This is a genomic window from Serratia sp. CY38905 (assembly GCF_052168875.1).
In the GTDB taxonomy this organism is placed as follows: Bacteria; Pseudomonadota; Gammaproteobacteria; order Enterobacterales; family Enterobacteriaceae; genus Serratia; species Serratia sarumanii.
On record NZ_JBJNLV010000003.1, the window covers coordinates 284,283 to 341,058 of the forward strand.

Genomic DNA, 56,776 nt, shown 5'->3' on the forward strand with positions numbered 1-56,776 from the left:
GTATTTGGCCCAGGCGATCAGCGTGACGGCATTGAACAACGCCACAATGATGTACAGCGAGATCACTTCCAGCAGCGACAGGGCGGAGCCCACCCCGTGCTGATCCATCACCGACATCAGGCCGCGGCTGAACAGATAAAGGAAGCCGCACCAGGCGAAAAGCGTCAGCAGGCTGTCTACCACGCGCGGCAACAGGCCGCGTTCGGAATAAATCAGGACGTCCGTCATTCTTTGATCCTCCCAATGCCCCGGTCGGGGCTGATCCAGCGCGCACGCCCGCGCCGAGCTTTCAACATCACTTTGGAAAACGCCACCAGCGTGGTCAGCAGGCTGAGCAGCCAATACACCAGCGGATACCAGATGATCCAGAACAGCGAGCGGCCGAAGCCCTTCTCATAGCGCTTCTCCAGCAGCAGGCTGACGGTGAACTGCAGCAGGCACACCACGCCCAGCACCAGGCCGGTAAACGCCGGCGTCAGCAACGAGTGAATGCGGATGCCCTCCGGCAGCGGCACCGCCAGCCCGACCAGGAAAATCAGCACGCTGACCAGGTAAGTGAACGCCCACAACGTGGAGAGGCAATACTCGGCGAACAGCAGCCACATATGCCGGTGCTCCCAGGCCCACAGGTTGCGCAGATTCTTTAAAAACACCTCGGCGCCGCCCTGCGCCCAGCGCAGGCGCTGCTTCCACAGCCCGCGCAGGGTCTCCGGCATCAGGATCCAGCACAGCGCCCGCGGTTCGAAGAAGATAGCCCAGTGCTTGAGCTGCAGTTTCCAGCTGATGTCGATGTCTTCGGTGATCATGTCCTGGCTCCAGTAACCGACATCGGTAAGCGCTTGCTTACGAAACGCGGCCACCACGCCGGAGATGGTGAACAGGCGGCCATAAACGCGCTGCGTGCGCTTGATAAGGCCGATGATCGATGAAAACTCACCGACCTGGATGCGGCCGATCAGCGTGGAGCGCGTGCGGATGCGCGGGTTGCCGGTCACCGCGCCGACGTGCGGATTGGCCAACAGCGGCGCCACCAAATAGGCCGCCGCATCGCGATCCAGCAGCGCATCGCCGTCGATGCACACCAGATACTCGCTGCGCGCCGCCGCCGCGCCCGCCTGCAGCGCGATCGCTTTGCCCTGATTTTGCGCCAGATGGATCACCCGCAGCCGGGGGAACTCCAGCGTCAACTGATCCAGCACCTCGGCGGTGTCATCGCTGGAGCCGTCGTTGATGGCGATCACTTCGATATTTTCATAGCGCTGCGCCATCGCCGCCGAAATGGTTTCACGCGCGTTCAACCCTTCGTTGAAACAGGGGATCAGCACGCTGATCGACGGGTTGCCCGGCAGCGCCGGCGCGGGCATGTCCGGGCTCCAGCGCCAGTGGCGCTCGCGGTGCAGCCAGAAATAGATGCCGCCGGCGATCCAGATACCGGACATGAACAGCGGCCAGAAGAACACAAAGTTGAGCAGCACTTCGCCGGTAAACAGCAGGACGATGCCGAAAGGCACGCTCAACACCAGACACAGGATGAATAAGGCAATTAAACGATCGGTCATGGCAGTGGGAACCAGGCTGAGGACAACACCGGGCGAACGGCATCCAGCTTAGGCCGATCGTCGAGGAAGTTGTCGGGGTAATAACCAAAGCTCTGAGCGCCATTGCGCTGCAGGCGACGCATCCATTCGGCCAGCAGTTGACCGTCATCCAGGCTGATCCGGCGCTCCTTGCGCCAGTCGACGGCCTGCAACTCAAACACCGTTTTATCGAGCGCGCCGGGGTAAGCGGCCACTTTGCCCACCAGTTGATCCAGCCAGCGGCCGCTGTCGGCGCGCGGCACGTTTTCCATCAGCGGCATCGCCATCGGCGCCACCCAGTCGTAGGCCTGCAGGAAATCCGCCAGATTCTGGCCGAACCAGGCTTCGCTGGCGGGATCGAGCACCGGCATCGCATAGATGTTGCGCGCGGTTTGCACCTGCGGGCCGCGGATCGCCCGCACCCGCTCGGTCAGCGACTGGGTAAATTCGATCAGCGCCCGGCTCTTGAAGCGCGTCCAGCGCGCCATCGCCTGCGGATCCTGGCGTATCGCCGCCACCGAATCGGCGAAGCCGGCCTGGCGGTAGGCCGCAGCGGCGTCGGGGCCGGCGTCTTCGAAGTCCGACAGCAGGGCATCGTCGTGGAACAGGATCCCTTTGAAGGTGGCGTGAGCCGCCAGATCCTCGTAGATCTCACCGATGCGCTGGCGCGCCACCGGGCTGAACGGCGACAGGCGGCGGTACTGCTTGTCGTCTACCGACAGCTGCCCGTTTTGCGGATCGAGGCGCTGTACGCGCGGCACGTCAGATCCCAGCTCGAACGCCAACACCGGCATCCAGGCATACACGGCCACGCCGGTGCGCGAAGAGAGCTGCCAGGAGACCCGGTTGAACAGGTCGGCCTTCATCGGCAGCCAGCGGTTGGGGAAATAGAGCTCGCGCACGTTGCCGTCGCCTTTTGGATCGGCGAACGCCTGCAGGAAAACGGTATTGATGCGCAGGTCGTAGATGCGCTGGATCAGCTTGTCGAGGTTTTTGGCCTGCTGCTGCGGATCGGGATCGTAAAGGTAGTCGAGATCGACGTGCGCCACCCGCATGATCTGCCGGTTCTGTATCTGCGTCAGCTGCTGGGCGAAGCTCGTCAGCGACGGATTGCCGGCCACCAGCATGCGCGGCACGTTTTCAGGCGCGTTGACGTCTCCCAGCCCGTTCTCCAGCGTCAGCGCCATGCGGTAACCGTGCTTGCGCGCGATGTCCAGCGCCACGCCGCCGGCCGCGCCGTACGGCCAGACCCACACGCGCGGCGCCTTACCGGTGGCGGCGGTGATGCGCTGGGTGATCAACGCCACGTCCTTCTCGATGCGTTGGCGATATTCCGCCTCGCTTTCGTAGCGGCCCTGTTTGGCGTCGTACAGCCGATTGGCGATCGCCGGTTCGGTATTGCCCTGCGGGTTGGCGATGCCGCCGTAATGCGACGCGTAGGTGTGCGCGCCGATCTCCACCAGCCCGGAGTCCGACACTTCCCGCACCTGCTGCCAGGTGAGGAAGCGATCGCGCGGCGTCATCAGGCCGCCGAAATCGACCGGCTTGTCGGCCGGCGCATCCAGCCAGACGCCGACCGGCGCCAGCACCGCCGGCCAGTTGTAGGCCTTCAGCAGCGGGAAGACCCGGCTGTAGAAGCTGCGGTAGCCGTCGTCGAAGGTCAGCAGCACCGCCTTGTTCGGCAACGCCGGGCCGCCGTTTTGCGCCTGCAGGATCTGCTCGACCGACACCGGCTGGTAGCCGTTTTGCTTCAGCCAGGCGAACTGTTCATTGAGCGCGCTGGTGCGCACCGACATGTAGCGCTGGTCCGCCGCGCCGTCTTCCACGTCGTGATACGCCAGCACCGCGTAACGGTTGGCCGGCCACGGGCGTTCCATCGGCCCCACGGGCCGCTCCGCCGGCGGCGTGAAGCGCGGCACGTCCGCCTGGCTGCAGGCGGTGGTCAGCAACGCGGCCAACACGAAAAGCGAAGATCGAATAAGCATGATTATTCCTTTAAAAACGATAATTCAGATCAAACGTCACGCCGATGTTCCGCTCGCGCTTGCCGTCGTAAGGATGCTTCTCAAACTGCAGCATCGCGCCGGCGTCCAACACCCCGTTCCAACTGATGCGCTGGCCGTAACCCAGCTGGGTGATCGGCTTGCGCGCATAGTCCCGCTGCCAATAGCTGCCGGCGCCGGCCTGGAACTGCTGGCTCCACTCGGTCTGATAATGGCGATACAGGGTGTGATCGAGCGTTAACGACGGCAGCAGCGTGAAGTCGCGCTTCGGGTTGTAATACGGCACGTTCTCCTGGCTGTTGCGGCTGCCGGACAGCGTCAGGTTCATGTCCAGCCGATAACGGGCGCCGGCGAGCAGCCGTTGCCGCCCTTCCAGGCCGTATTCCAGCCGGTTGTTGCCGTCCGAGAAGTGCGAAGGCGCCACGCTGGCGCGCAGCTCGCGGCTTTCGTTCTGCTGCCAACGCAGCCACAGGTTGCCGCCGTTGGCGCTGATGCCGTTGGTCAACGCGCGCAGCGGCGTCTCGGCCGACAGGCGCGCCACCGAACCGCCGAGGCGCCATTGATCATTCAGGTCATACCAGGATGAAAGGCGCAGGCCGAGCTCATTGCCGTGGCCGTAGTTGCGGTTGGCCACCTCGGCTTCCAGCCACAGATCGCGCGAGCGCCACTCGGCGCCGGCGCTGAGATCGCGGTTGATGCCCTTGCCCTCGTCGAACTGGCCGGTGTTGAATCCCCAGCCGGTGAACAGCCGCCAGTTGTCGTCGATCGGCGGTGAATAGAGCGCGGCGTGAATGCCGAAATCGTGGCTGCCGCTGACCGGCCCGTCGGAATCGATGCCCTGATTGCCGCTGATGCGCAGTTCAGACATGTGGTGAATGCGGCGCGAACGCTCGAGCTGCTGAGCGGCGACGCTTTCCGGCGCGCGCTGGATGACGTCGTCGGCCAGCAAATCCAGCTGCCGCCACTCCTGCAATTCCTGCGCGACATAGCCCTGCTGGATCTCCAACGGCAGGCTGCGCGGCTCCAGCCCTTCCACCTGCTTCAACTCGTCCTCGGCGCGGCGCGGCCAGCCGCGCGCCAAATAAACGCTGGCCAATGAGATGCGCAGCCCCTGATTGCCCGGCGCCGTGCGCGCCAAATGGGTCAACTGCCGTTCGGCCTCGGCCAGATCGCGTTGATAAACCCGTGACTGCGCCAGCAGCGATTGGCCGACCAGCCAGTCATCGTTGTAGGCCAGCGTCGGCAGCTGGTACAGGCGGGTCGCGTAGGGATAGCGCTGGCTGACGCGCTGCGCCAGCAACGCCGCCCGATCGATGCGTTCGTCCTCCGCCTGCGCGTAAAACAGATCGGTTTCGTCTTCGGCGGTCACCGCCTGCGGCGCGGCGGCGTTCAGGCGGCTGAAAATGGCCTGCGCCTTGTCCGGCTGCTGCAGGTAGAGGTAGGCGGACGCCGCCCAGCGCTGGGCATAATCCGGCACCGTGCGCCCTTCCGCCTGCAAGGTTTGATACTCGCTCACCACATCGGCCATGCGATAACGCGCCAGCAGCGCGCCCAGGCGATCGATACGCGCCTGCTGGTAGCTGTCCTGCGCCTCCGGCAGCGGCCGCCACTGCGTCAGCAGTTGGTCATAGCGCGCCAGCGCGCGGTCGGCGATGACGAAGCGTTCCTGTTCGCCACGAGCATCGATAAACGACAGCCGCACCAGTTCGGCGGCTTCATCCACCTGCAGGCGCCGCTGCTGCGCGGGCGGCAATGCCAGCCCCTGGCTTGCACGCAGCGCCGGATCCGCGACCCGGTTCGCCGCCAGCAGCGTCACGTAATAAGCCTGAATGCCGGCGTCGGACGGCGCCAGCGCACGGGCGCGGGTCACGTTTTCCAACGCCGCCCAGCTGCGGCCGGCGGCCTGATCCACATAGGCGCGCGTCAGATACCACGTCGCCGGTTCCAGTAACTTCTCCGCTTTGGCCGCTTCCGTTTGCGCCTGCGCATCCCGCCCGGCATCCGCCAGCGTCATCACGTAGCCACGCTGCAGGCCGCCGTCGGCGGGATCGAGCTGCAACGCCGCCCGCCACAGGCGCAGCGATGGTTGCCACTGCTTAAGATTGCGGTAGGCGCGGGCCGCCGTCGCCAGGCTGGCGCTATCCCGCTGCAGCGCGGCGCCGTCGGCACGCCAGAGTGCGACCACCTCTTCGTCATGGCCGGCCCAACCGGCCACCTGGATATAATCGGCTCGCTGCTGCAGGCTCAACCCCTCCCGAGCGCGCCGCTGCGATAAATACGCCAGCACCGGCGCGGTATCGCCCGATCTGGCCTGACGAATCAGCGCGTCATAGCGCTCATCCGCCAGCGCGGCGGCCGGCAGGGATAAACCGATAAACAGCAATGACGCCGCATATTTGGTGACGTGGCGTTCGGTAAAGCGTAATGAACGCGAGTTAACTTTAGGCACGAGGTATTCCTTTAATCCGTGAGCTGCTGTCCTGGCAGAGTGCAAATGCGAGCAGGCACCCGAAAAGTCGGCTAGAGCCGTCGGGTAATAAGCATGGAGTAATGAATATTTCTGTCTGGCGCAGACATAAAGAGAATCGAATGCGCCTTTGCCTAAAAAGAGTATTTTATAAAGCTGCCGGTGAATACCGCAGCCAGGTGATATCTGCCTGAAACTGGAATTTCACAATTGTTAATAAGTGAAATAATAAAAATTAAACCACAACAAATCAAACACATGAACTTTTATCATGATCAATATTCTTATTTTCACCCTTCCGTGTGAAATTGTATAAAAACCGGCGTGATATTTGATTTTAATTCTCATTATCACCCATCAACAGGGATATTAATCCAAACACCTAATTAAATAATCTTTCTTCCCGGAAAAAATAATAAGAATATTGCTCACAAGGAAATTAAATTTGCCTGCTAATAATTATTACTTTCAATTTAAATTCCCCCACGGCTGGGTTCATGCTGGCTATCTCCCGGGCATGCCGTCACAATAGCGCCTCATTCAGGCCTCAATCAGGGATTGCCATGTACAGCCACTACCCCGCCCATTACACCTTCGATCGCGACAGCGACGCCTGGCAGATCGGTTTTCACGACTTCCCCGAGTGGCAATCTGCCTGCTATAAACGCGAAGACATCGAGCTGGAAGCGCAGGAAAGCCTGCTGGCCGCCATCGCCGCCGCGATGGACGAAGGGCTGCCCCTGCCCGCCCCTTCCCCTGTGCAAACCGATGATCTGAGAGTACATCTGCCAGCGCTGGTGGCGCTGAAGGTCGAGCTGCACAACGCCATGCTGCGCAAAAACACCGGCAAAGCGGCGCTGGCGCGCAAGCTGGGATTCAACGGCGGGCAAATGGAGCGGTTGCTGGATATCGGCTACGCCTCGAAGGTTGAGGCGTTGGAGCAGGCGCTGTATCTGCTGGGCTACGAAGTGCACGTGACAATAAGCGAAGTTTGCCAATAGGTTAGCGGCAGGTAAGCGAAATATTATCCAACGGGGCTAAATTTTCCCCGTTTTGCGCCGATATGATCGCTACCTAATCACTTGTCGCAACAACGAAGGCTAAAAATGGAGTGGAGTCGCCGTCATATTTGGGCCGTTATTCTGCTGTCTTGTCTCGTTTTTTGGGTCATTTTGGCGACCGGCATCAACGCCGTCGCCTGAGCGCCTGCCGCCGCATTGCAATACCTCGATTTTATAGCCCGCTGCGGCGGGCTACTTCCTGGCGCTTGCCCATAAAAAGCGTTATAAAACAGCCCTCACTGTGCAAAAAACAGCCAAAAATTGTGATCAAAAACACAGTATTGAAATCAGACCAGTATTGAGAGTACATTAGCGCCGATCCTGTCGCGGTTCGGATTTTACCTCACGGAGCATGAGGCGCGACAACCGGACAACCCGCGCTCGAGGACGTTGTTCTTTCGCTTGGAAGAATCCGCCCGACAAGCAGGTTGCCCATAAAATACTCAGCACAACAATCGGGATCATTGCTGGCGAGGACTCCAGACAGGAGTTGTTCAGTGAAATATTTTTTGATGGGCGTGTCATTCATGCTGGTTGCCTGGGTTGGCACCTTCATGTTGATGGTTGCCTGACCGGGAACACAGCCAAAGGGACGCGCAAGCGTCCCTTTGGCGTTTCGGCTAGCGATCATTTGCCCGGCATCATGCGGCGCAGGGTGTCGTCCTTGCGCAGATAGTGATGATACAGCGCCGCCAGCGCATGCGCGCCAATGATAAAGTAGCCAACGTTTGCCAGCGTCTCATGCACCGTTTTGACCAGCCGGCGCATCACCGGATCCGGCGTCATCCACTGCGGCACCGGCCAGCCCAGCAAAGACCACGATTTGCCGCCGTAGGCCAGGGTTAACATGCCCAGCAGCGGCAACATCAGGAAGACCACGTACAGCAGCCAATGGAAGATCTTGGCGCCCACTTCCTGCCATTCCTCCAGCGGGGGCGTGATCGGCGGCGCAGCGCGGAAAGCGCGCACCGCCAACCGAATCAGCATCAGGGCAAAGACCGATACCCCGAAATTAAAGTGCAGATTTTTGACCACCGGCCCCCACGCCTCCGGCATCGAATCCTTCAGCAACATCGCCGAATAGGTGAGGATCACCAGCAGCAGCGTCAGCCAATGTAAAACGATTTGCGATCGCGCGTAGCGGTTGCTCATACACTCAATCCAAAAAATAAAACTCAGCGTAGTCGAGCATAATGGGGAAATAATGAAGAAAACCTTGGGACGGAAAAAATAAGGCCGGACGAACGCCCGGCCTGACAGGATTATTTGGCGCTGCCCGCCTTGCCCGGCTTCAACAGCCCGTCCGCGCGGAACATCGCCTTGATGCCGCGCACCGCCTGGCGGATACGGTCCTGGTTCTCGATCAGCGCGAAGCGCACGTGGGTATCGCCGTAGTCACCGAAGCCGATGCCCGGCGAGACGCAGACCTTGGCTTCCGCCAGCAGGCGTTTGGCGAACTCCAGCGAACCGAGGTGGGCATAAGGCTCGGGAATTTTCGCCCACACGTACATCGACGCCTTCGGATTTTCCACCATCCAGCCGGCCTCGTGCAGCCCCTTCACCAGCACGTTGCGGCGCTGCCGATACTGCTCGGCGATATCGCGCACGCACTGCTGATCGCCCTCCAGCGCGGCGATGGCCGCCACCTGCAGCGGCGTAAAGGTGCCGTAGTCGTGATAGCTCTTGATGCGCGCCAGCGCGCTGACCAGCTCGGGGTTGCCGACCATGAAACCGATGCGCCAGCCGGCCATGTTGTAGCTTTTCGACAGGGTGAAGAACTCCACCGCAATGTCTTTCGCTCCCGGCACCTGCATGATCGACGGCGCTTGCCAGCCGTCATAGACGATATCGGCATAGGCCAGATCGTGGATCACCAGCACGTTGTACTGCTTGGCCAGCGCCACCACCCGCTCGAAGAAATCCAGCTCCACGCACTGCGCGGTCGGGTTGGACGGGAAGCCGAGGATCATCATTTTCGGGCGCGGAATGGTTTCCCGAATGGCGCGCTCCAGCTCACCGAAGAAATCCACGCCGTCCACCAGCGGCACCGAACGCACCTGGGCGCCGGCGATCACCGCGCCGTAAATGTGGATCGGGTAGCTGGGGTTCGGCACCAGCACGGTATCGCCGTGATCGAGGGTCGCCAGCATCAGGTGCGCCAGCCCCTCTTTCGAACCGATGGTGACGATGGCTTCGCTTTCCGGATCGATATCCACCTGATAACGGTCGGCATACCAGCGCGAAATGGCGCGACGCAGGCGCGGAATGCCGCGCGAGGTGGAATAACCGTGGGTGTCGTCGCGCTGGGCGACGGCGCACAGTTTTTCCACGATGTGCGGCGGCGTCGGGCCGTCGGGGTTACCCATGCTGAAGTCGATAATATCCTCGCCGCGACGGCGCGCGGCCATCTTCAGTTCGGCAGTGATGTTGAATACGTAAGGGGGAAGACGTTCAATGCGCGTAAAACGGCGCTGTGGACTGTTATCAGCCATAGGGGATTCCTCGATAGACGTTAGCGCCCGGACCGTCCGAGCGACGCTGGCCAGCGAACTGACCGAATATCGAACATAGCGCAGCGCCGACGAGCTTGTCGATACCCGGCGCGATATTTTTATTTGCCGCCCTGAAACTCCGCCGCCAGCAGCCCAAACAGCCAGTCGTCGCACCACTGCCCCGCCAGACGGTAGTTGTCGCGCAGCGTGCCTTCAAGCTGAAAACCGCACGACTCCAGCAGGCCGCGCGAAGCGAGGTTGCCCGCGGTCACGGTGGCGGTCAGCTTGTGAAAGCCGCAGGCGTTCACCGCAAAATCCAGCACCGCCCGCAGCGACTCCTTGCCATAGCCCTTGCCCTGGCCGGAAGGCAAACTCCCGTATCCCACTTCCGCCTGCCGATACGGCACCCACTGCGGGCGAAAGCCGGTAACGCCCACCGCCTCCCCGCTGTGCTTCTCACGCATCACCAGGCACAGCCACTGCTCACCGTGTTTGTCCCAGGCCGGCAACCGCTCCTCGAACCGGGCGCGGATCTCCGCTTCGCTGCGCGGATCGGAGGTGTAACGGATCACCTCGGGATCTTGGTACAGGCGCAAAAACAGCGGCCAATCCTCGGCGGTTATCGACTGTAAGTGCAGACGTTCAGTGACCAGCTTCATAAAATCTCCGAAAAACGAAAAAGAGGAACTTACGAATGAAAGATATCTCTTTATTTTCCCCGATTGGTTGCCGATAATCATTCACGTTAAAACCACAAAACCATAACGTCTTGCCCGATTCCCTACAACCGCTCGCCGCAGTCACTCACGCGGCACGAGGAGAACACCATGGCCTCTTTAGTCATCGACGATATTCCGCAGGCGATTGTTAACGTCAAACGCCAGCTGCGCCAGGCATTGCCGAACTACCGCGACGTATTTCTGGCGCTGGAAGAGAACATCCGCGGCCAGGTCGAACAGATCCGGCGCGAGCTGGCCGCCGGCCACAATCCGGTGCCGCAGATCGACGCGGAAGATATCCTGCAGCAGCGCGTCAGCGAGCAGCAGATAGCGCTGATCAAACAGCGCGGCGCCTGCGCCATTCGCGGCGTGTTTCCCCGCGCCAAGGCCGAGGGCTGGAACCGGGAAATCGGCGACTACCTCGAGCGCAACAACTTCGTCGAGCGGTTGAAAAACGCCGCCGAAGACAACTATTTCGGCAAGCTGGCCGCCAGCAAACCGCAGATCTACGGCATCTATTGGTCGAAACCGCAGGTCGAGGCGCGGCAGGATGCGCGCATGCATGCGGTGCAGGTGTTCCTCAACAGCCTATGGGCCACCGAGAGCCACGGCAAACAGCATTTCGATCCGACCCGCGTCGCCACCTATGCCGATCGTACCCGCCGCCGCCCGCCGAACTCCTCGTCGCTGGGTCTGTCGCCGCACGTCGACAGCGGCACCATCGAGCGCTGGCTGGACGAAAACTTCCGCTATGTGTATCGCCACGTTTTCTCCGGCGACTGGCAGCAGTACGATCCCTTCGCCGCCGACGGCCGCACCGAGGTGCGCGAGATAGCCTCGCCAGCGGTCTGTTCGATGTTCCGCACCTTCCAGGGTTGGACGGCGCTGACGCCGCAGCGCACCAATGCCGGCACGCTGAACCTGGTGCCGATCGCCAATGCCATGGCCTATGTGCTGCTGCGCGCGCTGCAGGACGACGTCGCAGACGACGATTTGTGCGATGCGGCGCCGGGCCGCGCGCTGTCGATCTCGGAAAAATGGCATCCCCTTTTATTAAGTGGGATTTCCCCTATTCCCGATCTGGAGCCGGGCGACACGGTATTTTGGCACTGCGACGTGATCCACGCGGTGGAGAACGAGCATAACGGTGAGTTCGACAGCAACGTGATGTACATCGCCGCCGCGCCGGGCTGCGAGAAAAACGACGCCTATCTGCAGCGCCAGCTGCCGAGCTTTATCGACGGCAGAACGCCGCCGGACTTCGCCCCCGACGACTTCGAGGTGGATTTCGACGGCCGCGCCACCGCCGACCTGCTGACGCCGCTGGGCAAAGCGCAGCTCGGCATGGGCTGATCCCCCGCCCGTGGCGCGCGCCACGGGCCCCTTTCGCTGTGGTATACTGCCGCCATCCGTAGGCCGCAGCGAGAACCCGTCGTGCACCCTTTTTTTGAAATGCTGTTGGCGGTGTTTGATCGCGCCGCGCTGATGTTGATCTGTCTGTTTTTCCTGACCCGCACCCGGCTGTTCCGCCAACTGCTGCAAAAAGAAGACCATACGCCGCTCGAGCTCGGCATCGTCACGGCGATCTTCTCGCTGTTCGCGCTGTTCAGCACCTACTCCGGCATCAACGTCGAAGGGTCGCTGGTCAACGTGCGCGTCATCGCCATCATGGCCGGCGGCATCCTGTTCGGCCCCTGGGTGGGGATCGTCACCGGCATCGTCGCCGGGGTGCATCGCTATCTGATCGACATCGGCGGCATCACCTCGGTGCCTTGCCTTATCACCAGCATCATCGCCGGCATCAGCGCCGGCTACATCAACCTCAAGGTGAAAAAAGAGCAGCGCTGGCGCGCCGGCATCGTCGGCGGCATGCTGTGCGAATCCCTCACCATGCTGCTGATCGTGCTGTGGGCCAAGCCGACCGAGCTTGGGTTGGACATCGTGTCGCAGATTGCCCTGCCGATGATCCTCGGCACGGTGTGCATCGGCCTGATCGTGCTGCTGGTGCAGAGCGTCGAGGATGAAAAAGAGGTGATCGCCGCGCGCCAGGCCAAGCTGGCGCTGGATATCGCCCACAAGACGCTGCCCTATTTCCGCAACATCAACAGCGAATCGCTGGCCACCATCTGCGATATCATCCGCCAGGACATCCGCGCCGACGCGGTGGCGATCACCGATACCCATCAGGTGCTGGCCTACGTCGGCGTAGGGCGCGAAGCCTACCCGATCGGCCGCGAAGGGCTGAGCCGCGTCACCCGCGAAAGCATTCGCCACGGCAAAATCATCATCAAGAACAACCTGGAAAACCCGGCCGCGCCGCAGATCCATTCGCAGCTGGTGGTGCCGCTGTGGGAAAAAGGCGAAGTGACCGGCGCGCTGAAAATTTACTACTGCCACGCCCACCAGATCACCAACACGCTGAAGGTGATGGCGGTCGGGCTGTCGCAGATCATCTCCACGCAGATCGAGGTTTCCCGCATCGAGCATCTGCGCCAGATGGCGGACAAAGCCGAAATGCGCGCGCTGCAGAGCAAGATCAACCCGCACTTCCTGTTCAACGCGCTGAACGCCATCTCTTCCTCTATCCGCCTGAATCCGGACACCGCGCGCCAGCTGATCATCAATCTGTCGCGCTACCTGCGCTACAACCTGGAGCTGAACGACGAACTGATCGATATCCGCAAGGAGCTGCATCAGATTCAGGACTATATCGCCATCGAACAGGCGCGCTTCGGCGCCAAGCTGACGGTGATTTACGACATCGACGACGATGTCTCGGTGCGCATTCCCAGCCTGCTGATCCAGCCGCTGGTGGAAAACGCCATCGTGCACGGCATCCAGCCCTGCAAGGGTAAAGGGGTGGTGGTGATCGCGGTGAAAGATCAGGGCGATCGGGTGAAGATTTCGGTGAAGGATACCGGCCACGGCATCAATCAGGAAACCATCGACCGGGTGGCGCGCAACGAGATGCCGGGCCACAATATCGGCCTGCTCAACGTGCACCACCGCGTGTCGCTGCTGTACGGTGAAGGGCTGCATATCCGCCGCCTGGAGCCGGGCACCGAAATCGCGTTCTACATCAGCAAAAACGGCGGCAAGCTGCATCAGGAACCGAGCGCGCCGCCGGTCGGGGAGGCCTCATGAAAGCCATCATCGTGGAAGACGAATTCCTCGCGCAGGAAGAACTCAGCTACCTGATCAAGAAACACAGCAATATCGATATCGTCGCCAGCTTCGAGGACGGCCTCGACGTCCTGAAATACCTGCAAACCCACCAGGTCGACGCCATTTTCCTCGACATCAATATCCCGTCGCTGGACGGCGTGCTGCTGGCGCAAAACATCAGCAAGTTCGCGCATCGCCCGTCGATCGTGTTCATCACCGCCTATAAAGAGCACGCGGTGGAAGCGTTCGAGATCGAGGCGTTCGACTACATCCTCAAGCCCTATCACGAGGCGCGCATCGTCACCATGCTGCAAAAGCTGGAGGCGCTGCACCAGCGCCCCGCCGGTGGGGCGGAACCGGCCAGCGCGCCGAGCCGCGGCAGCCACAGCATCAACCTGATCAAAGACGAGCGGATCATCGTTACCGACATCAACGACATCTACTACGCCGCCGCCGATGAAAAGGTGACGCGGGTCTATACCCGCCGTGAAGAGTTCGTGATGCCGATGAACATCACCGAGTTTTACGGCCGGCTGCCGGAAGCGCATTTCTTCCGCTGCCATCGCTCTTACTGCGTTAACCTGGCGAAGATCCGCGAGATCGTGCCCTGGTTCAACAATACCTACATTCTGCGGCTAAGCGATCTTGAGTTTGAAGTGCCGGTCAGCCGCAGCAAGGTGAAAGAGTTTCGCCAGCTGATGCGCCTGTAAGCGCTTACCAGCGTGGGCCCGGACGGTAGTAATAGCCGGGCGGCGGCGGTGGCGGCATGCGGTAATGCGGCCGATCTCGCCAGTCGCGCCGCGGCGGCCCGTAGTAAATCACCCGTGGCGGCGGGCCATAGTAGTACCCGCGCGGGCGTTCATGCCGGTGGTGATCGGCCCACCAGCGCGGATCGCGCCAGCGATAGCCGTCCCAGTAGTGGCCGCGATTATCGCGATCGCCGATATGCAACGACAGGCCCGGCACGTTCACACCGATGGACACGTCGGCCTGGCTCGCCAGCGGCAGCGCCAGCAGCGCGGCCAGTAACAACAGCGTTTTTTTCATTTCATGGACTCCTGCAGAGCGGACCTCGTCCGATCGCAGATAACATAGTCCCGCGCTCATCGCCGCTCTATAGGCGCAATGCCGATTTACGCCTTTCAGACGCATCCTTCACAATCTCACCACAATCGTTCACCGGCAGTTAACAATAAATCGTTGATATCTTTGATGTAGATCACGTGTCACCCACGGCATTTCACGCGCTTTTCGGCGCAAAAACGGCAACTCACGCCGCATAACATGCATTTCATTCCTTCCGCCGTGCAACTCATTCCCGATCCGCCGCCCGCCGGGGGGGCCGGCCATATAATAAGCCCATACCGCGGGAACACAGCTTCACCCCGCAAATTTCAGCCAGCGGCTCACGCCCGGCAACGCACACACAGGAAGGAGACCGGCCATGAACACCAAACCGGCAAATCGCAGCTTAATCGTTCTCGGCACCATCATCTGTCAGATGGGCCTGGGCACCATCTACACCTGGAGCCTGTTCAATCAGCCGCTGGTCGACAAGTTCCACTGGGGGCTGGCGGACGTCGCCACCACCTTCTCCATCACCAGCTTCTTCCTGGCCTTCGCCACGCTGTTCGCCGGCAAGCTGCAAGAGCGCTTCGGCATCCGCAACCTGACGCTGTGTTCCGGCATTCTGGTCGGCCTGGGCCTGATCGCCAGCGCCCACGTCAGCTCGCTCGACATGATCTACCTGCTGGCCGGCGTGGTGGTGGGCTTTGCGGTCGGTATCGCCTACATCTCCACCCTGTCCAACCTGATTAAGTGGTTCCCGGCCAATAAAGGCCTGATTTCCGGCATCTCCGTCGGCGCATTCGGCAGCGGCAGCCTGTTGTTCAAATACGTCAACGCCGCCCTGATCGCCGACGTCGGCGTTTCCGGCGCCTTCTTCTACTGGGGTGCCATCGTGATGGGTCTGATCGTCGTCGGTTCCCTGCTGCTGAAAGAGCCGGTGCTGGCGACCAACGCCGCGCAGCAAGGCGCCAACGGTCTGGGCAACGACTTCAGCGTGCGCCAGATGCTGGCCACCAAAGAAGCCTACCTGCTGTTCACCATCTTCTTCGCGGCCTGCATGAGCGGTCTGTACCTCATCGGCATCGTGAAAGACATGGGCGTTCAACTGGCCGGGATGGATTTGGCCACCGCCGCCAACACCGTGTCCGCCGTCGCCATCTTCAACACCGCCGGCCGCATCATCCTGGGTACGCTGTCCGATAAAGTGGGCCGCATGCGCGTCATCAGCTTCACCATGCTGGTTACCGTGCTGGCGATTGTCGCGCTGAGCTTCATGCCCCTGAACCACACGCTGTTCTTCATCTGCGTCGGCGCGGTGGCCTTCTGCTTCGGCGGCAACATCACCGTGTTCCCGGCAATTGTCGGCGACTTCTTCGGCCTGAAAAACCACAGCAAAAACTACGGCATCATCTACCAGGGCTTCGGCCTGGGCGCGCTGGCCGGTTCGTTCGTCGCCAAATACTTCGGCGGCTTCCACGCCACCTTCATGGTGATTGGCGTCCTGTCCGCCGCCTCCCTGCTGATTACGCTGTTCATCAAAGCGCCGAAAGCGGTGGAAGCGGAAACGGCAGAAACCGCCCAGACGGCGGAATTGGCCAAAGCCTGATCCCCCGCGAAAACGACAAGGGGCGCAACCTGCGGGTTGCGCCCCCTTTTTTTATTACTTCATCTCTGGGCTTACAGCTGCATGCCCAGCGTCTGGCGCAGATGCGCGCCGGCACCCAGCAGGCCCGGCTGGCCGTGCGTTATCATGAACACCGGGATGTCGCGCACATAGTCACGGAAACGCCCTTTGTCTTCGAAGGCGGCGCGGAAGCCCGAGGCCTTGAAGAATTCCATAAAGCGCGGCACGATGCCGCCGGCGATGTACACGCCGCCAAAGGTGCCCAGATTCAGCGCCAGGTTGCCGCCGAAGCGCCCCATGATCACGCAAAACAGCGACAGCGCGCGGCGGCAATCGATGCAGCTGTCGGCCAGCGCCCGCTCGGTGATGTCCTTCGGCTCCCATTTTTCCGGCAGGCGGTTGTCCGCCTTGACGATGGCGCGATACAGATTGACCAGACCCGGCCCGGATAGCACGCGCTCGGCGGAAACGTGCCCCACTTCACCGCGCAGCACCTCCAGAATGATGTCCTCTTCTTCGCTGTTCGGCGCGAAATCGACATGGCCGCCCTCGCCCGGCAGGCTGACCCAGCGGCGATCGACGTGCACCAGGTGGGCGACGCCCAGCCCTGTGCCGGCGCCGTACACCGCGATCGGTTTGCCCGGCTGCGCATCGCCGCCGCCAAACTGCAGCACGTCATCCGGCGAAAGCATCGGGATCGCCATCGAGACGGCGGTGAAATCGTTGATCACTTCCAGGTGGCTCAGCCCCAGGCTGGCCTTCATTTCTTTGATCGAGAACGCCCAGCTGTGGTTGGTCATCGCCACCCAGTCTTCGGTCACCGGGCAGGCGATCGCGATACAGGCGTCCTGCACCTCGATATCGCACGCTTTCAGGTATTGGCGGATCACCGCCTCCAGGCTGTCGAACTCCAGGCCGGAATAGGTTTTCGCCTGGGTAATTTCACCCGTCGCAACAGTGCACAACGCCAGGCGGGCATTGGTGCCGCCAACATCACCCACGAGGGCATAGGTCATTGATTTCGTCTCCGCAAAATGAAAAATAAAAAGCTGCCCACACTGTAAAATCCTGCTGCGAAAACAACAATCACCCGCCCCGGATCTGCACCCCAATAGCGATCCGGATCACAAAAAACGTTTCAGCTTGCCCGCGACGCCGCGCCTTGAAACAAATTGCGGCAAAAAACGCCCCCAGGCGACTGTTAACCGTCATCGCCGCCGGGCAATATCAATGCGTGCCTGCGCGCCGATAGTCTGGCAAGCTGTGGCCACAGCCCAACCACCCGCTCTCCCTGCCCTGTAGGGAGGCATCGACAAGGGATTACCCATGCTGCATCCGCGCGCCAATGCCATGTTGGCCTTTGCTTTGCCTGCGCTGATTATCGGTTCCGCTTCCAGTCTGGTGCTGCTGCTGGTGATGAAAGTCGCCGCCGCGCTGCAGCAATTACTGTGGGTGACGCTGCCCGATGCGCTGAGCCTGGATGCCCAGTCGCCCTGGTGGCCGGTCGCGATGCTGACGCTGACCGGCGTGGCGGTGGGCCTTATCGTGCGCTATATGCCGGGCCACGCCGGGCCGGACCCGGCGACGGAATCGCTGATCGGCATGCCGCTGCCGCTCTCCGCCCTGCCGGGGCTGGGGTTGGCGCTGATCGTCGGCCTGGCCGGCGGCGTCAGCCTGGGGCCGGAGAACCCGATCACCGCCATCAATATCGCGCTGGTAGCGGCCGCCGGTGCACGCCTGCTGCCGAAGGTGCCGCGCATGGACTGGATCATCCTGGCGGCCGCGGGCACCATCGGCGCGATGTTCGGCACGCCGGTCGCCGCCGCGCTGATCTTCTCGCAAACCCTGGCGGGCAATAACGAAACGCCGCTGTGGGATCGCCTGTTCGCCCCGCTGGTGGCCGCCGCCGCCGGCGCGGTCACCACCCAGATGTTCTTCGTGCCCAATTTCGCCCTGCAGCTCGACGCCTACGACGTGACGCGGCTGCCGGACATCTTCAGCGGCGCCATCGTGGCGCTGATCGCCATCGCGCTCGGCATGGTGGCGCTGTGGTGCTTCCCGCACGTTCACCGCCTGTTCCATTCGATGAAGAATCCGGTGTTGATGTTAGGGCTGGGGGGTTTTGTGCTGGGCCTGCTGGCGCTGGTGGGCGGAGAGATTACCCTGTTCAAAGGGCTGGATGAAATGAAGCGCCTCGCGCAAGACGACGGCTATTCGGTGCCGGCGCTGTTGGCCATTACCCTGACCAAGCTGGCGGCGCTGGTGATCGCCGCCGCCAGCGGCTTTCGCGGCGGGCGCATCTTCCCGGCGGTGTTCGTCGGCGTGGCGCTGGGGCTGATGCTGCACCAGCACGTTCCGGCGGTGCCGGCGGCGATCACCGTCTCCTGCGCCATCATGGGGCTGGTGCTGGTGGTGACGCGCGACGGCTGGCTCAGCCTGTTCATGGCGGTGGCGGTGGTGCCGGATCTGCACCTGCTGCCGGTCTTGTGCATCGTGATGCTGCCCGCCTGGCTGGCGCTGGCGGGCAAACCGCTGATGCTGGTGAACCGCCGGCAACCGCCGCACGACGATTAGGCCAGCGCGAACGCCGCGGCGGCACGGGCGTGGATCGCGGTGGTGTCGAACACCGGCACCGAGGCATCCTGCTCGCTCACCAACAACCCTATCTCGGTGCAGCCGAAAATAATCCCCTGCGCGCCCTGCTGCTCCAGATCGCTGATGATCCGGCGATACTCGTCGCGCGAGGCGTCGCGAATTTTACCGAGGCACAGTTCGTCATAGATGATGCGGTGTACGATGTCGCGATCGGCGCTGACCGGCGTCACCACCTCAATACCGTGCAATTCCTGCAGGCGGCCACGGTAGAAGGTCTGCTCCATGGTAAAGCGCGTGCCCAGCAGCCCGACGCGGCGAATGTTTTTTTCCCGCACCTGCAGCGCCGTGGCGTCGGCGATGTGGATCAGCGGCAGGCCGCTGGCCTGCTCGACCGCCTCCGCCACCTTGTGCATGGTGTTGGTGCAGATCACGATGGCTTCGGCGCCGGCGGCGCGCAACGCCACCGCGGCGGCGGCCAGCAATCGGCCGGCGCCGTCCCAATCGCCCTGATGCTGCAATCGCTCGATCTCCTGAAAATCGACGCTGTAGAGCACGATTTTGGCCGAATGCAGCCCGCCGAGGCGCGCCTTTACCTGCTCGTTGATGGTGCGGTAATACGGAATGGTGGATTCCCAGCTCATGCCACCCAGCAAGCCCAACACTTTCATTTTTCTTTCCTCAGCCTGTTGCGACAATCCTCTGACCTTACCTGAGAATCGCCGGGCTGACGACGCCTTATTCAGCGCCGGAATTGATCGGCTGGCGCGCTTCGAACCAGCGCTGGCGCAGCGTGTCGTACAGCCAGTTATAGGCCATGGTGTACGGCAGGAAGAACAGGAAGAAACCGATCTCCAGCATAAAGGCCTGCAATACGGAAATATTCAGCATCCAGGCGGCGATCGGCACGCCGATCAGGATAAAACCGGCTTCAAAGCCGACGGCGTGCAGCACACGCACCTTCAGGTTGCGGACGACCCGGCTGACCGGCCACAGACGGTCGAACACCGTGTTGTAAACCATATTCCAGACCATGGCGATGGTCGCCAAGGCCACCGCCAATGCGCCGATTTGCACCATCGAACGATTAAGCAGCCATGCCCCCAGTGGAGAAACGATCATTACGGCAATCACCTCGAAACCGACGGCGTGGACGATACGTTCAATGAGAGACTTGTTTTGCAGTTGCATACATCACCTTTTTTCCGACAGTTGTTGCGAAAGTCAGGTGATTATCATCGCTTTTTTGGGTAGATTAAAAATAGATACCATCGATAAAGTAGATAGTTTATGCACTATTCCCCGGAAGCGCTGCACGCGTTTGTCGAAGCCGCCGCCCTCGGCTCGTTTTCCGCCGCCGCGCGCAAGCTGCGCAAAAGCCAATCCACCATCAGCACCGCCATCGCCAATCTGGAGGCCGACCTGGCATTGACGCTGTTCGATCGCAGCGCGCGCCAGCCGGTGCTCACCGCCGCCGGCCGCAAAGTGCTGGGGCATGTGCAGGCGATCCTCGCCGCCAGCGAGCGGCTCGACGCCCTGAGCATTCAACTGGCGGGCGAGGTCGAACCGCGCCTGAGCATGGTGTTCTCCGATACCTATCAACCCAAGCATCACGATCAATTGATGCAACAATTCGAACTGCGTTACCCGGAGATTGAGCTGGAGTGGATGATCGCCGAAGATGGCGACGTTATCGATTTGCTGCAAAGCGGCCGCGCGCATTTGGGCATGGTGGAAGTGCAAAAAAGCTACCCGCCGGATATCGCCTTCTCTCGTTTGCCGGAACAAACCGACATGGGGCTGTTTGTCGCCCACCAGCATCCGCTGGCGCAGGCCGCCGCGCCGACGCCGGAGCAGTTGTCCAGCACCCGACAGCTGATCCTGAACACCTACACCGGCGCCGAAGCGGCCAGACAAGGCGGCCTGGTTTGGTCGGCGCCCAGCTATCTGCTGCTGCTGGAGATGGCGGAACAGGGGTTCGGCTGGGCGGTGTTGCCGCACTGGCTGGTGCAACAATACGGCCACAATATGCTGACCGAGCTGCGGCCGCGCGGCTGGCCGAAAATGATCTCGGTGGATGCGGTATGGTCAAAACTGACCCCGCCGGGCCCGGCGGGGTTCTGGGTGCTGAAGCGCCTGCTGGGCGATTCCCTGCCTTAAGCGGCGGCGTTGCGCGCCTGAATGGCGCGCGAAACGGTGTCGAGCAGCTCGGGAATGTCCATCTTCGGCAGCATCACTTCAATGAAGGCCAGCCGATCGCCGTCGGCTACCTCGCGCAGCGCCTGGCGCAAGCCGTCCGAATCGCTGACCCGCAGCGCCTTCACCGGCCGCTCGCCGGCCAGCGCAGGCGGCAACTGCGTCCAGTTCCAGCACGCGATGTCGTTATAACGTTGCTCCGGCCCGTGGATGGCGCGCTCGACGGTATATCCCTGATTATTCAGCACGAAGATCACCGGTTTAAGCCCGTCGCGCAGCATCGAACCCAGCTCCTGCACGGTCAGCTGCGCGGCGCCGTCGCCAATCAGCAGCACTGCCCGGCGCTGCGGTTCGGCGGTCTGCACGCCGAACGTCGCCGGCAGGGTATAGCCGATCGATCCCCAGAGCGACTGCACGATCAACCGGCAGCCGCGCGGCAACGTCAGCGCCGCCGCACCAAAACAGGCGGTGCCCTGATCGGCCAGCACGATATCCCCGGGCCGCAGGAAATCCTGCATCTGCCGCCAGAAGGCGTGCTGATCCAGCCCTTCCCCATCGCCTTCCGGCAGCGCCGGGCGGACGATCGGCGGCAACGGCCAACGCGACGCCAGCGACAGGCTCAGGCGATGCAGCGCCCGCACCGCCTCGCGCATCGGAATGCGGCTAAAGCGCTGCCGCCCGACCCAGGCTTCGAACGGCTGAATGTCGATGCATTTTTCCACCGGCAGATGATGCGTGAAACCGGCGGTAATGGTGTCGGTCAAACGCACGCCGACGTTGATCACCACATCGGCGTTTTCGATAAGCTGTTTCACCGCCGGATCGCTGGCACCGCCGCAGTAGGTACCGACAAAACCGGCGCGGTTCTCATCCAGCACGCCTTTGCCGAGCAGCAGCGTAGCGTGCGGAATGTTGACCTCCTGCAGCCACTCGTCCAGCGCCGCTTCGGCGCCGAAGCGATCGGCCAGGAAATCCGCCAGCAGCGATACCCGCCGCGCCGACAGCAGCTTTTCGCGCGCCGCGGCGATAAACGCCTGCAATGCGCTACGCGACAGTTTGGCCTGGCGCAGCATCAGCGGCGCCGGTTTACTCGGCAGCGGCGCCTGTGCGACGTCGCTGGGCAACATCAGGTAAACCGGGCGATGTTCCAGCAAGGCGGCGCAGATCAGGCGGTCGATCTCCTCTGCGGCGTTGTCGGCAGTCAGGTCGGCCTGCGCGACGGTCACCTCTTTGGCTATGCGGGCGAAGTGGGTGAAGTCGCCATCCCCCAGCGAATGGTGCAGCAAATCACCGGCGCGCTGAGCGCGCTGCGCCGGCGTGCCGACCACGTGGATCACCGGCAGGTATTCGGCGTAGCTGCCGGCCACCCCGTTTAACGCGCTCAGCTCGCCGACGCCAAAGGTGGTGAGCAGCGCGGCCGCCGGTTTGCAGCGCGCATAGCCGTCGGCGGCGTAGGCGGCGTTCAGCTCGTTGGCGCAGCCTACCCAGGTGATTTGCGGATGGGCGAGGACGTGATCGAGGAATTGCAGGTTGTAATCCCCCGGCACGCCGAAGAAATGACGGATGCCGATTTGGGCCAGACGATCGAGCAGATAATCGGCCACCGTATAGGTCTGAGTCATGATCATCACCTGTCTGCAGCTGGAGCGATTACCTTTAAGTATCGAAGATTCTGTTCAAATTTCGAACAGGGATTCCTGCATCGATCGGCAACCTGGCGTTACATGCCGGCGCTGTGATCGCTCCCCCGGCAGCGCGGTGTGAAAGCGTATACACTCAAAACACTTCACCTCTCGCCGACAAGGATAACTATGTCCTACCCCGCCTCCCCCTCACGTTATCAAGACATGGAATACCGGCGCTGCGGCCGCAGCGGGCTGAAGCTGCCCGCCGTCTCGCTCGGACTGTGGCACAATTTCGGCGACGCCACGCTGTACGACAACGCCCGCGGCCTGATCCGCTGCGCCTTCGATCGCGGCATTACCCATTTCGATCTGGCCAATAACTACGGCCCGCCGCCCGGCGCCGCCGAGGAGAACTTTGGCCGCATACTCAACGCCGATCTGCGGGCCTGGCGCGATGAGTTGATCGTCTCATCCAAAGCCGGTTACACCATGTGGCCCGGCCCCTACGGTGATTGGGGCTCGAAAAAGTACCTGGTCGCCAGCCTCGATCAGAGCCTGAAGCGCATGGGGCTGGACTATGTGGATATCTTTTATCATCATCGGCCGGATCCGGAGACGCCGCTGGAAGAAACCATGGCGGCGCTGGATTTGTTGGTGCGCCAGGGCAAAGCGCTGTATGTCGGCCTGTCCAACTACCCGGCCGAGCGCGCGCGGCAGGCATTCGACATTCTGCAAGGGCTCGGCACGCCGTGCGTGATCCACCAGCCGAAGTATTCGATGTTGGAACGCGGGCCGGAGACGGCGCTGCTGGATACGCTGGCGGAGCATGGCGTCGGCTCGATCGCCTTCTCGCCGCTGGCGGGCGGCCTGCTGACCGACCGCTACCTGCACGGCGTTCCGCAAGATTCCCGCGCCGCCAGCGGCAGCCGCTTCCTGCAGCCGGAGCAGTTGACCGCCGAGCGGCTGGACAAGGTGCGCCGCCTCGATGCGCTGGCGCGGCAACGCGGGCAGAAGCTGTCGCAAATGGCGCTGGCCTGGGTGCTGCGCGGCGATCGCGTTACCTCGGTGCTGATCGGCGCCAGCAAGAATGCGCAGATAGAAGACGCGGTGGGCATGCTGGCCAATCGCCACTTCAGTGAAGAAGAACTCGCGCAGATCGAGAAAATCTTATTGTAATCGCTTACAAATCCCGCCGCTCAATCGAGCGGCGATACCCCAGAAAAATCTCAAATCTTGGCCTTTGTCGCCGTTTTCAGAGTGGCTCTCAGATTCAACCCCATGCGCCGGCGCTATGATGCCGATATTGCAGCAAAAATAACGATAAGGCCGCTTTTTTAAACTGATGAACGCGCTTCATAAAGTGACAAACGGCCAGGCCGCGCAAGCGGAAAGGAGAAGTCATGTTTAAACCTCTGCTCTTGGCCGCCATCTTGGCGGCGACGGTACTGCCCGCCGCACAGCAGGCGCACGCCGAAGGGATCAGCATCGATCTGATGCCGGGCGTTTCACTGCGCATCGGCGATCGGGACAATCGCGGCCGTTACTGGGACGGTTACGACTGGCGCGATCGCGACTGGTGGCAAGGCCATCAGGGGCGCTATCTCGGCGACCGCAGCCGCCGCGGTTACTACTGGGACGGCTATCGCTGGCGCGACCGCGACTACTGGCGCAAACACTATTACTATCATGAAGGACGCTATCGTAAATACGACAGGCATTACGATAAGCACCACTGGAAGAAAGAGAAAAAGCACCACCACGATCATGACCGCGATCGCTGGCGCCGCCACGGCGATGACGACCGCGATTAACGACGACGGGCCGGCGCAATGCCGGCCCGCGCTATTTTCGCCTACAGCACGCTGCCGATCAGCAGGTAGCCGTTCAATCCCACCACCACCAGCACGATCAGCTTGCCCAGGTTTTGCACCACAGGGCCGTTGACCATCTCCCCCATCAGCGCCCGATTGCCGGTGAAAGCCAGCAGCGGCACCAGCGCCAGCGCAATGCCGAAGCTGAGCAGCACCTGGCTCAGCACCAGAATGCGCGTGGCGTCCATCCCCAGCATGATGACGATAAACGACGGCAGCATGGTCACCGCACGCCGCAGCCACAGCGGAATATGGAAATGCACGAACCCCTGCATCACCACCTGCCCCGCCAGCGTGCCCACCACGGTAGAGGAGAGGCCGGCGGCCACCAGGCTCAGGCCAAACACGGTGGCGGCGGCTTGCCCGAGCAGCGGTTGCAGCGTCAGGTAGGCCACGTCGAGATCGGCGATGCCGCTGTGGCCGCTGAAATGAAACGCGGCGGCGGCGGTGGCCATCATCGCCAGGTTAACAAAACCGGCAATGGTCATGGCCACGGCGACGTCGACTTTGGTGGCGGCATAGCGCTCCGCCTTGTCGTGCTCGCCGCCGATTTGGGTGAGCGAGGAATGCAGGTAGATCACGTGCGGCATGATGGTGGCGCCCAATACCCCGGCGGCCAGAAATACCGCATCGCCGTTGGGCAGATCGGGCAGCGCCATGCCCTTCAGCAGCGGCGCGAGCTGCGGCTGAGAGAACGCCAGCTCGACGATGTAAGCGGCGGCGACGAACAGCAGCAGGCCGCCAATCACCAGCTCCAGCGGTTTTTGCCCGCGCTTTTGCAGCATCAAGATTAAAAAGGTGGCGATGCCGGTCAGCACGGCGCCCTGCAGCAGGGAAACGCCGAGCAGCAGCTTGAAGCCGATCGCCGCGCCGATAAACTCGGCCAGATCGGTCGCCATGGCGATGATCTCCGCCTGCACCCAATAGGCCCACACCGCCGGCCGCGGAAAGCGATCGCGAATGTGCTCGGCCAGATTTTTCCCGGTGGCGATGCCCAGCTTGGCGGACAACAGCTGGATCAGCATCGCCATCACGTTGGCCCAAACCACCACCCACAGCAGGCTGTAGCCGAACGAGGCGCCGGCCTGGATGTTGGTGGCGAAGTTACCGGGATCGATATAGCCGATAGCGGCGATGAAGGCAGGCCCCATCAGCGAGAGTTTGATTTTTCTGGCGGAGCGACCGGAGGTGGTTTCAACCACGCGACTGTTCAGCATATGTTGAACCCTTACTGAAATTACGTTTATCTCCACTCTATATAAATGATAATAATTATCAAGCGCATTTAGAGCGGTAAAACTTATCTCTGTAATAGCCAACATTAACGGTTTTATCGAAGGGTTCAGCGCGGAGCTTGCCGATTTCCGTGCTTTTCTGATGGGATTTTGGCTGCAATACCCCTGAAAGACAGGTTAGCACAAGAATACGAATTTCCTATTGCCGATTTAACGTCTTGATTTTTTATGCTTTTGCGCAACACTTTAGGAGAACTCCCGCTATGATTTTCCATATTTGCAATAGAAGTCTCGTTTTTAAACGTAGCGTTACATAAAATGACAGCCGAAATTCAGCCTGCCTCAAATTTGGAGCAAACATGTCCCATATTGCGCACTTTGCGTTGGCGATAGTGGTGGTGGCGATCCTGGCCCTGTTGGTGTGCCGCGATCGCAAAAGCATCCGCATTCGCTATGTTATTCAATTACTGGTTATCGAAGTACTGCTGGCCTACTTTTTCCTGCATTCGGAAGCGGGTTTGGGCTTCGTAAAAGGATTCGCCGCGCTGTTTGACAAACTGCTCGGGTTTGCGGGACAAGGGACTGATTTCGTGTTCGGCGGCATGGGCGACAAAGGCCTGGCGTTCTTCTTCCTGAAGGTGCTGTGCCCGATCGTCTTCATTTCGGCGCTGATCGGTATTCTGCAGTACATCAAGGTGCTGCCGTTCATCATCCGCATTATCGGTACCGTGCTGTCGAAAGTGAACGGCATGGGCAAGCTGGAGTCATTCAACGCCGTCAGTTCGCTGATCCTCGGCCAATCCGAAAACTTCATCGCCTACAAGGATATCCTGGGCAAGATGTCGGAAAAGCGCATGTACACCATGGCGGCGACCGCGATGTCTACGGTGTCCATGTCCATCGTCGGCGCCTACATGACCATGCTGGACGCCAAGTTCGTGGTGGCGGCGCTGGTATTGAACATGTTCAGCACCTTTATCGTGCTGTCGCTGGTCAACCCGTACGACACCAATAAAGAAGAAGAGCTGCACCTCGGCAACCTGCACGAAGGCCAGAGCTTCTTCGAAATGCTGGGTGAATATATCCTGGCCGGCTTCAAAGTAGCGATTATCGTTGCCGCGATGCTGATCGGCTTCATCGCCCTGATCGCCGCGCTCAACGGTGTGTTCAGCGCTATCTTCGGCCTGAGCTTCCAGGAAATCCTCGGCTACTTCTTCTATCCGTTCGCCTGGATCATGGGCATTCCTAAACACGAAGCCCTGCAGGTTGGCAGCATCATGGCCACCAAGCTGGTTTCCAACGAGTTCGTGGCAATGATGGAGCTGCAGAAAGTGTCTGCCGAACTGTCGCCGCGCAGCCTGGGGATCCTGTCGGTGTTCCTGGTGTCCTTCGCCAACTTCTCTTCCATCGGTATCGTGGCCGGTGCGATCAAGGGCCTGAACGAACATCAGGGCAACGTGGTGTCGCGCTTTGGCCTGAAGCTGGTGTACGGCTCTACGCTGGTCAGCATCCTGTCCGCTTCGATCGCAGGCTTGGTGCTGGGCTAAGCCTCGAACTCACTGCGATAACAAGGCGCCTGCGGGCGCCTTTTTTGTTATTTGCCGCGCCTCTCACCTGTGCGCTGGGAAGAAATAAATCTCAGCGCCTGTTGGCATGGCAAGTCATAAAGCCTTACTTGCAGTTTGTATAAAAATAAAACACGCTAAAAACGAATACCTTAGTTTTTAGGGCGTACTTTCCACTATATCGGTAACATTGAACGCACGTTATTGTGATGGAGAATGTTCACTAGCGGCTAATGATAAGATGCATCCTTACTCTGAACCGACTTTAAAAAAAAGTTAGCTGCTCGAATCCGTTAAAAACGCTGTGATTTCCTCAGAAATAATTGGCGACGCATTATAGTAAGAATCAACACTTTCCACGACCACGATCTTCTTGTTATCTTCACTTGCAGTCCAACATGGAACCACCGCCAAAGTCCCTTCCACATAGGAAAAGGAAGAGATAATGGTAAACAACGAATCCGAAATGATATCTAACTTTCGGCGATCGATGTAGGCACCGATATCTAAGCTTCGCGTCAAAAACTCCGCAGACTGAGGGACATGAATATCTCCTCCTACTCTGACGATCTTGCCATCAACAGAAGGGACAATCCACAGATTGAACTCCCTTTCTGTAATCATCATAGGCGAAAGCAGATTTCCCACAGAGTGGGAAAGATAATAATCTCTAAATACCCGGTTAACGGCAGGACACACCTCGGAAGGTGAATCTATCTCATTGATATTATAGCCATTTGTAAACTTTATTACCGTGTCGTACATGCGTTTATTTTCATCAAAAAAAATCACGCCACTCTCGATACTGTTTAAGTCCCCAATATTTTTGTTTCTAAAGACATTGACACAGGTAAAGAAAGCCAGCTCATCCTGAAAGTAGGAAAAAATTTCTGCCGTATTTAGCAAAATGGAATCATAACTCACAAAAACAGATTTGTTTTTACAGTTAAGGAAAGAGGGAAAATTGATGGATTCATCATCTCCGCTGTTTTTCACTTCATAGGGTAGATCATGCTGTTCATAGAGTCTCGCGAGGTGAGGTATTTCAGATCTTTCGACGATGCGAACCATCTTTTCTTTTCTGCCGAACTCACCGCTGGAGGAAAGAATGAACTTTTCCCACATCCATTGCGACTGAGTACATAAACGGCTGAGGCGTTGGTTATTTTCATGAATGCGTCGCCACAGACAATGATTTCCAAATGAAGTTTTGAAGTCGTCATAATCTCTGTCATCAAGGAAGAAATCGACGGAAATTCCTTTTCTGGCGCAAGCCAGTGCTGTCATCGCCGCAGTTACCCCACCGCCACCCACAATTGCGATATTTTTATTTTTTTTCATGGATAACCTCATCCAGCCGTAATGAAATAATGACAATAGTTTCTTCAAGAAAACAGCACCAATGTCAATAGATATCAACAACCAACATTAATTAGCACATTAACTATTTCGCGATTAATCAGAGGATAAAACTATTAACATCGCTAAAATTTGATATAAATTCACACCGGTACAGCATAAAAATCTGTTTATATAGAATTATATACCAAAAACACAGCCATAGCTGCACTTAACGACTGACAATTTTTTTTTCATGTAGACTGAATTTCATTAACAAACAGCACACGAAATGCGCGGTACAGCCAGCACAAAACACCATTTAAAAAACTAAAATCAGTTTTTTAAAGAAATCTAACATGAAAATAATGGTATCAATCACCAGAAAAGGGAGGTATTTAACATCTATTTACACATGATGACACAAGAATAGAAAACGTATAATTTACATACAGTTATAACACAAGGATATTTATATGAATAAGTACATGCTGAACTCATTGCTGCTTGTCGGTGTTCCTTTGGCGATGACCACCATTACCAAGGCTGCCGCGGCGGACGGCACCATTAATTTCACCGGCAATGTCACCGATCAAACCTGCACCGTAGTCGCCGGTAGCGCCAACCAAACCATTCCGATGGGCAACATCAGCGCCAAAGCATTTAAAAGTGCTGGCGATACCGCCCTGCCGACAAAGTTCAGTATTGCTTTAACCAGCTGCCCTGAAACGGTGACAAAAGCGTCGGTAAAATTCGACGGGACATATGCACAAGGCAACTCAACATTGTTGTCACTCAATTCAGAAAGCGGTGTGGCAACGGGTCTTGGCGTAGCCCTCTATGAGGCTGATGGCACCACGCAAATTCCTATGGCTTCGTTTTCTAATGCGCAGAGCGTGCAGAAAGACATCAACAACGTCTTTACCTATGTCGCCAAATATATGGCGACATCGGATAAGGTCACAGTCGGGCCGGCTAATGCCACGACACAATTTAGCATTTCATATAACTGATAAAAATAGCCTGTCAGGTCAGCAAATATAGCTGGCCTGACGACAAAAAACATCAAGGACGCCATAATAATGAAGCTAAGTAAATATTCTTTGCTGGTAATACTCTTTTTTTCATGCGGCGCATCGGCAAGCGTGACGCTAGCCGGTACACGTATCGTTTATGAAGAAGATAAAAAAGAGGCAAACATTTCCGTCACCAACCAGGATCACAATAGCCCGGTGCTTATTCAAACTTGGGTAGAAAGTTTCTCGCCTGAAGATAAAAAAGAGGCTCCATTTGTTGTCACTCCGCCATTATTTAGACTGGAACCAGAACAGGATAATATTATCAGAGTCATTTATTCTGGAGGAAATCTGCCACAACATAAGGAATCGATATATTGGCTGAGCGTAAGATCAATACCCTCAACCAAGAAATCAAAAGAAAACAAGTTGCTCATTACCGTACAAAATAAAATAAAGCTATTTTATCGCCCTAAAACCCTATCAAGAGATGAAGCCATAAATGCCTACAAAAAAATTCATTTCTCATTGAAAGGAAAGACCTTAGAAGCAAAAAATCCGTCACCGTTTTACGTCTCCTTTTACTCAGTAAGCATTGATGGAAAAGAGGTAAAGGAGGTCGATATGATCGCGCCACAAAGCACGAAAAAATGGCTATTGCCACAGGAAACTCATGGTAAAGAAATAAAATGGCAAGCCATCAATGACTATGGGGGAGTGACCCGTGCGATAAGCGCACCATTATAGTATTTGCCAGGGGAGGCGAAAATGACGATGAATAACAAGGCCACCAATAAAACATCGATGCTATTTTTTTGTGTTCTATCTTCACCTACGGTTTTAGCTGAAGACTACTTTGAACCCTCAGCACTGAACAGAGATTACCAGACCATAACTGACTTATCCCACTTTAATAATTCGCGCAGTCAATTGCCTGGTGAGTATTGGGTTGATATCTATTTGAACAATGTGTTTTTCGCTAATAAAAAAGTGTCTTTCTATTATGTGGATGGTACTTTGCAGCCCCGAATCTATCGCAGCGCTCTGGTTAACCTCGGTGTTCGCATGGACAAACTGGAAGTAAACAATGACACCGACCTTGCCTCAACGCCTATCAGCAAGATTATTCCCGGCAGTCAGGCCAAGTTTGATTTTAATCGACAACGATTGGATTTAAATATCCCGCAGGCTTATATCGAAAATCTTCCTAGAGACTGGGTTAACCCGGCACTTTGGGATGATGGCATTCGCGCATTTTTAATGGATTACAGTTTTAGTGGTACCGAGTCATGGAAAACGAAAAATAAAAAAGATAATGGAAATCAATATTTAAACTTGCACAGTGGTTTTAACTATGATGCCTGGCGCTTTAGAAACTACTCTACCTATTCAAACCAAAGCAGTACTAAATGGAAAGGTATCAACACCTATGCCGAGCGCAGCTTTCGGGACAGCCAAAACACGCTGACCATTGGCGATAGTTCAACATCGGGCGACGTTTTTGACAGTTTTCAATTTCGCGGTCTGAAATTAGCAAGCGATCCCAGCATGTGGCCCGACAGCCAGAGAGGGTTTGCCCCAACGGTTAGAGGTATAGCGCAAAGCAATGCTGAGGTCACTATAAAACAAAATGGCTATATCATTTATCAAACACATGTACCAGCGGGGAATTTTGAAATAACGGATATCTACCCCACCACCTCCAGCGGTGGGCTGCATGTGATCATCAAAGAAACCGATGGCTCAGAAAGGAGTTTCTTCCAGCCTTTTTCCTCTGTCCCCATCATGCTCAGGGAGAACATGAAAAGAAATGAATTCACAATGGGGGAATATCGCTCTGCGCGAAGCGCTAACCAAAAGTATAAGTTTCTACAGGCATCGACGATTTATGGCATTAAAGATGATAAAACACTCTATGGTGGCGCCATTATTTCGGAAAAGCACCAGGGAATTTCTGCCGGCATTGGCAGCAGCCTGGGGCATTTCGGCTCCGTCTCTGCCGATGTCACTCACACCAAAAGCCGATTAGCCACAGGGCAGGATCGTAAAGGACAACAATACCGTATCCAGTACGCAAAAAATATTGAAAAAACGGGTACCAACTTTACGCTGGCCGGCTATCAATACTCGACGTCTGGCTACTTAAGTTTCTCGCAGCTCAGTGATATGAATGCCAACATTGAAAGAAACTGGCTGGCGCGCGGCGTGAAAAGAAGCCGGCTGGTTCTCAATATTAATCAGCCTATCCGGGATTTCGGCAGTCTATACATCAATGGTTACCAAGAAAACTATTGGCACAACGGTGCCGTTGAACGAAATTTTCTCATGGGATTTTCCACGAACCAATCTGGAGTGAGTTACAATATTGGATTGGGCTACAACAGCGGCCGCTATACGGACAAACCCGACAAGATCGCCACGCTTAACGTTCAGATTCCGCTAAGCAAAGGGCAATCAAACAGCTGGATGAACTATACCTCGAGCAAGAGCAGCAAAGGCAAACTCAATCAGCAATTAGGACTAAGCGGCACCGCACTGGAAAATAACCAGCTCAGTTATAACGTCTCTGCAGCTCAAAGCGGTACCCGTGACGGCTATTCTGGCAACAGTTCGGCTTATTATCGCAGTAGATATGGTGAAATAGGCGCCGGATACAGCTTTGATAAAGATGTGCAGCGAATAAACTACAGTTTGCGAGGCGGCGCCGTGGTTCATCGCAACGGCATTACATTATCCCAATCGCTGGGTGACTCAATCGCTTTAGTCGAGGTGCCAAATGCAAGCAACGTTGAAATCATCAACAGTACCGGTGTCACCACAGATTGGCGAGGCTATGCCGTGGTGCCTTATATTAACAGTTATCATAAGAATAGAATTAATTTAAATCCGCAGTCCTTTGATGATTCAGTAGAAATAGAGAACAACAGCCAAACCGTTATCCCGACGAAAGGCGCCATTGTTGTCGCCAACTTTGCATCTCACATAGGAAACCGAATTATTTTCAAAGTACATCATCGTGGGACGGAGATTCCTTTCGGCGCAGTTGCCACATTGCGCAGCGCCCCAGGGAAATCAGGTATCGTCGGCAATAATAACGCTGTCTATATGAGCGGCATGCCAGACGCTGGAACAATAACATTGCGTTGGGGAGCGGGAGGAAGCTGCCAAGGAAATTACAGCATAGAGCCTAACGATTCTGCCTCAAGAGTTAAGCAGATTAGCTTGCAATGTGAATAAATAAACAGGCCATATCACCATCAATGGTCATATTAAATTTTAAAACATGATTATCAGTAATAAGCAGATGGGTAAATCATGTGCAAGAGAAAAACCGCCAAAGGACATCAGCATGACTATATCAAGGCTATTAACAGCCACACATATCGCCAAAGCGGTCAGCATTCTGGCGCTATTATTTTCCTTTTCAGCCAAGGCAGACGGTGATTGCCGCGCAATATGGCACCACCCGCTACGGATCGTACAATCCAGCATTACCGTCCCGGCCAGCGCCAAAATAGGCGATCTTATCGGCCAGGGAGAATCTAACTTCTCAGTAAAACTGTTGGAAAATAACACAGGATTCTCCTTGGGTGAACGAGGCGATTTAGTGATGCAACCTTTTACCGAGATGAGTGCGACAAACTTCTGGTACAATGGGATCAAAGTTTATCAAACCAGTTGGCCGGGCGTTGGCATGGCCATGTCGCTCAATAACAAACCGGGCCTTATCGAGTTTTATGGTCCCCGCGAGACGCCTATCGGTTACATTCTAAACGCTAACTTTAAATATTATCTGATAAAGATCGGTGATATACAGCCAGGCACCATACCCTCGTTCGCGCCTTTCTTTTTCAACTATGCCTGTTTAAGAGCCTCAAATGCCAGGAGATTGGGCCACATTTATTATCCTGCCGTCAATATTGCCGTAGAGGGCTGCCGTCTGAACACGCCGTCTAAACAGGTTTTTTTAGATAAAATTAATCGCCGAGCATTTTCCGGCCCAGGCAGCGTAGCGGGAAAAACGCCCTTCAGCATCGCTCTGGAGTGCAATGTCAACACAAAAATTGATTTGGAAATACGCGGGGAAATGGCTAATGGCCATCGACAGGTCTTAGCGATTACGCCATCGAAAGAGGCTGCCACCGGCGTCGGCCTACAGATTCTGAGCAACGGCGTTCCCTTTGAACTGGGTTCCGCAGCCAACGTATTAAGCGAGACATTGGTAGGGATAAATGAAATCCCACTCAGCGTACAATATTACCAAACGGAAGAAAAAATCAGGCCGGGCGAAGTCAATGCAGTGGCTCAATTCACCGTGTCATATCGCTAGTTTTATTCTTGTTCTAACACGCCGGCGCAAGACCCGGCTGGAATACTGGCATTCCCTCTCGATGATATCGGGAGGCCTATTTCCGCACAAAAGCAAGAGGCCTATGGTCATAGAGATGGTTAAAAGCAAAAAGCCGACCCAAAGGTCGGCTTTTTAAATGGTGGTGGAGCTAGACGGGATCGAACCGTCGACCTCTTGCATGCCATGCAAGCGCTCTCCCAGCTGAGCTATAGCCCCACAAAAGTGGTACGCTTTGACCGGCGTTACGGTATTCCCCAACCTCTCTGAGAAGAAGGTTGGTGGAGCTAGACGGGATCGAACCGTCGACCTCTTGCATGCCATGCAAGCGCTCTCCCAGCTGAGCTATAGCCCCGTTCCACAATCACTTTGTGCTGTGAACGGGGCGCATAATATGAAACCCGCTCTAAGCTGTCAACGGCTAAATTGAATTACTGAATCAAGCGTTGAAAAAGCCGCCAAATCAGCGCGTTTGCTACGAAATATTGCTCGTTTCGGGCAAAAATGCAGCGCCTGCGCCAACTCTACTTAACCAGGTACATGCCTTCGCTGGCCGGGCGGCTGAGCTTGAAGCCAAACTTTTCATACAGCGACGGCACGTCGGCCATCAGGGTGATATAAGCACCCTGCGGTGCGGCCCGTTCCAGATAGGCCATAATATGGCTCATGATCTGGCGCCCCAATCCTTTCCCCTGGTGTTCGGGATCGACCGCCACATCAACAATCTCGAAATTCAGCCCGCCATCTCCCACCACACGCCCCATGCCGACCACCAGCCCCGACAACGTGATTTGCACGCCGTACAGGCTGTTGGGCAACGCACGTTCGGCGCCCGCACGCGGCCGCGCCGACAGGCCGGCAACCTGCCGCAGCCGCATAAAATCGTCCACCGGCGCCACTTGCTGTTTCACGCTATACAAGATGCCTCCTTAATATTTCTCACCGTTTGCTTTCGCCCATTGAGTGTAGGCGGAAAAAAAGCCCCGGGATCGCTCCACGGGGCTTTTCTTTAAGGCGTATCAGCGAATCAGGCTTGCGCTTCGCGCTCGGCGATGTAAGCCAGCGCCATGTCGATGCGCTGCAGCGAACGCTTCTGGCCGATAGCATGCACGGTCACGTCCATGCCCGGCGACTGACCGGCGCCGGTCACCGCAACGCGCAGCGGCATGCCGACTTTACCCATGCCGACACCCAGCTCATCCGCCGTGCCCTGAATGGCGTCGTGCACGTTTTCCGGCGTCCAGACGGTGATGGCGGCCAGCTTGGCGCGCACCGCTTCCAGCGGCTGACGCGCCACCGGGCGCAGGTGCTTCTTGGCGGCGTCTGCATCGAACTCGCTGAAGTCTTCATAGAAGTAGCGGCAGGACTCCGCCATTTCTTTCAGCGTTTTGCAACGCTCGCCCAGCAGCTTGACGATGTCTTTCAGTTCCGGGCCGTTGCGGGTTTCAAGGCCCAGTTGCTCAACGTGCCACGCCAGATGCACCGCCACTTCTTCCGCCGGCATATGGTTGATGTAGTGGTGGTTCAGCCACTGCAGCTTCTCGGTGTTGAACGCGCTGGCGGATTTGTTGATCGCTTCCAGCGTGAAGAACTCTTTCATCTCATCGATGGAGAAGATCTCCTGATCGCCGTGGGACCAGCCCAGACGCACCAGGTAGTTCAGCAGCGCCTGCGGCAGATAGCCGTCGTCACGGTACTGCATAACGCCCACGGCGCCGTGACGCTTGGACAGCTTTTTACCGTCGTCGCCGAGGATCATCGACACGTGCGCGTATTCCGGCACCGGCGCGCCCAGCGCTTTGAGAATGTTGATCTGGCGCGGGGTGTTGTTGATGTGGTCTTCGCCGCGGATCACATGGGTGATTTCCATGTCCCAGTCATCGACGACGACGCAGAAGTTATAGGTTGGCGAACCATCGGTACGGCGGATGATCAGATCGTCCAGCTCCTGGTTGCTGAATTCGATCGGGCCGCGAATTTTGTCGTCGAAGATCACCGAGCCTTCCTGCGGGTTGCGAAAGCGCACCACGTGCGGCTCGTCGTCGGTGTGGCTGCACTGGCTGTCGCGGCAGTGGCCGTCGTAGCGCGGCTTCTCGCCGTTTTCCATCTGCTTCTCGCGCAGCGCTTCCAGACGTTCCTTGGAGCAATAGCATTTATAGGCAGTGCCCTGCTCCAGCATCTCGTCGATGACCGCGTTGTAACGATCGAAACGCTTGGTCTGGAAATACGGGCCTTCATCCCAATCCAGGTTCAACCAGTTCATGCCATCCATAATTGCGTCGATCGCGTCCTGGGTGGAGCGTTCCAGATCGGTATCTTCGATACGCAGAACGAACTCACCGCCCGCATGGCGGCTGAACAACCAGGAATAAAGTGCGGTACGCGCGCCGCCGACGTGAAGATAGCCGGTCGGGCTTGGTGCAAAACGGGTTTTGATTTTCATTGGGTTCACTGCCTTATTACGCAACGCGTGTCGGCGGTTGCCGACGATTGCTCGGAATTGAAAAAAGAGTGGACGACATTGTATCACCACGCGCTAATTCCTCAACGCCGACACGATATTGCGCCGGTCGATTTCGCGCGTTTTGCGGTGAATTTCGCATAGCGTTGCGCAAAGAATCGGCGCCGTTGGCGATAATTATCGCGCCCTGCCTAAATTTGCGGCGAACGATTGAAATCATTTTAAAAACCGTTGACTCACTTTGAACTATCCCTATAATGCGACTCCAACAAGACGGGGCGATTAGCTCAGTTGGTAGAGCATCTCCTTTACACGGAGGGGGTCGGCGGTTCGAGCCCGTCATCGCCCACCATCTTGTTGAGAAAAATGAGAACGAATGAGGGTGATTAGCTCAGTTGGTAGAGCATCTCCTTTACACGGAGGGGGTCGGCGGTTCGAGCCCGTCATCACCCACCATCATTCTCTCGTTTAGCAGTGCCTGGAAGTCCTGAAGTGGGTGATTAGCTCAGTTGGTAGAGCATCTCCTTTACACGGAGGGGGTCGGCGGTTCGAGCCCGTCATCACCCACCACTTCTGCGGGTCGTTAGCTCAGTTGGTAGAGCAGTTGACTTTTAATCAATTGGTCGCAGGTTCGAATCCTGCACGACCCACCAATTCAGAAAAAAGCGCCTTTTGGCGCTTTTTTCGTTTCTGCGCCACCCAACTCTGACTTTATCTTCTTGCAGGCATAGTTTACCGAGTCGTGAAGGATGAAGAGCCGTAGAGGTTCGAGCATCGCGCAGCGATACGACAACGCGCAGCGTTGCCCGCAGGGTGAGGCCAAAGGCCGAATCAATCCTGCACGACCCACCAATTCAGAAAAAAGCGCCTTTTGGCGCTTTTTTCGTTTCTGCCGATCGATATCCCTTTCTTCTTCATTCACCACACGCTGAGATACGAATGGTTATCATTTTGCCGGCTTGGATGGTAAATTAGCGGGCATCCACCACGCAGCCAATCCGCCGCCGGATTGATAAGCCTTAGTTCAAGGAAAGAAAGAGCCCGCTCATGACCCTATCCTTACGCCAGCTGTTCATTGCATTTATCGCCACTTCCAGCCTGCTGCTCAGCGGCTGCGGCCCGGACGACCAGAGCGACGGGCAGAAACCGTCCGCCCCCGCTGCCGACAGCAGTTGGCCGCGCACCATCGACAGCGTCAAAGGGAAATTCACGCTGGAAAAACCGCCGCAGCGCATCGTGTCCACCAGCGTCACCATCACCGGCACGCTGCTGGCTATCGACGCCCCGGTGGTCGCCAGCGCCGCCACCAGCCCAAATCCCCTGGTGGCCGATAAGCAAGGCTTCTTTACCCAGTGGAGCGAAGTGGCCAAACAGCGCCACGTCGAACGGCTGTACCAGGTGGAGCCCAATGCCGAAGCCGTCGCCGCCGCCGCACCGGATTTGATCGTCGTCGCCGCCACCGGCGGTGATTCGGCGTTGAAGCTGTATGACCAGTTGTCCGCCATTGCGCCGACGCTGGTGCTCGACTATGGCGACAAGAGCTGGCAGCAGCTGGCCAGCGAGCTCGGCGAGATCACCGGCCATGAAGCCGGCGCCAAACAGGCGGAGGATCGTTTCGAACAGCGCGTGGAGCAAGTGAAGCAGGCGATCGCACTGCCGCCGCAGCCGACCACTCCGCTGGTGTATGCCGACAACGGCCGCGAGGCCATGCTGTGGACGCCGGGTTCCGCCCAGGGCAAGCTGCTGACCCAGCTCGGCTTCCAGCTGGCCACCCCGCCGGAAAGCGCCAAAGGCAACACCAGCATGGGTAAACGCCATGACATCATCCAGATCTCCGGCGAAAAAATGGCCGAGGGCCTGAACGGCAAAACGCTGATCCTGTTCGCCACCAACGAGCGCAAAGTGCAAGAGGTGCTGGCCAACCCGTTCCTCAAACATCTGGAGCCGGTGGAACAGCGGCACGTCTATGCCGTCGGCAACGACACCTTCCGCCTCGATTACTACAGCGCCACCAACATGCTGAACCAAATCGAACGGCTGTTCAAAAAGCCCTGAACCACGCCGTCGGCGGGTCAGCCTCCTGTCGACGTTTGCCATAAACAGGGCAACCGTTCACATTCAATCAATTGAAATATCAATAGTTATTAACATCGTCAACGCACCTGCGCCACCAACCGGCGGGTGCATGCGGGCGTAAACTCGTGCTACTATTAGCGCCCGCATGAACGCAAATAACAATGAGAATAAAAATCATACAGGAGTTACCGGTGTGAACGTACCCACTCCGACTGAGCGGACGCTTTCGTCCGCACCGCATGCAGCTTACGCCAGTGGCTTCAAACGCATCGCCGGGTTCGGTATCGGCTTGGCGCTGTTGCTGCTGTGCATCATTGCCAGCCTGATGCTGGGTTCCAAAGCCATCCCCTTCCACACCGTCTGGCTCAGCCTGCAGGGCGCCGCGAGCGGTTCCGACAGCACCATCATTCTCAACGCCCGGGTGCCCCGTACGCTGGCGGGCATCTTGGCCGGCATGGCGCTCGGCGCCGCCGGCGCGCTGATTCAGGCCTTGACGCGCAATCCGTTGGCCGATCCCGGCGTGCTCGGCATCAACGCCGGTGCCAGCTTCGCCGTGGTCATCGGCATCATGTTTTTCGGCGCCGCCACCACCGAAAGCTATATGGCCTACGCCTTTGTCGGCGCCGCCCTCACCACTCTGCTGGTCTACCTGATCGGCACGCTGGCGGGCGGGCGCATTAACCCGGTGCGGCTGACGCTGGCCGGCGTGGCGATCGGCGCGGTGCTGCTCGGCATCACCACCGGGCTGTCGCTGATCGATCCGCAAACCTTCGACCAACTGCGCTTCTGGCAGGCCGGCACGCTGGATATCCGCACGCTGTCCACGCTGCCGGTCACCGCCCCCGCCATTTTGCTCGGCTGCCTGCTGACGCTGCTCATCGCCCGGCCGCTGAATACCATCAGCATGGGGGAAGATCTGGCTATCGCGCTCGGCGCGCGCGTGGTGCTGACTCAGGTCATCGCGGTGATCGCCATCACGCTGCTGTGCGGCGCGGCAACCGCCACCGTCGGCCCAATCAGCTTTATCGGCCTGATGGTGCCGCACATCGCCCGCTGGTGGGTCGGCCCCGACCAGCGCTGGATCCTGCCCTACTCCATGCTGCTGGCGCCGATTTTACTGCTGTGCGCCGACGTGGTCGGCCGTCTGCTGGCGGCCGGTGAGCTGCGGGTTTCCATCGTGGCGGCCTTCATCGGCGCGCCGGTGCTGATCTGGCTGGTGCGCCGCAAGAAAACGCTGGGGGGGCTGTGATGAGTCTGCCCCACACGTTGCATATCGGCCGCCCGGACGGCGTCATCAACTGGCGCATGCCGCTGCGCCTGCTGCTGGTCAACCTTTCGCTGCTGGCGTTGTGCCTGGCGATGGCCGTTGCCGCGCTGTGCTACGGCACGCTGCAGCTCTCGCTGGAGCAGGTCTTTGCCGCGCTCAGCGGCGAGGCGCCGAAAAATCTGGTCACCGTGGTCACCCAATGGCGCTTGCCACGTATCGCCATGGCGCTGCTGTTAGGTGCCGCGCTCGGCATGAGCGGCGCCATCTTCCAGTCGATTATCCGCAACCCGCTCGGCAGCCCGGACGTGATTGGCTTTAACATGGGGGCTTACACCGGCGCGCTGATCGCCATCACCCTGTTCAACGGCGGCTATTACTACATCGCCGGCGGCGCGCTGGCCGGCGGCATTCTCGCCGCGCTGGCCATCTACCTGCTGGCCTGGCGGCAAGGCATCGCCGGCTTCCGGCTGATCATCGTCGGCATCGCCATCAGCGCGGTATTGGTCTCCACCAATACCTGGCTGATCATCACCGCCTCGCTGGAGCGCGCCATGGACGCCGCCATGTGGCAGGCCGGTTCGCTCAACGGCATGACCTGGCAGAAGGCCCAGCCCGCCACGGCGTTCATCGTGCTGGCGGCCGCGGCCGCGCTGCTGATGGGCAAACGGCTGCAGCTGCTGGAAATGGGCGACGATACGGCGCGCGCGCTGGGCGTGAACGCCGAAGGCAGCCGGCTGTGGCTGATGCTGTTCGGCGTCACCCTCACCGCCGCCGTCACCGCCACCGCCGGGCCGATTTCCTTCATCGCGCTGGCGGCGCCGCAGATCGCCCGCCGCCTGGCCGGCCAATCCTCGGTCACCCTGACGTCCTCGGCGCTGATGGGTGCGGCGCTGCTGCTCGGCGCCGACGTAGTGTCCCAACATCTTTTCGCACCGATCCAACTGCCGGTCGGGGTCGTGACCGTCTGCATCGGCGGTCTGTACCTGATTTGGCTGCTCATCCGTGAGGCCCGCAGATAATGAAGAATGACAATGCCATGAGCCACCGCCTGCACGCCTCGCATCTGAAGCTGGGCTACGACAATAAAATCATCGCTGACGATCTGAGCGTGGCGATCCCCGACGGCGCCTTCACGGTGATCGTCGGGCCGAACGCCTGCGGCAAATCGACGCTGTTGCGCGCCCTATGCCGCCTGCTGAAACCCAGCGCCGGCGAGGTGATGCTGGACGGCAAGAACATCAGCAACTTCGCCACCAAGGCGCTGGCGCGCGAGCTTGGGCTGCTGCCGCAAACCTCGATCGCACCGGACAGCATTACCGTGGCGGACCTGGTGTCGCGCGGCCGCTACCCGCACCAGAGCCTGCTGAAACAGTGGACTCAGGCCGACAAACAGGCGGTGGAAGCCGCCATGGCGGCCACCAACGTCGGCCAGCTGGCGGACCGCAGCGTCGACGAGCTGTCCGGCGGGCAGCGCCAGCGCGTCTGGGTGGCGATGGCGCTGGCGCAGCAAACGCCGCTGCTGCTGCTGGATGAACCGACCACCTATCTGGACATCGCGCATCAGATCGAGCTGCTGGATCTGTTCCGCCAGCTCAACCGCGAGCACGGCCAAACCCTCATCGCGGTGCTGCACGATCTCAACCACGCCTGCCGCTATGCCGATCACATCATCGCTATGCGCGACGGCAAGATCGTGGCGGAGGGGAAACCGGCGGAGATCATCACCGCCGAGCTGGTGGAACGGGTATTCGGCATGCCGTGCATGATCATCGACGATCCGCTGTCTCACACGCCGCTGGTGATCCCGCGCGGCCGCTACCACTGCGACACGCCGCAGGCATGAAAAAGGCCGGGTTAGCCCGGCCTTCGTTTATCCATGACTAGGGAGCCAACAGCGCCCGCAATCCGTCGAGCAAACCGCCGCGCCAGCAGACGGCATCATGCCCGCCGGCGAATACGCGATAATCGACCCGATGCCCCGCCTCCACCAGCGCCCGATGCATTTGGCGATTGACCTGATGAATATCCCTCTCCCCTTCACCGGCTTCCTGAAAGACGCGCAGCGGCGTCGCGGCGCACAAGCCCCGCCGCACCTGTTCAGTCAACCAGCCGACGTCGGCGTCATACTCCTCAGCCGGGTTAATCATCGCTTCAATGTGCGGCCACCAGAAAGAACCCGACTGGGTCAATACGCAGCCGAAACGCTGCGGCCAATGCAACCCGGCATACAACGCCGCCAACCCGCCGTAACTCTGCCCCGCCACCACCGTGCGCTGCGGATCGTCGCTGTAAGGCGTACGCGCCGCCACCTGCGGCAGCAGCTCCTCTTGCACCGCCCGCCAGAAAGCCGCATTGCAGGCCAATTCTTCCGCACGCCGCGCCATGTCTATCACGTCGATAAACAGATAAAGCGCCGACGGCAGCCTTCCGTTAAGCGTCTCGGCGTCCAGTGCGGAAAAAATCGGTATGCCATGCAGCCAAAATTGCCCGTCCAGCAGTACGACTAACGGGCGGTCTTCCCCTGCGCCGGTGGCGTACAGCCAGATGTTGCGTCGGTTAGCCAATCGTTCGCTGTGCCAAAAGAAGTGCTGCAAACGCCCAGACGCGGCGGGCAATGCTTGCCCGGCGTCCAACGCCCGCCACGCTGATTGATCCGGCGCCGCCGGCAAATGTATCGCAGACAACGGGAAGCCGCGGCTGCTGCAGTGCGGCGCCACCGGATTGAGCGGATCATGGCGCATCAACGGAAACAACGAACACCACCACTGACGCTGCTGCTGCCGACGCTGAGCCGCATCGCCGGTAAAAGCGGGCGGCAGTTGCGCCGTCTCAATGGGTATAAAACTGTAACTGCCTCGCCAATCTTCGCGAACAGTGAACTGCCACCACCAAATATCGCTACCCGGCCGGCGTTCCAGACTCTGTGGCGAAGGGCTGTGATGGTTGGTCACACAGTTGATATCGACATACACCTTTTTAATCGGCGAGCGCCGTTCATCGCCCCACGGGTCGCGCCAGAAAAAGGTAACGCGCACCTGCGCTGCGGGCAGCGATTCGACGAGCGGCGTTCCCAACTCCGCGACCTGACGCCACCAATCTTCTCCGCCGAGATCGGGCCTTTGCAGCAGGTTGAGCACCAGGCCATCGGCATGAAGCGAATGCATTTTTCCTTTTTCCCCTGTTCACCGCACCCGGCGTTTTTTGTTTTCTTGAATAATGCAAATGGTATTGAGAATCATTTGTATTTTCAATAAAATGTAACCAATTATAAATCAACGCGCCTGGGGTCAACAAGGCCACTTCGAAGCGTGGCTCTGCAAAACGGTAAGCGATTCGTCCACCGTTCATTTATGGCAAGGAACTGCGCAGCCCTTCTCGGCGGCGCCAAATGAAAAAAGACAGCAATAGCTTGATATAAAATTGTTTTTTAAGGGATGAAAAATGTCAGAACACCCCCAAAATACCGCCAATCAACCTCTGCGTCACCCAGCCGCCAAGCTCTTGCTGACCTCAGCCATGCTGCTGGCGCCGGGCGTACAGGCCGGAACCGACAACGTTGAGCGTGATATCACCGTCGTCGCCGGCGCACAGGAAAGCGTCACCGCGCCGCTGCAGGGCATCGTCGCCAAAGAAAGCGCGGCGGGAACCAAAAGCGCCGCGCCGTTGGTAAAAACGCCGCAGGCCATCACCGTCGTCACGCGCGATCAAATGGATCAGCAGGATGCGGCTTCCGTCGCTCAGGCGCTGCGATACTCCAGCGGCGTCGTGGCGGAATACCGCGGCACCTCTAACCGCAGCGACGAAGTGATCGTACGCGGCTTTCGTTACGCCCCAAAATATCTGGACGGCCTGAGCTATCAAAGCGGCCAGATCGACCCCTGGCTGCTTGAACGCGTTGAGGTGGTGCGCGGCCCGGCTTCTGTGCTGTACGGCCAGGCCAACCCGGGTGGGCTGGTGGCGATGACCAGCAAGCGGCCCGTCGCCCAGGCTATTCGCAAACTGCAATTGAGCGCGGGCAACCTGCATCAAGGAGAGGCCGCTTTCGACTTCGGCGGCGCATTGGACGAAGATGCCAAACTGCTGTATCGCCTTAACGGCATCGCCGGCACCAAAGAGACCGGTATCAAAGATCACAAGGAAAAACGCTTCGCCATCGCACCGGCGCTGACCTATATCGCCAATGAAGACACGACGTTCACCCTGTTGACCAGCTATCAAAAGGAACCGGAGAACGGCTACCGCAACTTCCTGCCGACCTCCGGCGTGGCGATCAAAAGCAGCGCCGGCTATCTGCCGTATGATTTCAACGTCAGCGATCCCGGTTTCAATCAGGCTCGCCGCGAACAAACCTCGTTCGGCTATATCTTCGAGCACTATATTAACGACGTTTTCTCTTTCCAGCAGAACATGCGTTACACCACGGTGGATGAACGTTACAAATATCTGGTGTTCATGTCGCAAGCCAAAAACAGCACGCTGCTGCAGCGCCGTCCGCAAAAAGATATCGTCAAATCCCATGAGCTGGGGTTGGACAACCAACTGAAAGCGCAATTCAGCACCGGCGACGTCGAGCACAGCGTGTTGACCGGCCTTGACTACAAGTGGAGCAAGGTCAATACCCAAAACTGGCGCGGCGACAGCGCGGGCTATTTCCTCGACTGGACTCGGCCGGTTTACGGCATGCCGGTCAACGAAAGCGCATTGCCGAAGGTCACCGATAACCGCAAGGTGCTGGATCAACTCGGCGTTTATCTGCAGGATCAGATGAGCTACGGCGGTTGGAACTTGTTGTTGTCGCTGCGTAACGACTGGACCGAGCTGCGCACTCAGGACATGTTGAGATCCAGCGACAGTCAGCAAAACGACACCAAGCTGACTGGCCGCAGCGGCCTGCTGTACGCCTTTGACAACGGTATTGCCCCGTACATCAGCTACAGCACATCGTTTGAACCCAACCTCGATACCGGCGCGCCGGGCACCGATCCGTTCAAGCCCACCACCGGTGAACAAACCGAAATCGGCGTGAAATTCCAGCCGAAGAACAGCAACACGCTGCTGACGCTGGCGTTGTTCGATCTGACGCAGAAAAACGTCAGCTCCACCAACCCGGTAACCAAATACAAGGAGCAGATCGGCAAAGTGCGCTCCAAGGGGCTGGAAGCCGAAGTGCATTCACAGCTCACCCCGGCCATCGCGCTCATGGCGGCCTACACCTATACCGACATCGTTACCAAAGAAACCTATGTCGACGATCAGCGCGGCAAGACGCTGGTGATGGTGCCGACGCACGCCGCCTCCGCCTGGGGAACCTACAGCTTCCTGCAAGGGCCGCTGAAAGGCTTCTCCACCGGCGCTGGGGTACGTTACAACGGCGCCAGCCAAGGCGATGCGACCAACACCTACAAAGTGCCGGCCTTTACGCTGTATGACTGGATGGCGCGCTACGAATTGGCAGAAGTGGCTCCGAGCCTGGCAGGCGCCGCGCTGCAGGTTAACGTCAACAACCTGACCGACAAGCATTACGTTTCGTCCTGCGGCGGCATGGACGCCTGTTTCTACGGCAGCGGCCGCACCGTCACCGCCACGGTCAGCTACAGCTGGTAAAACCTTTGGGCGCCGCATTGCCGCGGCGCCCTGCTTTATTTCTCCAGCGATACCTGCTTGAAGATGTGTTTGCCGAACGGGTCTATCTCGTAGCCTTTCACTTCCTTGCGCACCGGTTCGAAGATGGTCGAGTGCGCGATCATCAGCGCCGGCATCTGATCGTGCATCATCACCTGCGCCTGCTGGTACATCGCCACCCGCTTGGCGTGATCGTTCTCTTCGCGCGCCTGCAGGATCAGCTGGTCGAACGGTTTATAGCACCATTTCGCCGAGTTCGAACCACCGAGCGAAGCGCAGGTGAACAGCGGCCCGAAGAAGTTGTCCGGATCGCCGTTGGCGGTGGTCCAGCCCATTAGCGCCGTCTGGTGCTCGCCGTTTTTAATCCGCTGCAAATATTCGCCCCACTCGAAGGTGACGATTTTGGCGCGCACGCCGATTTTGGCCCAGTCGGCCTGGATCATCTCCGCCATGCGTTTGGCGTTGGGGTTATAGGGCCGCTGCACCGGCATCGCCCACAGATCGATGTCGAACCCCTGCCCCAGCCCGGCCTCCTGCAACAGCTGCTTCGCCCGCTCCGGCGAATACGGGTAGTCTTCAAGCTGCGCGTTGCTGCCCCACTGGGTCGGCGGCAGCAGATTCTTGGCCGGCTGGCCGGCGCCGTGGAACACCGCCTCGATGATCGCCGGCTTGTTGACCGCCAGCGCCAACGCCTGGCGCACCTTGACGTTATCCAACGGTTTCTTCTGGGTGTTGAACGCCAGGAAGCCGATATTCAAGCCGGATTTTTCCATCACCTGAAGGTTGCCGTCCTGCCGCATGCGCGCCAGATCCGCCGGATTGGGGAACGGCATCACCTGACACTCGTTCTTTTGCAGCTTGGCGTAACGCACCGTCGCATCCGGCGTGATCGAAAACACCAGCCGGTCGATCTTCGGTTTGCCTTCCCAGTAACGATCGAACGCCTTGTAGAGGATTTTCGCGTCTTTCTGATACTGCACCAGTTGGAACGGCCCGGTGCCGATCGGATCGTTGTCCACCCGCTGCGGCGTACCGGCCTTCAGCATCGCGTCGGCATATTCCGCCGAAAAAATGGTGGCGAAGTACATGCCCAGATCGGCGACGAACGGCGCCTCGGCGCGGGAGAGCTCAAAGCGCACGGTGTTGTCGTCCACCTTGACGATCCGGTCGATCAGCGTGCCGAACTCCATCGACTCGAAGTTGGTGTAGGCGCCGTTGGAGACCTTGTGATACGGGTTGTTGGCGTCCTTTTGCCGCATAAACGAGAAGATGACGTCATCGGCGTTGAAATCGCGGGTGGGCGTAAAATATTTATTGCTCTGGAATGCCACGCCCTTGCGCAGGTGGAAGGTATAGCGCTTGCCGTCCTCGCTCACCTCCCAGCTTTCCGCCAGGCTGGGTTGCAGCTCGACGGTGCCGGGTTTGAAGTCCACCAGCCGGTTGTAGATCGCCGCCGAACTGGCGTCCACCGTGGTGCCGGAGGTGAACAGCTGCGGGTTGAAGCCTTCCGGCGAGCCTTCGGAACAGTAGACCAGCGTATTGGCCCGCGCGCCGCCGGCAATCGCCAACGCCAGCAGCCCGATCGTTATTGCTTTTCTTTTCATTGCGCTATCCCCAGTGGTGAAAAAACAGCCCAACGGTTAGCAATAAATCATGCGGTTAGCGATGTAAAGGACAAATTCCGCGCATAAAAACGGGCAGGCGCGCATGCGGCCTGCCCGGTGAAACGGCGCGAGGATGATGAAATTAAATCATCTGGCTGAAGTTCATCTGCGCCATCAGCTTATAGTTGTCGGCGTAGTCGACCGGAATGGCCACCACCACCGGCCCCTGGATCGCCATCGCCTTGCGCAGCATCGGCCGCAGATCGTCCACCGACTGCACGGCGAAACCGACCGCGCCGCAGGATTCCGCGTAGGCTTTGAAGTCGATCGGCCCAAACTCCACGCCGGATTTGCGCTGGTATTTGTTCACTTCCTGCATCTCCACCATGTTGTAGGCGTTATCGACCCAGATGACGTGCACGATGTTGTTTTTCAGTCGCACCGCGGTCTCCAGCTCCATGCTCGACTGCATGAACCCGCCGTCGCCGGAGATAGACACCACTTTATCGCCGGGGCGCACCAGCGCCGCGCCGATGGCCCACGGCAGCGCCACCCCCATGGTTTGCTGGCCGTTGGAGATCAACAGCTGACGGGCGCGGAAGCTGTACAGGTAGCGGGCGATCCAGATATGGAAGCTGCCCATGTCCACGCACAGGGTTACGTCGTCGCTGACGATGTCCTGCAGCTCCTTGACGATGCGCAGCGGGTGGATCGGCATGCCGCCGCGGCGCGCGGCGCGCTCCGCCAGTTCCGTGCGTTGGCGGCCGAGATCGGTGAGGATCAGCTCCACCTCCGGCGGCACGCAGACCGCCTCAGTGAACGTTTCGGTCATCATGTTCAGCGTGGCGCTGATGTTGCCCACCAGCTCGACGTCCGGCCGATAGCAGGTGTCGATATCCGCCGGCAGCACGTCGATGTGCACCAGTTTCAGCCGCCCGTGGCTGTTCCACATGCAGGGATCGTATTCGATCGGATCATAGCCGACGCTGACCACCAGATCGGCCTTCTGCAACAGCTGATCGGCCGGCTGGTTGTTGAACAGGCCGACGCGGCCGGCGAAACGGGCGAAGTGGTTGACGTCGATCACCCCCGCCGCCTGATAGGTGCCGACCACCGGCATATGGGTGCGGTACAGCAGATGGCGCACCGCCTCGCTGTTCTCCGGCCGGCTGGCCTGCAGGCCGAGCAGCAATACCGGGCATTTGGCCTGCCGGATCAGTTTCACCGCCGCCTGAATGTCGTCCGCCGCCGCGGCCCCCATGCGCGGCAAGCGGCAGCCGGCCAGCACCGGCGCGCTCACCGGTTCATTGACGATATCCATCGGCAGGCTAACGAACGACGCCCCCGGCCGGCCGAACTCGGCGCGGCGAAAGGCGTTGGCGATCACCTCGGAAATTGCCGAACCGGCATGCACTTCGGCGCAATACTTGGTCACCGGCCGGAACATGCTGACGGTATCCATGCTCTGGTGCGTCTGTTTCAGGCTGTCGGCGCGCTTCACCGCCCCGCCGAAGGCCACCACCGCGTCCCCTTCCGAAGTGGCGGTGGCCAGCCCGGTTATCAGGTTGGAGCTGCCCGGCCCGGAGGTAACCAGCGCCACCCCGGCTTTGCCGGTCAGGCGGCCGACCGCCGCCGCCATAAAGGCCGCGTTGGCCTCATGCCGCACCACCACCGTTTCAATCGATGGCGCGTCCTCCAGCGAGTCGAACACCCGATCGATCTTGGCGCCCGGAATGCCGAAAACGTGTTTGACGCCCTGCGCTTCCAGGTTTTTCACCACCAAATCGGCGCCGCATTGCCAGTCATTGCCTGTTTTTTCCTGTGCCATGGTTCCACCTCCTAAGAAAACGATCGCCGGGGTTAGCCCTCGGCGGAACGAATCGCGCGATCCAAATCCTCTGGACAGAGGTTGGCGCGCAAGAAATCCGCATCATGCGGCAACTGAAGATTGAGACGCGTGATGACGCCGAACTGCAGACGGCCATGATCGAGCTGGTAGTCCAGCACGTGGCCGCCGCCGCTGCGGTCGTCGGTAACGAAGTGTTCGTGATAGCCGGCCACGCCGATGCCCTGCATGTAATCTGGCGAGCGGAAGCCGACCAGCGTGCCGCGCCGCTGATGGAACGAGAAGGTCGGCTGCTCTTCTATCGCCTCCAGCATCGGGCGGTAGGGCCGCTCCTGGCGCGGCACGGTGCGGGTTTCCACGTGGCTGAACTCACCGTCGACCCGCACCGCGCAAAACAGGTTCGGCGAAGCGACCTGCTCGTCGATGCACTGGTGCAGCTGCGCCTTGGTGATCGGCCGGTCGAACTGCTGGCTGACGCTGGGCTGGAAAAAGGTGACGACGGCGAAGGGGGTTTGCTGTTGCAGGCCGGCCGGCCGGGCGCTGCCGTCGGCGCGCAGCTGGTGTATTTCCTGGTCGAAAGCGATCAGTTCGCCGTCCAGGTGATTGAAGGTGCCGAGGCCGAAATCGCCGTGCTTGAGCAGCTCGGCAATAGTTGTTTCACCCTCGTAGACCCCGTCGATGAGCGCGCTCATCAGCGAGATTTGATAGATTTCGCCCTCCCCGGCGTTGATCGACTGCCTGGCAAAACCCTGCGCCAAATGGCGCGCACAGGCACACCCGTGTTTTTCGTTCATGACTGACTCCTCCACCAGCGCGAAACCGCGGTTCCGCGCGTTCAAAAGACCCACCGACGGTGAGCCAAGATGCCCCCCAAGGCGCGTTCATCAGTTGGAACGATTCAGCCTGAGGCGACAAAAAAACCGGCACGGCTGGCCGGCCGATAACCAGGCATCAGATCAGAATGAGATAAAGTAAAGGCTTACTAATCATTAAGACTGAACCGGTTATCAAATTGAACGGTTAATCTGGTGTTGGAGCGGCAATCAACTCCGCAGGCGGCTCACGCGGCCTGGGAAAAACATCTGCTATTTGGTGCTAAGCGCCGCGAGGTTTATGCGTTTTCTCTCTATGCGGCCGGGATGGGACGGCGCCGAAGCCCGTCGTCAACCCGCAGCCAGAGTAGCCGCCGCGCCGCCGGCAGAGAAGCGGGTATTCATAAGAAACGCTTTTGCATATAATGCAAAAATGAATGACGCCCGCTATGTAGAACATCTGCCAATTTTTCTCGACGTCGCCCGCCTGGGCAGCTTTTCCGCAGCTGCGCGCCGGCTGGGCATGGTGCCCTCCTCGCTGGTGCGCCACATCGATGCCCTGGAAAGCGCGCTCGGCGCCGCGCTGTTCGTGCGCTCCACCCGTGGCCTGCTGCTGACCGACGCCGGCGAACTGCTGCTGACGCGCGCCGCCGCGCTGATGACGGACATCACCGGCCTTCGCGCCGAGCTGAGCGCGCTGAACGAAACGCCGCAGGGCACGCTGCGCATCAGCTGCCTGCCAACCTTCGGCAAAACCTATGTGCTGCCGCTGCTGCCGACGCTGGCGGAACGCTACCCGCAGCTGTCGGTCGACCTCGATCTGACCGAACGCCAGACCGATCCGACGCAGGAGCGGCTCGACGCCGCCCTCCGCATCGGCGAACAGAAGGACAGCGCGCTGTATGCCAGCCGCATCGCCACCCAACGCTGGGTGATGTGCGCTAGCCCCGCCTACGTCGCCCGCTATGGCCTGCCGGCCGATCTGGAAGCGCTGCCGCAGCATCGGCTGATCGCCCGCTACCACAAGCAGCAGCCGGCCTGCTGGGCGCAGATCCTCGACGCGGCGCTGATGAACCGCTGCACTATGGCGCTGCGCTGCGACGACTTCACCGCGCAGCGCCAGGCCGCGCTGCTCGGGCTCGGCATCGCCTTTCTGCCCAACTGGGTGGTGGGGCCGGACGTGCAACACGGGCAACTGGTGCAGATGCTACAAGATCCGCGCCATGAGCAGCAAGGCATCTATCTGCTGCGCCCGATGGCGAAGGTGTCCGCCCGGCTGGCGGCCTTCACCGCCCTGCTGCAGCAAACCCTCGGTCAGCCGCCCAACTGGGGGTAAAGCGGCGTTACCCGGCCGCGCAGCGCCGGGTTGTCACTCTCGTCTTTCAGTTCGACGCCGGTCAGCCGGCGCTGGAACGCCTGCTCCAGCAGCCAGGCCAATTTGAACGCCGCCTGCGGGTAATCCAGCCCCTCGGGGCGCACGTTGGAGATGCAATTGCGCTCGGCGTCCGTTCTGCGCGCGTTCGGCCCCCAGGTCAAATAGACACCCAGGCTGTCCGGCGACGACAGCCCCGGCCGTTCGCCAATCAGCACCGCCACCGCCCGGGCCTGCAGGCATTCGCCGATCTCATCCCCCAGCGCCACCCGCGCCTGATGCGCCAGCACCACCGGCGCAACGGTCAGCCCCAGCGTATCGAGATAGGGCCGCAGCGCCTGCAGCAGCGGCAGCGCCTGGCGGTGCACCGCCTTGGAGGAGAGGCCGTCCGCCACTATCAGCAGCAGATCGACGCGGCGCGATGGCGAACCGAGCAGCAGGCTGCGGCTATCCGACGCCAACCGCCGCCCCAGATCCGGCCGGCGCAGATAGGCGGCGCGGTCGGCGGCCTGGCTGTGCACCGCCAGCGTGGGCCAACCGGCATCGTGCAGATCCGCCGCCAGCCGCTCGCTGTCGAAAGGCTGATGCACCGCGTCGCGCGCCTGGGCATGAGCCAGGCCGAAGCGCAGCAGTTCGTCGGTCGGCAGGCTGGCGCCGGTGCGCCCCAGCGCGATGCGCGCATCGGTAAAGGCGCGCAGCGCGTCCCAGCTGTTGACGTGAACCGGTTTGCTCATGTGCGTTCTCCCTGCAGCGCCAGTAGCAGCGGATGATTGGCGGCGGCATCGCGCAGCCGCCCGCGTTCGTCGGTGATGTTCGTCGCCGCCAACCAGGCGGCGAACTCTGGCGCGTGCTTCAGCCCCAGCAGCTCGCGGATATAGAGCGCGTCATGGAACGACGTGCTTTGGTAGTTGAGCATGATGTCGTCCGCGCCCGGCACGCCGATCAGGAACGTCAACCCGGCGGCGGCCAACAGCGTCAGCAGCGTGTCCATGTCGTCCTGATCGGCTTCGGCATGGTTGGTGTAGCAGACGTCGCAGCCCAGCGGCAGGCCGAGCAGCTTGCCGCAGAAGTGATCCTCCAGCCCGGCGCGGATAATTTGCTTGCCGTCATACAGGTATTCGGGGCCGATAAACCCTACCACGGTGTTGATCAGCAGCGGCGAGAAATGGCGCGCCACCGCATAGGCGCGCGCCTCGCAGGTTTGCTGATCGACGCCGTGATGGGCGTTGGCCGACAGGCAGCTGCCCTGCCCGGTTTCGAAATACATCACGTTGTCGCCCAGCGTGCCGCGCCTGAGGCTCAGCGCCGCCTGCTGCGCTTCCGCCAGCAGCGCCAAACTGATGCCGAAACCGCGATTGGCCGCTTCGGTACCGGCGATCGACTGAAACACCAGATCCACCGGCGCGCCGCGCTCTATCAGCCGCAGCGTGTTGGTCACGTGGGTCAGCACGCAGGATTGGGTGGGAATGGCAAAGCGCTGGATCACGTCGTCCAGCATGTAGTTGAGCTTTTCCAGCAGCGGCAGGCTGTCGCTGGCCGGATTGATGCCGACCACCGCGTCGCCGCTGCCGTACAGCAGGCCGTCCAGCATGCTGGCGGCGATGCCCTGCAGGCTGTCGGTCGGGTGATTGGGCTGCAGCCGCACGCTGAGGTGGCCCGGCAGGCCAATCGTATTGCGAAAGCGCGTCACCACCCGGCACTTCTTGGCCACCAAAATCAGATCCTGATTGCGCATGATCTTGCTCACCGCCGCCGCCATCTCCGGCGTGATGCCGGCCGCCACCTGCGCCAGCATGGCGCTGTCCGCCTGCTCGCTCAACAGCCAGTCGCGAAAATCGCCGACCGTGAGGTGCGAGATGGGCTCGAAGGCGGCACCATCGTGGCCGTCGATAATCAGGCGCGTCACCTCGTCCTGTTCGTAGGGCACCAGCGCCTGCTGCAGGAACGTCTTGAGCGGCAAGTCCGCCAGCGCGATGCGCGCCGCCATGCGCTCTTCGGCGCTGTGCGCCGCCACCTCCGCCAGATAATCGCCGGAACGCGCCGGCGAAGCCTTCGCCATCAGCTGACGCAGATCGCCGAAGCGATAGCCACGTTGGCCCACCGTTGCCTGATACATAGCCCCCCTCCCTTGCCCCGAGTGACGAGATAAAAGCCCTGCACCAAGTGTAGTCAGTGAGAGAAGAAAATTAATTTGCCTGCGATCGCCGTCATCGCGCTTCCCGCCATTTCACCCGCCGCCGCTTCGGGTTACAGTAGCCGCGAAAACAGGAGGGGTGATGGATCCGCAACGGCAAATTATCGACTGGCTGCAACAAGATGACGCGCGCATGGCCGCCCTGCGCACCGTGCGCCGGCTCGGCCTGAATGACTGGTGCCTCGGCGCCGGCTTCGTACGCAATCTGGTGTGGGATCGGCGCCACGGTTATGTGGAGCCCACGCCGCTCAACGATATCGACGTGATCCACTTCGATGCGGAGCGTGCGGACGCCGAGCGCGATCGCATGCTGGAGGCGCGGCTGCAGCAATGGCTGCCGCAGCCGTGGTCGGTCAAGAATCAGGCGCGCATGCATCTGCGCGGCGGCCGGGCGCCTTACCGCAACAGCGAAGAGGCCATCAGCTTCTGGACCGAAGTGGAAACGGCGATCGGCGCGCGCCTGAACGCCGACGACAGCCTCACGCTGGTGGCTCCCTTCGGGCTCGCGGCGCTGTTCGGCGACACCATCACCTTCAACGTGAAAAACGGCGATCGCGCTGCCTATGCCCAGCGGGTGCTCGACAAAGGCTGGCTGCAGCATTGGCCGCGCCTGCGGCAGGTAAAGATTTAGCCGCCGCTGCCGATACCCTGAACAGCGATATACCGACTCAGGGAGAGCATCCATGTCGACCAGCATCACCATGATCGTACCGATCAAAAATACCGTTCCCGGCGTCAGCAACGTCTTCAGCGCGCCGGGCCATCAGGGCGAATTGCTGATGGCCAAACCGGTCAACAACCAGCCGGAAGGCGGCAAGGCGAAGAAAAGCGAAGGTGCCAACGGCAATGACGAACCGGCAAATCTCAACGAAAGCCGCGCCTCGGCGCGCATCAAGGCGCTGAACCGGCAGATTCAGGCTCTGCAGCAAAAGCTGGTGGAGCTGAAGGACTCCAGCGCCGATCCCAAAGAGATCGAGAAGCAGAAACAGCTGATCGAAGCGCAGATCAAGATGCTGCAGGCCGAGATCGCGCGCATCCAGAAAGAAGAAATGGAAAAGCAGCAGCAGGAGCAAATGGAAAAAGCCGCGGCGCAAGCCGGCGACGGCGTAAACCGCCCGACGCCGCTCAACGCGGTGGACGTCTATATCTGAGTCAATATTCCGCGTTTTCCTGCCGGCGCTGGTGCAGCAGCGCCGCCTGCTGACGCGCGACCTGCCAGATGGCCTCCGCCGCCGGCGTCAGCGAGCGATTTTTACGCCGCACCAGCATCAGCGCGCGATTGATCTCCGGCACCAGCCGCCGCACCCGGAGCCGCCCCCCTTCCGGCAGCGGCAGCGCCAACGCCGGGAAGATGCTGATGCCGATCCCCTCCGCCACCATCGGAAACAGCGTGGCCGGATGGCCGATTTCTTGCACCACCTGCGCCTCGACGCCCTGCTGCCTCAGCGCGCTGTCGATCAACGGCCGGCTGCCCGACGCGTAATCCTGCAACACCAGGCGGCAGCCGTTTAACGCCGACCAACGCACCTCTTGCTGCGCAGCAAACGGGTGGTCGTCGCGGCACAGCAGCAGGAACGGTTCATGCAGCACCGCTTCGCACTCCAGATCCACCGCCTGCACCGGATCGACCACGATGCCGAAATCCACCTCGGCGTTGCGCACGCTGTGCAGTACCTGCTGCTGCGCCTGATCGCGCAGCATGATGCGGATCTCCGGGTATTCGCGTTCGCCGGCGGCGATGCACTGCGGCATCAGGTGGGCGGAAATGGTCTGGCTGGTCGCCACCCGCACCGTGCCGCTGCGCTGTACGCCAAAGCTGCGCGCATCCAGCAACGCGGCCTGCAGTTCGTCCAGCAGCCGTTCGACCCGGTTGGCCAGCCGCAGGCCGGCATCGGTCAACACCACTTCACGCGTGGTGCGATCCAGCAGGCGCACGCCGACCTCCGCCTCCAGCTCTTTCACGCTGTGGCTGACCGCCGATTGCGTCAGGCCGATCGCCTCGCCGGCGCGGCTGAAGCTGCCGTGGCGGGCGACAGCGACGAACACCCGCAGCTGTTTGAGTGAGTAATTCATGTGTTTTATTCATATATAAATTAAATAAATCAATTTAATTATTATATGCCCACGCGGGAGAATAGCCCCATCGATTTTCTACCCGAGCGCATCGCCATGAGATTCCTGCCCGATCGTTTTACCCTGACGCTGATCGCCACCGTGCTGCTGGCTTCTTTCCTGCCGGCGCGCGGCGAGTTCGTCGGCTGGCTCAACGTCCTGACCATCGCCGCCATCGCCCTGCTGTTCTTCATGCACGGCGCCAAGCTGTCGCGCGAGGCCATCCTGGCCGGCAGCAATAACTGGCGGCTGCATCTGTGGGTGATGTTCAGCACCTTCATCATTTTTCCGGCGCTGGGGATGCTGTTCGCCTGGTGGGCGCCGATCGACGTCAGCCCCGAGCTGTACGCCGGTTTCATCTACCTGTGCATCCTGCCCGCCACCGTGCAATCGGCCATCGCCTTCACCTCGCTGGCGGGCGGCAACGTGGCGGCGGCGGTGTGCAGCGCCTCCGCCTCCAGCCTGCTGGGGATCTTCGTGTCGCCGCTGTTGGTTGGCCTGCTGATGAACGTGCACGGCGATACCGGCAGCCTGCGGCAGGTGGGCTCGATCGTGCTGCAACTGCTGGTGCCGTTCGTCGCCGGCCACCTGCTGCGGCCGCTGATCGGCGGCTGGATCGAGCGCCATCGCCCGCTGATCGGCAAAACCGACCAGACCTCGATTCTGCTGGTGGTGTACGCCGCCTTCAGCGAGGCGGTCACACACGGCATCTGGCATCAGGTGGGGATCGGTTCGCTGGCGTTTATCGTCGGCGGCAGCATCGTGCTGCTGACGATCGTGCTGGTGGTGAACACCTATATGGCGCGCTGGCTGGGATTCAGCAAGGCGGACGAGATCACCATCGTGTTCTGCGGCTCGAAGAAGAGCCTGGCGAACGGCATTCCGATGGCCAATATCCTGTTCCCGGCGGCGACGGTGGGGATCATGGTGCTGCCGCTGATGGTGTTCCATCAGGTGCAGCTGATGACCTGTGCGGTGCTGGCGAAAAGGTATCAGCGCAAGCAGCAGGCGCAACAGGCGGTGCCCAACGCCAACGCGCAGGCCTCGCGCGGGTAAAAAAAGACGGGCCGGGGCCCGTCAGTTCAACTTTTCTTCAGCGGCTTGACCAGGTGGTCAAGCCCTTCGATTTTAATCGCCAGCGTCATCTCCATCAGCATGCCGAGCTTGCCTTTGGGAAATTCACCCTTGCGGGCGAACCACAGCAGGTACTCTTCAGGCAGATCGATCAGCACCCGTCCCTGGTACTTGCCGAACGGCATCACGGTATTGGCGATCTCCAGCAGGTTTTCCTTTTCCATCAGTCACCCAGCAGGCGGATCATCTCCGCTTCGTCGATCACGGCGATACCCAGCTCCTGCGCCTTCGCCAGCTTGGAGCCGGCCGCTTCGCCGGCGATCACCAAATCGGTTTTCTTCGACACGCTGCCGCTGACCTTGGCGCCCAGCGCC

The 56,776-nt window shown here is 59.4% G+C and carries 49 protein-coding genes, 6 tRNA genes and 1 other RNA gene (2 of these 56 only partly in view); 29 read left to right on the top strand and 27 right to left on the bottom strand.

Translation table 11 applies throughout. The annotated features are described in order from the left end of the window. The 4 genes in view from pgaD to pgaA are tightly spaced (at most 10 nt apart) and all read right to left on the bottom strand, a layout consistent with a single transcriptional unit that may run on beyond the window. Window positions 1-228 carry the 5' portion of a poly-beta-1,6-N-acetyl-D-glucosamine biosynthesis protein PgaD gene (gene pgaD / locus ACJ8MK_RS10860; protein ID WP_015378639.1) on the bottom strand. Its footprint begins 213 nt before the window's first position, so 228 of the gene's 441 nt are visible here — the first part of the coding sequence; its start codon is at window positions 226-228; the stop codon falls past the left edge of the window. Next, window positions 225-1,559, bottom strand: coding sequence for a poly-beta-1,6-N-acetyl-D-glucosamine synthase (pgaC, locus tag ACJ8MK_RS10865; RefSeq protein ID WP_041036130.1), 1,335 nt, complete (start codon window positions 1,557-1,559; stop codon window positions 225-227). Before pgaC ends, pgaD begins: the two co-directional genes overlap by 4 nt. Then, entirely contained in the window at window positions 1,556-3,562 is a 2,007-nt protein-coding gene (gene pgaB / locus ACJ8MK_RS10870) for a poly-beta-1,6-N-acetyl-D-glucosamine N-deacetylase PgaB (RefSeq protein WP_442517737.1), read from the bottom strand. Before pgaB ends, pgaC begins: the two co-directional genes overlap by 4 nt. Before the next feature lie 10 nt (window positions 3,563-3,572). Continuing rightward, window positions 3,573-6,029, bottom strand: coding sequence for a poly-beta-1,6 N-acetyl-D-glucosamine export porin PgaA (gene pgaA, locus ACJ8MK_RS10875; protein WP_442517738.1), 2,457 nt, complete (start codon window positions 6,027-6,029; stop codon window positions 3,573-3,575). A gap of 581 nt (window positions 6,030-6,610) precedes the next feature. On the opposite strand from pgaA, the gene ACJ8MK_RS10880 reads away from it, so the two are divergent. Further along, window positions 6,611-7,048, top strand: coding sequence for a hypothetical protein (locus tag ACJ8MK_RS10880; RefSeq protein WP_442517739.1), 438 nt, complete (start codon window positions 6,611-6,613; stop codon window positions 7,046-7,048). A gap of 557 nt (window positions 7,049-7,605) precedes the next feature. Next, a complete protein-coding gene (gene ypdK / locus ACJ8MK_RS10885; protein WP_099782600.1) occupies window positions 7,606-7,680 on the top strand; it encodes a membrane protein YpdK in 75 nt (24 codons plus the stop codon). 55 nt (window positions 7,681-7,735) lie between these two features. On the opposite strand, the gene ACJ8MK_RS10890 is transcribed toward ypdK, so the two are convergent. The 3 genes from ACJ8MK_RS10890 to ACJ8MK_RS10900 all read right to left on the bottom strand — a co-directional run bounded on the left by ACJ8MK_RS10890 (window position 7,736) and on the right by ACJ8MK_RS10900 (window position 10,259). After that, on the bottom strand, window positions 7,736-8,260 hold the full coding sequence (locus ACJ8MK_RS10890; protein WP_033648106.1) for a cytochrome b: 525 nt from the start codon (window positions 8,258-8,260) through the stop codon (window positions 7,736-7,738). 110 nt (window positions 8,261-8,370) lie between these two features. Then, window positions 8,371-9,600: an alanine transaminase gene (gene alaC / locus ACJ8MK_RS10895; protein WP_033648107.1), complete on the bottom strand. Its 1,230-nt coding sequence runs from the start codon at window positions 9,598-9,600 to the stop codon at window positions 8,371-8,373. 119 nt (window positions 9,601-9,719) lie between these two features. Then, on the bottom strand, window positions 9,720-10,259 hold the full coding sequence (locus ACJ8MK_RS10900; RefSeq protein WP_442517740.1) for a GNAT family N-acetyltransferase: 540 nt from the start codon (window positions 10,257-10,259) through the stop codon (window positions 9,720-9,722). 168 nt (window positions 10,260-10,427) lie between these two features. Here ACJ8MK_RS10900 and ACJ8MK_RS10905 point away from each other — a divergent pair, with 168 nt between their 5' ends. The 3 genes from ACJ8MK_RS10905 to ACJ8MK_RS10915 all read left to right on the top strand — a co-directional run bounded on the left by ACJ8MK_RS10905 (window position 10,428) and on the right by ACJ8MK_RS10915 (window position 14,194). Further along, window positions 10,428-11,672, top strand: coding sequence for a DUF1479 domain-containing protein (locus tag ACJ8MK_RS10905; protein ID WP_442517741.1), 1,245 nt, complete (start codon window positions 10,428-10,430; stop codon window positions 11,670-11,672). Between the two features lie 99 nt (window positions 11,673-11,771). Then, window positions 11,772-13,463 (top strand): sensor histidine kinase, encoded by a 1,692-nt coding sequence (locus ACJ8MK_RS10910; protein WP_033635418.1) that lies wholly within the window; start codon window positions 11,772-11,774, stop codon window positions 13,461-13,463. Further along, on the top strand, window positions 13,460-14,194 hold the full coding sequence (locus tag ACJ8MK_RS10915) for a LytR/AlgR family response regulator transcription factor (RefSeq protein ID WP_033653705.1): 735 nt from the start codon (window positions 13,460-13,462) through the stop codon (window positions 14,192-14,194). Before ACJ8MK_RS10910 ends, ACJ8MK_RS10915 begins: the two co-directional genes overlap by 4 nt. Before the next feature lie 4 nt (window positions 14,195-14,198). Here the strand turns inward: ACJ8MK_RS10915 and ACJ8MK_RS10920 are convergent, their stop codons facing one another. Further along, window positions 14,199-14,531 carry a DUF2502 domain-containing protein gene (locus ACJ8MK_RS10920; RefSeq protein ID WP_103799104.1) on the bottom strand — a complete coding sequence of 111 codons (333 nt, stop codon included), beginning with the start codon at window positions 14,529-14,531 and terminating at the stop codon, window positions 14,199-14,201. Window positions 14,532-14,928: 397 nt separating this feature from the next. Here ACJ8MK_RS10920 and ACJ8MK_RS10925 point away from each other — a divergent pair, with 397 nt between their 5' ends. Beyond that, window positions 14,929-16,158, top strand: coding sequence for an L-lactate MFS transporter (locus ACJ8MK_RS10925; RefSeq protein WP_440482218.1), 1,230 nt, complete (start codon window positions 14,929-14,931; stop codon window positions 16,156-16,158). A gap of 71 nt (window positions 16,159-16,229) precedes the next feature. Here the strand turns inward: ACJ8MK_RS10925 and glk are convergent, their stop codons facing one another. Further along, on the bottom strand, window positions 16,230-17,192 hold the full coding sequence (glk, locus tag ACJ8MK_RS10930; protein ID WP_033653702.1) for a glucokinase: 963 nt from the start codon (window positions 17,190-17,192) through the stop codon (window positions 16,230-16,232). Between the two features lie 310 nt (window positions 17,193-17,502). On the opposite strand from glk, the gene ACJ8MK_RS10935 reads away from it, so the two are divergent. Next, a complete protein-coding gene (locus tag ACJ8MK_RS10935) occupies window positions 17,503-18,750 on the top strand; it encodes an ion channel protein (RefSeq protein WP_033648113.1) in 1,248 nt (415 codons plus the stop codon). Here ACJ8MK_RS10935 and ACJ8MK_RS10940 read toward each other — a convergent pair. Both ACJ8MK_RS10940 and ACJ8MK_RS10945 read right to left on the bottom strand, forming a co-directional pair. Continuing rightward, window positions 18,747-19,439: an aspartate/glutamate racemase family protein gene (locus tag ACJ8MK_RS10940; RefSeq protein WP_033653701.1), complete on the bottom strand. Its 693-nt coding sequence runs from the start codon at window positions 19,437-19,439 to the stop codon at window positions 18,747-18,749. The two genes, ACJ8MK_RS10935 and ACJ8MK_RS10940, sit on opposite strands and share 4 nt — an antisense overlap. A 67-nt stretch (window positions 19,440-19,506) precedes the next feature. Next, window positions 19,507-19,959 carry a multidrug/biocide efflux PACE transporter gene (locus ACJ8MK_RS10945; protein WP_033635424.1) on the bottom strand — a complete coding sequence of 151 codons (453 nt, stop codon included), beginning with the start codon at window positions 19,957-19,959 and terminating at the stop codon, window positions 19,507-19,509. 99 nt (window positions 19,960-20,058) lie between these two features. Between ACJ8MK_RS10945 and ACJ8MK_RS10950 the strand changes: the two genes are divergently transcribed. After that, complete coding sequence (locus ACJ8MK_RS10950) at window positions 20,059-20,928, top strand: LysR family transcriptional regulator (RefSeq protein ID WP_033653700.1); 870 nt, start codon at window positions 20,059-20,061, stop codon at window positions 20,926-20,928. Here ACJ8MK_RS10950 and ACJ8MK_RS10955 read toward each other — a convergent pair. After that, window positions 20,925-22,586, bottom strand: coding sequence for an alpha-keto acid decarboxylase family protein (locus ACJ8MK_RS10955; protein WP_442517742.1), 1,662 nt, complete (start codon window positions 22,584-22,586; stop codon window positions 20,925-20,927). The two genes, ACJ8MK_RS10950 and ACJ8MK_RS10955, sit on opposite strands and share 4 nt — an antisense overlap. A gap of 189 nt (window positions 22,587-22,775) precedes the next feature. Between ACJ8MK_RS10955 and mgrA the strand changes: the two genes are divergently transcribed. Then, window positions 22,776-23,765 carry an L-glyceraldehyde 3-phosphate reductase gene (mgrA, locus tag ACJ8MK_RS10960; RefSeq protein ID WP_101427193.1) on the top strand — a complete coding sequence of 330 codons (990 nt, stop codon included), beginning with the start codon at window positions 22,776-22,778 and terminating at the stop codon, window positions 23,763-23,765. Window positions 23,766-23,989: 224 nt separating this feature from the next. Continuing rightward, window positions 23,990-24,400 (top strand): DUF2502 domain-containing protein, encoded by a 411-nt coding sequence (locus ACJ8MK_RS10965; RefSeq protein ID WP_049195598.1) that lies wholly within the window; start codon window positions 23,990-23,992, stop codon window positions 24,398-24,400. Between the two features lie 41 nt (window positions 24,401-24,441). Here ACJ8MK_RS10965 and ACJ8MK_RS10970 read toward each other — a convergent pair whose 3' ends face one another. After that, the gene (locus ACJ8MK_RS10970) at window positions 24,442-25,677 is read right to left on the bottom strand and encodes an Nramp family divalent metal transporter (RefSeq protein ID WP_033635427.1); all 1,236 of its coding nucleotides are present in this window, start codon (window positions 25,675-25,677) and stop codon (window positions 24,442-24,444) included. 377 nt (window positions 25,678-26,054) lie between these two features. Here ACJ8MK_RS10970 and ACJ8MK_RS10975 point away from each other — a divergent pair, with 377 nt between their 5' ends. After that, a complete protein-coding gene (locus ACJ8MK_RS10975; RefSeq protein WP_004936373.1) occupies window positions 26,055-27,242 on the top strand; it encodes a NupC/NupG family nucleoside CNT transporter in 1,188 nt (395 codons plus the stop codon). A gap of 294 nt (window positions 27,243-27,536) precedes the next feature. Here ACJ8MK_RS10975 and ACJ8MK_RS10980 read toward each other — a convergent pair whose 3' ends face one another. After that, window positions 27,537-28,601 (bottom strand): hypothetical protein, encoded by a 1,065-nt coding sequence (locus ACJ8MK_RS10980; RefSeq protein WP_442517743.1) that lies wholly within the window; start codon window positions 28,599-28,601, stop codon window positions 27,537-27,539. Between the two features lie 473 nt (window positions 28,602-29,074). Here ACJ8MK_RS10980 and ACJ8MK_RS10985 point away from each other — a divergent pair, with 473 nt between their 5' ends. The 4 genes from ACJ8MK_RS10985 to ACJ8MK_RS11000 all read left to right on the top strand — a co-directional run bounded on the left by ACJ8MK_RS10985 (window position 29,075) and on the right by ACJ8MK_RS11000 (window position 33,944). Further along, window positions 29,075-29,611 carry a fimbrial protein gene (locus ACJ8MK_RS10985; RefSeq protein WP_033648118.1) on the top strand — a complete coding sequence of 179 codons (537 nt, stop codon included), beginning with the start codon at window positions 29,075-29,077 and terminating at the stop codon, window positions 29,609-29,611. A gap of 69 nt (window positions 29,612-29,680) precedes the next feature. Next, entirely contained in the window at window positions 29,681-30,361 is a 681-nt protein-coding gene (locus tag ACJ8MK_RS10990) for a fimbrial biogenesis chaperone (protein ID WP_442517744.1), read from the top strand. Window positions 30,362-30,382: 21 nt separating this feature from the next. After that, window positions 30,383-32,851 (top strand): fimbria/pilus outer membrane usher protein, encoded by a 2,469-nt coding sequence (locus ACJ8MK_RS10995; protein WP_442517745.1) that lies wholly within the window; start codon window positions 30,383-30,385, stop codon window positions 32,849-32,851. A 46-nt stretch (window positions 32,852-32,897) separates the two neighbouring features. After that, a complete protein-coding gene (locus ACJ8MK_RS11000; protein ID WP_442517746.1) occupies window positions 32,898-33,944 on the top strand; it encodes a fimbrial protein in 1,047 nt (348 codons plus the stop codon). Between the two features lie 161 nt (window positions 33,945-34,105). Here the strand turns inward: ACJ8MK_RS11000 and ACJ8MK_RS11005 are convergent. From ACJ8MK_RS11005 to gltX, 4 genes are all read right to left on the bottom strand, one after another. Beyond that, window positions 34,106-34,181 (bottom strand) — tRNA-Ala (locus tag ACJ8MK_RS11005). Window positions 34,182-34,241: 60 nt separating this feature from the next. Then, window positions 34,242-34,317, bottom strand: a tRNA-Ala gene (locus tag ACJ8MK_RS11010). Window positions 34,318-34,486: 169 nt separating this feature from the next. Continuing rightward, entirely contained in the window at window positions 34,487-34,840 is a 354-nt protein-coding gene (locus ACJ8MK_RS11015; protein ID WP_197413420.1) for a GNAT family N-acetyltransferase, read from the bottom strand. A 149-nt stretch (window positions 34,841-34,989) separates the two neighbouring features. Further along, a complete protein-coding gene (gltX, locus tag ACJ8MK_RS11020) occupies window positions 34,990-36,405 on the bottom strand; it encodes a glutamate--tRNA ligase (protein WP_015378659.1) in 1,416 nt (471 codons plus the stop codon). A 294-nt stretch (window positions 36,406-36,699) separates the two neighbouring features. Between gltX and ACJ8MK_RS11025 the strand changes: the two genes are divergently transcribed. From ACJ8MK_RS11025 to ACJ8MK_RS11065, 9 genes are all read left to right on the top strand, one after another. After that, a tRNA-Val gene (locus ACJ8MK_RS11025) sits at window positions 36,700-36,775 on the top strand. A gap of 28 nt (window positions 36,776-36,803) precedes the next feature. Further along, window positions 36,804-36,879: transfer RNA gene (locus tag ACJ8MK_RS11030), tRNA-Val, on the top strand. A gap of 38 nt (window positions 36,880-36,917) precedes the next feature. Next, a tRNA-Val gene (locus tag ACJ8MK_RS11035) sits at window positions 36,918-36,993 on the top strand. Window positions 36,994-37,000: 7 nt separating this feature from the next. Next, window positions 37,001-37,076 (top strand) — tRNA-Lys (locus ACJ8MK_RS11040). Window positions 37,077-37,151: 75 nt separating this feature from the next. Continuing rightward, window positions 37,152-37,275: non-coding RNA, RtT sRNA (locus ACJ8MK_RS11045), on the top strand. A gap of 195 nt (window positions 37,276-37,470) precedes the next feature. Continuing rightward, complete coding sequence (gene fepB / locus ACJ8MK_RS11050) at window positions 37,471-38,478, top strand: Fe2+-enterobactin ABC transporter substrate-binding protein (RefSeq protein ID WP_346423324.1); 1,008 nt, start codon at window positions 37,471-37,473, stop codon at window positions 38,476-38,478. Between the two features lie 214 nt (window positions 38,479-38,692). Continuing rightward, entirely contained in the window at window positions 38,693-39,748 is a 1,056-nt protein-coding gene (gene fepD / locus ACJ8MK_RS11055) for a Fe(3+)-siderophore ABC transporter permease (RefSeq protein WP_442517747.1), read from the top strand. Further along, window positions 39,748-40,785 (top strand): iron-enterobactin ABC transporter permease, encoded by a 1,038-nt coding sequence (fepG, locus tag ACJ8MK_RS11060; protein WP_033635436.1) that lies wholly within the window; start codon window positions 39,748-39,750, stop codon window positions 40,783-40,785. The genes fepD and fepG overlap by 1 nt, the downstream gene beginning before the upstream one ends. A gap of 17 nt (window positions 40,786-40,802) precedes the next feature. Next, window positions 40,803-41,609: an ABC transporter ATP-binding protein gene (locus ACJ8MK_RS11065; protein ID WP_033655005.1), complete on the top strand. Its 807-nt coding sequence runs from the start codon at window positions 40,803-40,805 to the stop codon at window positions 41,607-41,609. Window positions 41,610-41,646: 37 nt separating this feature from the next. Here ACJ8MK_RS11065 and fes read toward each other — a convergent pair whose 3' ends face one another. Further along, complete coding sequence (fes, locus tag ACJ8MK_RS11070; protein WP_033654979.1) at window positions 41,647-42,930, bottom strand: enterochelin esterase; 1,284 nt, start codon at window positions 42,928-42,930, stop codon at window positions 41,647-41,649. 277 nt (window positions 42,931-43,207) lie between these two features. On the opposite strand from fes, the gene ACJ8MK_RS11075 reads away from it, so the two are divergent. Continuing rightward, window positions 43,208-45,370, top strand: a complete 2,163-nt coding sequence (locus tag ACJ8MK_RS11075) for a TonB-dependent siderophore receptor (RefSeq protein WP_442517748.1) — start codon at window positions 43,208-43,210, stop codon at window positions 45,368-45,370. A gap of 35 nt (window positions 45,371-45,405) precedes the next feature. On the opposite strand, the gene ACJ8MK_RS11080 is transcribed toward ACJ8MK_RS11075, so the two are convergent. From ACJ8MK_RS11080 to budA, 3 genes are all read right to left on the bottom strand, one after another. After that, entirely contained in the window at window positions 45,406-46,992 is a 1,587-nt protein-coding gene (locus ACJ8MK_RS11080) for an ABC transporter substrate-binding protein (RefSeq protein ID WP_041036166.1), read from the bottom strand. Window positions 46,993-47,134: 142 nt separating this feature from the next. Further along, entirely contained in the window at window positions 47,135-48,820 is a 1,686-nt protein-coding gene (gene alsS, locus ACJ8MK_RS11085) for an acetolactate synthase AlsS (protein ID WP_033635442.1), read from the bottom strand. A gap of 32 nt (window positions 48,821-48,852) precedes the next feature. Next, the gene (budA, locus tag ACJ8MK_RS11090; protein ID WP_033635443.1) at window positions 48,853-49,632 is read right to left on the bottom strand and encodes an acetolactate decarboxylase; all 780 of its coding nucleotides are present in this window, start codon (window positions 49,630-49,632) and stop codon (window positions 48,853-48,855) included. Window positions 49,633-50,083: 451 nt separating this feature from the next. Here budA and ACJ8MK_RS11095 point away from each other — a divergent pair, with 451 nt between their 5' ends. Next, window positions 50,084-50,986: a LysR family transcriptional regulator gene (locus ACJ8MK_RS11095; RefSeq protein WP_049195496.1), complete on the top strand. Its 903-nt coding sequence runs from the start codon at window positions 50,084-50,086 to the stop codon at window positions 50,984-50,986. Here the strand turns inward: ACJ8MK_RS11095 and eutC are convergent. Both eutC and ACJ8MK_RS11105 read right to left on the bottom strand, forming a co-directional pair. Continuing rightward, entirely contained in the window at window positions 50,965-51,756 is a 792-nt protein-coding gene (eutC, locus tag ACJ8MK_RS11100; RefSeq protein ID WP_049213197.1) for an ethanolamine ammonia-lyase subunit EutC, read from the bottom strand. The two genes, ACJ8MK_RS11095 and eutC, sit on opposite strands and share 22 nt — an antisense overlap. Beyond that, window positions 51,753-53,138 carry an ethanolamine ammonia-lyase subunit EutB gene (locus ACJ8MK_RS11105; RefSeq protein WP_060438427.1) on the bottom strand — a complete coding sequence of 462 codons (1,386 nt, stop codon included), beginning with the start codon at window positions 53,136-53,138 and terminating at the stop codon, window positions 51,753-51,755. The genes eutC and ACJ8MK_RS11105 overlap by 4 nt, the downstream gene beginning before the upstream one ends. Before the next feature lie 160 nt (window positions 53,139-53,298). On the opposite strand from ACJ8MK_RS11105, the gene ACJ8MK_RS11110 reads away from it, so the two are divergent. Beyond that, window positions 53,299-53,847, top strand: a complete 549-nt coding sequence (locus ACJ8MK_RS11110) for a nucleotidyltransferase family protein (RefSeq protein ID WP_033654985.1) — start codon at window positions 53,299-53,301, stop codon at window positions 53,845-53,847. Between the two features lie 52 nt (window positions 53,848-53,899). Continuing rightward, window positions 53,900-54,367 (top strand): FlxA-like family protein, encoded by a 468-nt coding sequence (locus ACJ8MK_RS11115; RefSeq protein WP_033649835.1) that lies wholly within the window; start codon window positions 53,900-53,902, stop codon window positions 54,365-54,367. Window position 54,368: 1 nt separating this feature from the next. Here the strand turns inward: ACJ8MK_RS11115 and ACJ8MK_RS11120 are convergent, their stop codons facing one another. After that, window positions 54,369-55,289, bottom strand: coding sequence for a LysR family transcriptional regulator (locus ACJ8MK_RS11120; protein WP_033654986.1), 921 nt, complete (start codon window positions 55,287-55,289; stop codon window positions 54,369-54,371). Window positions 55,290-55,385: 96 nt separating this feature from the next. On the opposite strand from ACJ8MK_RS11120, the gene ACJ8MK_RS11125 reads away from it, so the two are divergent. Next, on the top strand, window positions 55,386-56,384 hold the full coding sequence (locus tag ACJ8MK_RS11125) for a bile acid:sodium symporter family protein (RefSeq protein WP_442517749.1): 999 nt from the start codon (window positions 55,386-55,388) through the stop codon (window positions 56,382-56,384). 26 nt (window positions 56,385-56,410) lie between these two features. Here the strand turns inward: ACJ8MK_RS11125 and ACJ8MK_RS11130 are convergent, their stop codons facing one another. Beyond that, window positions 56,411-56,626, bottom strand: coding sequence for a DUF3820 family protein (locus ACJ8MK_RS11130; protein ID WP_004936441.1), 216 nt, complete (start codon window positions 56,624-56,626; stop codon window positions 56,411-56,413). Beyond that, on the bottom strand, window positions 56,626-56,776 hold the 3' end of the coding sequence (ligA, locus tag ACJ8MK_RS11135; protein ID WP_033654989.1) for an NAD-dependent DNA ligase LigA. 1,871 nt of this gene lie beyond the right edge of the window; the window shows 151 of its 2,022 coding nt (coding positions 1,872-2,022); its start codon lies beyond the right edge, outside the window — the gene reads right to left on this strand; it ends in the stop codon at window positions 56,626-56,628. Before ligA ends, ACJ8MK_RS11130 begins: the two co-directional genes overlap by 1 nt.

Coding starts and splice junctions, on each gene's coding strand:
- pgaC (WP_041036130.1), bottom strand. CDS start 1,559: ATGACCGATCGTTTAATTGCCTTATTCATCCTGTGTCTGGTGTTGAGC.
- pgaB (WP_442517737.1), bottom strand. CDS start 3,562: ATGCTTATTCGATCTTCGCTTTTCGTGTTGGCCGCGTTGCTGACCACC.
- ACJ8MK_RS10880 (WP_442517739.1), top strand. CDS start 6,611: ATGTACAGCCACTACCCCGCCCATTACACCTTCGATCGCGACAGCGAC.
- ACJ8MK_RS10890 (WP_033648106.1), bottom strand. CDS start 8,260: ATGAGCAACCGCTACGCGCGATCGCAAATCGTTTTACATTGGCTGACG.
- alaC (WP_033648107.1), bottom strand. CDS start 9,600: ATGGCTGATAACAGTCCACAGCGCCGTTTTACGCGCATTGAACGTCTT.
- ACJ8MK_RS10900 (WP_442517740.1), bottom strand. CDS start 10,259: ATGAAGCTGGTCACTGAACGTCTGCACTTACAGTCGATAACCGCCGAG.
- ACJ8MK_RS10905 (WP_442517741.1), top strand. CDS start 10,428: ATGGCCTCTTTAGTCATCGACGATATTCCGCAGGCGATTGTTAACGTC.
- ACJ8MK_RS10910 (WP_033635418.1), top strand. CDS start 11,772: ATGCTGTTGGCGGTGTTTGATCGCGCCGCGCTGATGTTGATCTGTCTG.
- ACJ8MK_RS10915 (WP_033653705.1), top strand. CDS start 13,460: ATGAAAGCCATCATCGTGGAAGACGAATTCCTCGCGCAGGAAGAACTC.
- ACJ8MK_RS10920 (WP_103799104.1), bottom strand. CDS start 14,531: ATGAAAAAAACGCTGTTGTTACTGGCCGCGCTGCTGGCGCTGCCGCTG.
- ACJ8MK_RS10925 (WP_440482218.1), top strand. CDS start 14,929: ATGAACACCAAACCGGCAAATCGCAGCTTAATCGTTCTCGGCACCATC.
- glk (WP_033653702.1), bottom strand. CDS start 17,192: ATGACCTATGCCCTCGTGGGTGATGTTGGCGGCACCAATGCCCGCCTG.
- ACJ8MK_RS10935 (WP_033648113.1), top strand. CDS start 17,503: ATGCTGCATCCGCGCGCCAATGCCATGTTGGCCTTTGCTTTGCCTGCG.
- ACJ8MK_RS10940 (WP_033653701.1), bottom strand. CDS start 19,439: ATGAAAGTGTTGGGCTTGCTGGGTGGCATGAGCTGGGAATCCACCATT.
- ACJ8MK_RS10945 (WP_033635424.1), bottom strand. CDS start 19,959: ATGCAACTGCAAAACAAGTCTCTCATTGAACGTATCGTCCACGCCGTC.
- ACJ8MK_RS10950 (WP_033653700.1), top strand. CDS start 20,059: ATGCACTATTCCCCGGAAGCGCTGCACGCGTTTGTCGAAGCCGCCGCC.
- ACJ8MK_RS10955 (WP_442517742.1), bottom strand. CDS start 22,586: ATGACTCAGACCTATACGGTGGCCGATTATCTGCTCGATCGTCTGGCC.
- mgrA (WP_101427193.1), top strand. CDS start 22,776: ATGTCCTACCCCGCCTCCCCCTCACGTTATCAAGACATGGAATACCGG.
- ACJ8MK_RS10965 (WP_049195598.1), top strand. CDS start 23,990: ATGTTTAAACCTCTGCTCTTGGCCGCCATCTTGGCGGCGACGGTACTG.
- ACJ8MK_RS10970 (WP_033635427.1), bottom strand. CDS start 25,677: ATGCTGAACAGTCGCGTGGTTGAAACCACCTCCGGTCGCTCCGCCAGA.
- ACJ8MK_RS10975 (WP_004936373.1), top strand. CDS start 26,055: ATGTCCCATATTGCGCACTTTGCGTTGGCGATAGTGGTGGTGGCGATC.
- ACJ8MK_RS10980 (WP_442517743.1), bottom strand. CDS start 28,601: ATGAAAAAAAATAAAAATATCGCAATTGTGGGTGGCGGTGGGGTAACT.
- ACJ8MK_RS10985 (WP_033648118.1), top strand. CDS start 29,075: ATGAATAAGTACATGCTGAACTCATTGCTGCTTGTCGGTGTTCCTTTG.
- ACJ8MK_RS10990 (WP_442517744.1), top strand. CDS start 29,681: ATGAAGCTAAGTAAATATTCTTTGCTGGTAATACTCTTTTTTTCATGC.
- ACJ8MK_RS10995 (WP_442517745.1), top strand. CDS start 30,383: ATGACGATGAATAACAAGGCCACCAATAAAACATCGATGCTATTTTTT.
- ACJ8MK_RS11000 (WP_442517746.1), top strand. CDS start 32,898: ATGATTATCAGTAATAAGCAGATGGGTAAATCATGTGCAAGAGAAAAA.
- ACJ8MK_RS11015 (WP_197413420.1), bottom strand. CDS start 34,840: ATGCGGCTGCGGCAGGTTGCCGGCCTGTCGGCGCGGCCGCGTGCGGGC.
- gltX (WP_015378659.1), bottom strand. CDS start 36,405: ATGAAAATCAAAACCCGTTTTGCACCAAGCCCGACCGGCTATCTTCAC.
- fepB (WP_346423324.1), top strand. CDS start 37,471: ATGACCCTATCCTTACGCCAGCTGTTCATTGCATTTATCGCCACTTCC.
- fepG (WP_033635436.1), top strand. CDS start 39,748: ATGAGTCTGCCCCACACGTTGCATATCGGCCGCCCGGACGGCGTCATC.
- ACJ8MK_RS11065 (WP_033655005.1), top strand. CDS start 40,803: ATGAGCCACCGCCTGCACGCCTCGCATCTGAAGCTGGGCTACGACAAT.
- fes (WP_033654979.1), bottom strand. CDS start 42,930: ATGCATTCGCTTCATGCCGATGGCCTGGTGCTCAACCTGCTGCAAAGG.
- ACJ8MK_RS11075 (WP_442517748.1), top strand. CDS start 43,208: ATGTCAGAACACCCCCAAAATACCGCCAATCAACCTCTGCGTCACCCA.
- ACJ8MK_RS11080 (WP_041036166.1), bottom strand. CDS start 46,992: ATGAAAAGAAAAGCAATAACGATCGGGCTGCTGGCGTTGGCGATTGCC.
- alsS (WP_033635442.1), bottom strand. CDS start 48,820: ATGGCACAGGAAAAAACAGGCAATGACTGGCAATGCGGCGCCGATTTG.
- budA (WP_033635443.1), bottom strand. CDS start 49,632: ATGAACGAAAAACACGGGTGTGCCTGTGCGCGCCATTTGGCGCAGGGT.
- ACJ8MK_RS11095 (WP_049195496.1), top strand. CDS start 50,084: ATGAATGACGCCCGCTATGTAGAACATCTGCCAATTTTTCTCGACGTC.
- eutC (WP_049213197.1), bottom strand. CDS start 51,756: ATGAGCAAACCGGTTCACGTCAACAGCTGGGACGCGCTGCGCGCCTTT.
- ACJ8MK_RS11105 (WP_060438427.1), bottom strand. CDS start 53,138: ATGTATCAGGCAACGGTGGGCCAACGTGGCTATCGCTTCGGCGATCTG.
- ACJ8MK_RS11110 (WP_033654985.1), top strand. CDS start 53,299: ATGGATCCGCAACGGCAAATTATCGACTGGCTGCAACAAGATGACGCG.
- ACJ8MK_RS11115 (WP_033649835.1), top strand. CDS start 53,900: ATGTCGACCAGCATCACCATGATCGTACCGATCAAAAATACCGTTCCC.
- ACJ8MK_RS11120 (WP_033654986.1), bottom strand. CDS start 55,289: ATGAATTACTCACTCAAACAGCTGCGGGTGTTCGTCGCTGTCGCCCGC.
- ACJ8MK_RS11125 (WP_442517749.1), top strand. CDS start 55,386: ATGAGATTCCTGCCCGATCGTTTTACCCTGACGCTGATCGCCACCGTG.
- ACJ8MK_RS11130 (WP_004936441.1), bottom strand. CDS start 56,626: ATGGAAAAGGAAAACCTGCTGGAGATCGCCAATACCGTGATGCCGTTC.